Source organism: Psychrilyobacter piezotolerans (assembly GCF_003391055.1).
GTDB classification, from domain to species: Bacteria; Fusobacteriota; Fusobacteriia; order Fusobacteriales; family Fusobacteriaceae; genus Psychrilyobacter; species Psychrilyobacter piezotolerans.
Genome location: NZ_QUAJ01000018.1, coordinates 1 through 57671 on the forward strand (window position 1 = coordinate 1; position 57671 = coordinate 57671).

42 protein-coding genes (1 of these 42 running past the window's edge) are annotated in these 57671 nt (G+C 33.3%); 11 read left to right on the forward strand and 31 right to left on the reverse strand.

What is annotated here, in order from left to right:
• Positions 1 to 411 precede the first annotated feature (411 nt).
• From DYH56_RS10320 to DYH56_RS10335, 4 genes are all read right to left on the reverse strand, one after another.
• A complete protein-coding gene (locus DYH56_RS10320) occupies positions 412 to 795 on the reverse strand; it encodes a hypothetical protein (RefSeq protein ID WP_114642790.1) in 384 nt (127 codons plus the stop codon).
• Positions 796 to 964: 169 nt separating this feature from the next.
• The gene (locus DYH56_RS10325; protein WP_114642791.1) at positions 965 to 1810 is read right to left on the reverse strand and encodes a nuclear transport factor 2 family protein; all 846 of its coding nucleotides are present in this window, start codon (positions 1808 to 1810) and stop codon (positions 965 to 967) included.
• A gap of 96 nt (positions 1811 to 1906) precedes the next feature.
• Positions 1907 to 2779 carry an AraC family transcriptional regulator gene (locus DYH56_RS10330; protein ID WP_114642792.1) on the reverse strand — a complete coding sequence of 291 codons (873 nt, stop codon included), beginning with the start codon at positions 2777 to 2779 and terminating at the stop codon, positions 1907 to 1909.
• Between the two features lie 241 nt (positions 2780 to 3020).
• Positions 3021 to 3788, reverse strand: coding sequence for a dienelactone hydrolase family protein (locus DYH56_RS10335; RefSeq protein WP_114642793.1), 768 nt, complete (start codon positions 3786 to 3788; stop codon positions 3021 to 3023).
• A gap of 334 nt (positions 3789 to 4122) precedes the next feature.
• On the opposite strand from DYH56_RS10335, the gene DYH56_RS10340 reads away from it, so the two are divergent.
• The 5 genes from DYH56_RS10340 (at position 4123) to DYH56_RS10360 (ending at position 14460) form a co-directional block, all read left to right on the forward strand.
• Complete coding sequence (locus DYH56_RS10340) at positions 4123 to 8388, forward strand: NACHT domain-containing protein (RefSeq protein WP_114642794.1); 4266 nt, start codon at positions 4123 to 4125, stop codon at positions 8386 to 8388.
• 212 nt (positions 8389 to 8600) lie between these two features.
• Positions 8601 to 10136 carry an Eco57I restriction-modification methylase domain-containing protein gene (locus DYH56_RS10345; protein ID WP_233500028.1) on the forward strand — a complete coding sequence of 512 codons (1536 nt, stop codon included), beginning with the start codon at positions 8601 to 8603 and terminating at the stop codon, positions 10134 to 10136.
• 638 nt (positions 10137 to 10774) lie between these two features.
• Positions 10775 to 12304, forward strand: coding sequence for an alanine/glycine:cation symporter family protein (locus DYH56_RS10350; RefSeq protein ID WP_114642795.1), 1530 nt, complete (start codon positions 10775 to 10777; stop codon positions 12302 to 12304).
• A gap of 155 nt (positions 12305 to 12459) precedes the next feature.
• Positions 12460 to 13344 carry an AEC family transporter gene (locus DYH56_RS10355; RefSeq protein WP_114642796.1) on the forward strand — a complete coding sequence of 295 codons (885 nt, stop codon included), beginning with the start codon at positions 12460 to 12462 and terminating at the stop codon, positions 13342 to 13344.
• 531 nt (positions 13345 to 13875) lie between these two features.
• Positions 13876 to 14460, forward strand: coding sequence for a TetR/AcrR family transcriptional regulator (locus DYH56_RS10360; protein WP_114642797.1), 585 nt, complete (start codon positions 13876 to 13878; stop codon positions 14458 to 14460).
• Positions 14461 to 14651: 191 nt separating this feature from the next.
• On the opposite strand, the gene DYH56_RS10365 is transcribed toward DYH56_RS10360, so the two are convergent.
• The 20 genes from DYH56_RS10365 to DYH56_RS10465 all read right to left on the reverse strand — a co-directional run bounded on the left by DYH56_RS10365 (position 14652) and on the right by DYH56_RS10465 (position 37714).
• Positions 14652 to 15524, reverse strand: a complete 873-nt coding sequence (locus tag DYH56_RS10365) for an NAD(P)-dependent oxidoreductase (RefSeq protein ID WP_114642798.1) — start codon at positions 15522 to 15524, stop codon at positions 14652 to 14654.
• Between the two features lie 254 nt (positions 15525 to 15778).
• Complete coding sequence (locus tag DYH56_RS10370) at positions 15779 to 16897, reverse strand: 4-hydroxybutyrate dehydrogenase (RefSeq protein WP_114642799.1); 1119 nt, start codon at positions 16895 to 16897, stop codon at positions 15779 to 15781.
• A gap of 12 nt (positions 16898 to 16909) precedes the next feature.
• Entirely contained in the window at positions 16910 to 18280 is a 1371-nt protein-coding gene (locus DYH56_RS10375; protein ID WP_114642800.1) for an aldehyde dehydrogenase family protein, read from the reverse strand.
• Between the two features lie 66 nt (positions 18281 to 18346).
• Positions 18347 to 19846 (reverse strand): succinyl-CoA:acetate CoA-transferase ScpC, encoded by a 1500-nt coding sequence (gene scpC, locus DYH56_RS10380; RefSeq protein WP_114642801.1) that lies wholly within the window; start codon positions 19844 to 19846, stop codon positions 18347 to 18349.
• A 104-nt stretch (positions 19847 to 19950) separates the two neighbouring features.
• Positions 19951 to 21315 carry an aspartate-alanine antiporter-like transporter gene (locus tag DYH56_RS10385; protein ID WP_114642802.1) on the reverse strand — a complete coding sequence of 455 codons (1365 nt, stop codon included), beginning with the start codon at positions 21313 to 21315 and terminating at the stop codon, positions 19951 to 19953.
• 42 nt (positions 21316 to 21357) lie between these two features.
• Complete coding sequence (locus DYH56_RS10390) at positions 21358 to 22659, reverse strand: acetyl-CoA hydrolase/transferase family protein (protein ID WP_114642803.1); 1302 nt, start codon at positions 22657 to 22659, stop codon at positions 21358 to 21360.
• An 81-nt stretch (positions 22660 to 22740) separates the two neighbouring features.
• Positions 22741 to 23022 carry a NifU family protein gene (locus DYH56_RS10395; protein ID WP_162056584.1) on the reverse strand — a complete coding sequence of 94 codons (282 nt, stop codon included), beginning with the start codon at positions 23020 to 23022 and terminating at the stop codon, positions 22741 to 22743.
• A 115-nt stretch (positions 23023 to 23137) separates the two neighbouring features.
• Entirely contained in the window at positions 23138 to 24589 is a 1452-nt protein-coding gene (locus DYH56_RS10400) for a 4-hydroxyphenylacetate 3-hydroxylase family protein (protein WP_114642805.1), read from the reverse strand.
• A 176-nt stretch (positions 24590 to 24765) separates the two neighbouring features.
• The gene (locus tag DYH56_RS10405; RefSeq protein WP_114642806.1) at positions 24766 to 26370 is read right to left on the reverse strand and encodes an FAD-dependent oxidoreductase; all 1605 of its coding nucleotides are present in this window, start codon (positions 26368 to 26370) and stop codon (positions 24766 to 24768) included.
• Between the two features lie 194 nt (positions 26371 to 26564).
• Positions 26565 to 27245 carry a 4Fe-4S dicluster domain-containing protein gene (locus DYH56_RS10410; protein WP_114642807.1) on the reverse strand — a complete coding sequence of 227 codons (681 nt, stop codon included), beginning with the start codon at positions 27243 to 27245 and terminating at the stop codon, positions 26565 to 26567.
• 17 nt (positions 27246 to 27262) lie between these two features.
• Positions 27263 to 28102, reverse strand: a complete 840-nt coding sequence (locus DYH56_RS10415; protein WP_114642808.1) for an FAD/NAD(P)-binding protein — start codon at positions 28100 to 28102, stop codon at positions 27263 to 27265.
• On the reverse strand, positions 28092 to 29138 hold the full coding sequence (locus DYH56_RS10420; RefSeq protein ID WP_114642809.1) for a 4Fe-4S dicluster domain-containing protein: 1047 nt from the start codon (positions 29136 to 29138) through the stop codon (positions 28092 to 28094). Before DYH56_RS10420 ends, DYH56_RS10415 begins: the two co-directional genes overlap by 11 nt.
• Positions 29138 to 30115 (reverse strand): 4Fe-4S dicluster domain-containing protein, encoded by a 978-nt coding sequence (locus tag DYH56_RS10425; protein ID WP_114642810.1) that lies wholly within the window; start codon positions 30113 to 30115, stop codon positions 29138 to 29140. The genes DYH56_RS10420 and DYH56_RS10425 overlap by 1 nt, the downstream gene beginning before the upstream one ends.
• A complete protein-coding gene (locus DYH56_RS10430; RefSeq protein WP_114642811.1) occupies positions 30103 to 30567 on the reverse strand; it encodes a hydrogenase iron-sulfur subunit in 465 nt (154 codons plus the stop codon). The genes DYH56_RS10425 and DYH56_RS10430 overlap by 13 nt, the downstream gene beginning before the upstream one ends.
• Complete coding sequence (locus tag DYH56_RS10435) at positions 30558 to 32540, reverse strand: CoB--CoM heterodisulfide reductase iron-sulfur subunit A family protein (protein ID WP_114642812.1); 1983 nt, start codon at positions 32538 to 32540, stop codon at positions 30558 to 30560. The genes DYH56_RS10430 and DYH56_RS10435 overlap by 10 nt, the downstream gene beginning before the upstream one ends.
• A gap of 33 nt (positions 32541 to 32573) precedes the next feature.
• The gene (locus tag DYH56_RS10440) at positions 32574 to 32987 is read right to left on the reverse strand and encodes a 4Fe-4S dicluster domain-containing protein (protein WP_114642813.1); all 414 of its coding nucleotides are present in this window, start codon (positions 32985 to 32987) and stop codon (positions 32574 to 32576) included.
• Positions 32988 to 33011: 24 nt separating this feature from the next.
• Positions 33012 to 33800, reverse strand: coding sequence for a CoB--CoM heterodisulfide reductase iron-sulfur subunit B family protein (locus DYH56_RS10445; RefSeq protein WP_114642814.1), 789 nt, complete (start codon positions 33798 to 33800; stop codon positions 33012 to 33014).
• 459 nt (positions 33801 to 34259) lie between these two features.
• Complete coding sequence (locus DYH56_RS10450) at positions 34260 to 35450, reverse strand: NAD(P)-dependent malic enzyme (protein ID WP_199533017.1); 1191 nt, start codon at positions 35448 to 35450, stop codon at positions 34260 to 34262.
• 55 nt (positions 35451 to 35505) lie between these two features.
• The gene (locus DYH56_RS10455) at positions 35506 to 36057 is read right to left on the reverse strand and encodes a Fe-S-containing hydro-lyase (protein WP_114642816.1); all 552 of its coding nucleotides are present in this window, start codon (positions 36055 to 36057) and stop codon (positions 35506 to 35508) included.
• A gap of 814 nt (positions 36058 to 36871) precedes the next feature.
• A complete protein-coding gene (locus DYH56_RS10465) occupies positions 36872 to 37714 on the reverse strand; it encodes a fumarate hydratase (RefSeq protein ID WP_114642818.1) in 843 nt (280 codons plus the stop codon).
• A 355-nt stretch (positions 37715 to 38069) separates the two neighbouring features.
• Here DYH56_RS10465 and DYH56_RS10470 point away from each other — a divergent pair, with 355 nt between their 5' ends.
• Positions 38070 to 38867 (forward strand): hypothetical protein, encoded by a 798-nt coding sequence (locus DYH56_RS10470; RefSeq protein ID WP_114642819.1) that lies wholly within the window; start codon positions 38070 to 38072, stop codon positions 38865 to 38867.
• Between the two features lie 224 nt (positions 38868 to 39091).
• Here DYH56_RS10470 and DYH56_RS10475 read toward each other — a convergent pair whose 3' ends face one another.
• Both DYH56_RS10475 and DYH56_RS10480 read right to left on the reverse strand, forming a co-directional pair.
• Positions 39092 to 39358, reverse strand: coding sequence for a metal-sensing transcriptional repressor (locus DYH56_RS10475; protein WP_114642820.1), 267 nt, complete (start codon positions 39356 to 39358; stop codon positions 39092 to 39094).
• Between the two features lie 102 nt (positions 39359 to 39460).
• A complete protein-coding gene (locus tag DYH56_RS10480; protein WP_114642821.1) occupies positions 39461 to 40837 on the reverse strand; it encodes an MATE family efflux transporter in 1377 nt (458 codons plus the stop codon).
• 328 nt (positions 40838 to 41165) lie between these two features.
• Between DYH56_RS10480 and DYH56_RS10485 the strand changes: the two genes are divergently transcribed.
• The 3 genes from DYH56_RS10485 (at position 41166) to DYH56_RS10495 (ending at position 44678) form a co-directional block, all read left to right on the forward strand.
• A complete protein-coding gene (locus tag DYH56_RS10485; protein ID WP_114642822.1) occupies positions 41166 to 41837 on the forward strand; it encodes a response regulator transcription factor in 672 nt (223 codons plus the stop codon).
• On the forward strand, positions 41815 to 43158 hold the full coding sequence (locus DYH56_RS10490) for a sensor histidine kinase (protein ID WP_114642823.1): 1344 nt from the start codon (positions 41815 to 41817) through the stop codon (positions 43156 to 43158). Before DYH56_RS10485 ends, DYH56_RS10490 begins: the two co-directional genes overlap by 23 nt.
• Before the next feature lie 83 nt (positions 43159 to 43241).
• Positions 43242 to 44678, forward strand: coding sequence for a UDP-N-acetylmuramoyl-L-alanyl-D-glutamate--2,6-diaminopimelate ligase (locus DYH56_RS10495; RefSeq protein ID WP_158539121.1), 1437 nt, complete (start codon positions 43242 to 43244; stop codon positions 44676 to 44678).
• Between the two features lie 180 nt (positions 44679 to 44858).
• Here the strand turns inward: DYH56_RS10495 and ptsP are convergent, their stop codons facing one another.
• The 3 genes from ptsP to fabV all read right to left on the reverse strand — a co-directional run bounded on the left by ptsP (position 44859) and on the right by fabV (position 48232).
• On the reverse strand, positions 44859 to 46580 hold the full coding sequence (ptsP, locus tag DYH56_RS10500) for a phosphoenolpyruvate--protein phosphotransferase (RefSeq protein ID WP_114642825.1): 1722 nt from the start codon (positions 46578 to 46580) through the stop codon (positions 44859 to 44861).
• 65 nt (positions 46581 to 46645) lie between these two features.
• Positions 46646 to 46909: an HPr family phosphocarrier protein gene (locus DYH56_RS10505; RefSeq protein WP_114642826.1), complete on the reverse strand. Its 264-nt coding sequence runs from the start codon at positions 46907 to 46909 to the stop codon at positions 46646 to 46648.
• A gap of 126 nt (positions 46910 to 47035) precedes the next feature.
• Positions 47036 to 48232 (reverse strand): enoyl-ACP reductase FabV, encoded by a 1197-nt coding sequence (gene fabV / locus DYH56_RS10510; protein ID WP_114642827.1) that lies wholly within the window; start codon positions 48230 to 48232, stop codon positions 47036 to 47038.
• 575 nt (positions 48233 to 48807) lie between these two features.
• On the opposite strand from fabV, the gene DYH56_RS10515 reads away from it, so the two are divergent.
• Entirely contained in the window at positions 48808 to 50067 is a 1260-nt protein-coding gene (locus DYH56_RS10515; protein ID WP_158539122.1) for a YihY/virulence factor BrkB family protein, read from the forward strand.
• A 243-nt stretch (positions 50068 to 50310) separates the two neighbouring features.
• Here DYH56_RS10515 and DYH56_RS10520 read toward each other — a convergent pair whose 3' ends face one another.
• The gene (locus DYH56_RS10520; RefSeq protein WP_114642829.1) at positions 50311 to 51888 is read right to left on the reverse strand and encodes an NAD(P)/FAD-dependent oxidoreductase; all 1578 of its coding nucleotides are present in this window, start codon (positions 51886 to 51888) and stop codon (positions 50311 to 50313) included.
• A 352-nt stretch (positions 51889 to 52240) separates the two neighbouring features.
• Between DYH56_RS10520 and DYH56_RS10525 the strand changes: the two genes are divergently transcribed.
• Positions 52241 to 57319, forward strand: a complete 5079-nt coding sequence (locus DYH56_RS10525) for a diguanylate cyclase (RefSeq protein WP_255414704.1) — start codon at positions 52241 to 52243, stop codon at positions 57317 to 57319.
• 252 nt (positions 57320 to 57571) lie between these two features.
• Here the strand turns inward: DYH56_RS10525 and DYH56_RS10530 are convergent, their stop codons facing one another.
• Positions 57572 to 57671, reverse strand: partial view of an SDR family NAD(P)-dependent oxidoreductase gene (locus tag DYH56_RS10530; RefSeq protein WP_114642831.1) — the end only. Its footprint extends 602 nt past the window's final position; the window shows 100 of its 702 coding nt (coding positions 603–702); the start codon falls outside the window, past its right edge; its stop codon occupies positions 57572 to 57574.

Consider the following 57671-nt stretch of genomic DNA (forward strand, 5'->3'; position numbering starts at 1 on the left):
AAAAATTCATCTGCAGTTAACTTTTAAAAAATTTAAAATCTTAGCACCTTTTTTTGTAATGCCATTTTTTTTAAACTTGACTTTAAAAAAAATCAATTATTTTTACTTGACTTCATATAGTTAGTCTAATTGTGTTTTATATATGTTTAATCAGGTAGATGTTACAGCATAAAAAAATAAAAGTCAACATTAATTTAATTTAATTTTAGTTAGAACCTTTAAATTTCTTTCTTCTTTTTCTCATAAAAAAACCTCCAAATTAATGTAATTGCAGCATTAATCTGAAGGTTTATACAAAATTTGAAGCAGACTCAGGGATCTCCCTAAAAATTTTTATTTTAAAATGAAGAAGACAATTCTATTGCATCTACTGGACATACTGTGATGCCGTCACCACAATAGTCACATCTTTCAGAGATTACACGGTATGGAGTTCCCTTTTTTCATAGCCGGATACTTATTCATATCATATACAGCCAACTGAAGGTCTTTATTTGTTTTGGCTTTTTCAAGAATTTCTTCTTCTGGCACAAATCTGACTTCACCGATAAGTCTGATAGAATAACCTGGGGGAAATTCTGCTCCTGAATTTCCATCATGAGAAAGTATTCTTGTATCACTTACACCGCAGATTGTTATTTTTCCTGTCTCCATCAATTGTCTTGCAAAGGGTTTATTCCACATAGTTCTAAAATACATGCCTTCTTCGTCACATCCATTAAAATGAGCAACCCTACTGTGAACTTCGTTATTGTGAATTGTTGAAAAAGTTAAAACACCTATTTTATCGAACAATTCATAAATCTCACTAATTTTTATCTTACCACTCCTTTAGTTATTTAATAAAAACTTCTATTCAATAGTTTTAATTTTTTTAAAATTACAATTTATTAAGGTCTCTTATTTTAATAGATAAAAAGCGTAGATACTTCTAAACTAAGTATCTACGCTGGTATAAATTTATCTAGAATTTCCCGTTATCGTTTGCCCATTTATCTTCTGATAGAATCTCTTGAATAACATCCCAGTGCTCAACGATTTTTCCATTTTCTACTCTAAATAAATCATAGAAAGCTACATGAACTCCTGCAAATTTTCCCTCACTCATCGATAAAACAAAGTTACCTTCTCCAAGAATTTTATGGTTTTCAGTATAAACCATTGTGATTCCTGCTTCAGCCATAGCTTGTAAAGCTGCACCCAGTCCGTCAAGACCATCTGCTATATCTGTGTTATGCTGAATATACTTTTCTGTACTGATATAATCAGTTATCTTAGCAGGATTTTTACCCATTAAAACATCCTCTATAAATCCTTTTACCAGTGTTTTATTTTCCTCAGTTTTATCTAAATCGGTTACTTCTGTTGCACCATCAAGCTGAGTGTGTCCACTTGGATTTGGACCTTTTTTCTCTCCTAAGTTATCCCAGTGCTCTACAATTTTTCCATTTTCAAATCTGAATACATCAAATCCTACTTTTGGTCCAAAGAACTCATAATCTGTTTGAGCAAATACATAATCTCCGTCTTCAAAAACTCTTACAGTATTAGCTTTTATACTATTTGCCGGTAAGCTTGAAACAAATTCCCCAAATCCTGCTAAACCATCAGGAATTGCTAAATTATGCTGGATATATTTCTCAGAGTTTATAATTCCTATGGGTTCAGATTCCCCTGTTTCTAAGGCTTTTAATAACGCCACCACCTGCTCTTTTTTTGATGTTTCTTTTCCCTTTTTGCTTTGAATGCTGTTACACCCAGTTAGTGTTAGTAAAACAACTACCATTGTTAATAAAATTTTTTTAGTCATAATTTTCCTCCCTTATTATTTATATATTAATTATAAGAAATTTATTTATAATCCGGTAGGTAAAAAAAAGTCAAAAAATGGTAGAAATCGTACCTTTTATCCATGAAAGTTTTGGTATTGGTCTTTAAATTTTTTTGGAGAGGTGCCGACATTTCTTTTAAAATACTTTACTAAATTAGTTTCTTCATCAAAATTAAAGAAAATGCACATTTCCTTCAAACTCATATCATTTGCCACAATTTGCCTTTTCATTTCTAAAATAACCATATTATCTATATAACTTTTCAAAGTATATCCTGTTACTGATTTACATATAATATTTAACTGTTTATAGCTGTATCCTGTTCCCTTTGTATATTCAATAGAATCACGACATTGATAATTAAATTTTTCAATTAATCCGTCGAGAGTTAACATTATTTTCGTATTTTTATTTTCATCTTTAATTAATTTATTTTCATCAACCAGTATATCAAGTTTTGTTAAAATAGACCCAAGGAGATATCTGTATAATATTATTGAATTTACCTTATCCCCCTTATATTCGCACTTTAGTATCTTGAAAAGTTCTTTAATAGTTCGATCTTTTCCTGATTCATTGATGAGATGCATATTGAATAGTTTTTTTAAAGAATTCATACCTATTTCGTTAATCTCAATAAAATTACTTGTAAAGATGATTGCTGTTCCTTTTAATTTTTGATTCCTGGAAAAAGCATGAACGTAATTTTCTCCGACTAATAAGATGTCACCTTTTTTTACATCATATGTTTTAAAATCTACAAAATGTTTTGCACTATCATTTTCCACCAATAAAATCATGTTAAACTGTGGTCTATGAAATTTACCGATATCAAACTCTAGATTTCCATCCTGAAATCTTTTAAAAACGTTTGAAATTTCCATAACTTCAAATTCTATTTTTAATGTATTTTTAAATTTAATTTTACGGATATTTTCTTTATTCATTTTACCCTCCCTTAATTTTTTATATTATAACTCATAGGCTGTTAAAAATAAAACTTATATCGACTACTTGGTATATATAATTTATAGTGACTTTTTTTTGATGAAATTTAGTGGGTTGTAGATCTTTGCATAAGTAAAAAAAGGGAGATAATAATTCTTCGATTCTTATCTCCCTGAAAATTCCGTTTTTTATATTGATTTTTAGTGTTTATATAAAATTTGAAGCAGACTGGGGTATGTCCTAGAAATTATTCTTTAAAAATTCTTTACTTCTTTCAAAGGATAAATTGTCGGCTTCAGGATTATAGCTTTTCCCTGGAGTAGTAAATCCATGACCTGCTCCCTTATAAAGATATGGTTCTACAGACGGCTGAACTTTTACAAATTTTTGGAAATCCTGTATTTTAGAAGCTGTATCGTTCTCACCGTGATGAATCTGCAATTTGCCATTTAATTTGTTGTTTATAAGGGGTGTTGTATAAAAACCATGAAATGATATCCCCAATAGTGGATCTTCCTTATAGAGCTGGTAATCGATCACAGAATCTCCTCCAAAACAATAACCAATCATAGCAATCCTGTTACTATCTACCATTTCATTTGATTTTAACAGATCTAAAGCGTTATCTATTCTTTCCCTCATTATCTCTCTATTATTTCTATAATAGCCCGATATTTTTCCTGCTTCCTGATGAGTTGTTATTTTTACATCACTTCCATACATATCCATGGCTAAAACAACATAACCTAATTCCGCATATCTTTTGGCATTGTTCTTTGTTACTTCATCCAATCCTAAATAATGATGGATAAGCAGAATTCCTGGAGCTTTTTCCCCTTTTAAATCTTCATAAACCAGATAATTATTATATGTTTTCCCGTCTACTGTCAGGGGTAAAATTTTACTCTTCAAACTATCTTCACCCACGACATCCTTGGTTTTTCTTGTACTTTCATGGAAGCATCCCATAACTGTTAGCAATAAAAACATTAGTACAATTTTTTTCATCGATCTCCTCCCTTTAATAAAATTAAGTTATATTTTCCTTCTTTCACTGTGATTTGTTATATACATTATAAGTTATACTCCATATCCAGTTTTTCCCTTCATAGAGAAAATGAATCATGCAAAGTTTGATATACGAATATTAAATTTATGATTCATGAATATCAAATAAAAAAATTCAAATGTATAAAACTTTTATAGCTGTTATACGGAAATCTTCTAGTAATTTTTAGTGCTGAATAATCTAAAATAATCTGCGACTAAAAATTCTTTTTTGATGAAATTTAGTGGTATAATTTATATATAGAAAAGGATGTTCACTAAGAGGAGTTGTACTATGAATTACATAGATTTATCATTAAAAAGTCTAACTAGAGAAGAAGATAATATATATTTACTGAAAGATAAAATTAAAAAAAATAGAATTAGTATTATGTTAGGAGCACCTGGAAGCGGTAAAAGTTTTATATTACAAAAATATAAAGATGAGAACAATAATGTAGAATTAACATCTGTTAAGAAATTTATAAAATTAAAAAGACAGATAGATGAATCAGTAAAAATACTCTTATTAGATGGCTTGGATGAATATAGGAGAGTTGCTGATGATAAAACTTTTGTGCTTACTGAAATTGGAAATAAAGTGAATGATTTATTAAAAAGAAATAGTGATTTAAAAATTGTTATGAGCTGTAGGGAAATGGACTGGTGTGGTGAATCAGATAAAAATGCCTTAAAGCAAAAGGTAAATGAGGAAGTTTCACTTTTCAATATTCAACCATTAAGTTTAGAAGGAGATAATAAATTTTTACTAAAAGATATAATTCAAAAAAACAAAATTGTTATTATATTAGGAGCACCTGGAAGCGGTAAAAGTTCTATATTACAAAAATATAAAGGTGAAAATAATAATACAGAATTAATACCTGTTAAGAAATTTATAAAATTAAAAAGTCAGATAGACGAATCAGTAAAAATACTCTTATTAGATGGCTTGGATGAATATAGAAGAGTTGCTGATGATAAAACTTTTGTGCTTACTGAAATTGGAAATAAAGTGAATGATTTATTGAAAATGAATAAGAATTTAAAAATTATTATCACTTGCAGAGAGATGGACTGGCGTGGTGAATCAGATAAAAATGACTTGAGGGAAGAGGTAAATGAGGAAGCCATATTTTTTAGTATTCAACCATTGAGCATTGAAGAACAGAATAAACTTGCAGATCTTTTAAACATAGACAATAAAGATATTTTTATTAGAAAATTCACAAATAAAGGTTTTTTAAGCAATCCTCAAATGTTTTATATGTTATCTGAAATATGGAAAAATAATAGAGATGAGATTAGTTCAAAAACTAATTTATATAAGCAGTTCATAGTTAGTGCTAGAGAACAGAACCAAAATCATCTGCAAAGTAGTTTTTATATAGAACAAGGCGAAATGTTTAAAATTGTTGGATACCTTGCTTTTTACTATGTATTTAGTGGTATCGATAATTTTGATAATAATTTTATTGATGAAATATCAAATTCTGAAAAAGGATATAAAAAAGAGTTATTAGAGGAGGTATTAAAAACAAAAATATTTAGTGAAGGCAAGTTTATTCATCGAACAATTGCAGAGTATACCTTAGCCAATTATATTTTTAAATATAAATTAGATGATTCTATTGAAATAAGTAAGGAAAGGATTAAAAACTTATTTGTGAAAAATGTTAAAATTCCTACTGAACTTAGAGGAACTTACGCCTGGTTGTGTTCATTAAGTGCAGATCAAGATTTTATTCAAGTTGATCCTTACTATCAAGCAATCCATGGGGATAATTCTCTTTTCAACATAGAAGATAAAAAGAAAATCATATTAGCGGTTAAAGAATATTCAAAAACTAATCCATATTTTTTTGAATTCGGGCAAAGGATGGAATTAGAAGGATTTTATACAATAGAATTAGATAATTTTTTAATAAATGAATACGATAAGGCATTAAAATTTGAAAATCATTACATTGATTTTATTATCAATATCATCACTCAAAGTGAAGAGATAAGTGATAATCTCAAAGCTTTTCTAAAAGAGAAAATAGAAGAAAATTTAATTCCAACATATTATAAAGAAGATTTTATAAAATTATTCATATTAGAACCAGATTATTTACAAGATGTAGTTGAAAAAATAAAAAGTGGAGATATTTTAGATAAAGATGATAGATTAAAAGAAAGAATTCTAAATATATTATATCCTAAATATATAGATCATACTAAAATTTCTGAATATCTTATTTTATATACTCATAAAAGGATAATAGGGTATTGTAATTACCTTTATAAGACTGAGTATGATAATAAATATGAACTTTTAAAGAGAATTTACGAACTTAGTTGTGATGATTCAAGAGAAGTTAAATTAAAACTTCCAAAATTAGTTAAAAGCTTTGTTAGTGATTATTTTTTAGAAACATTACTGAAATATGACGAATCTTTAGAGGCAAAAGAAATATACGCTATTATCGAGTATTTTAATACATACTATTCTGATTTTGAAAAAATAAAATTTGAGTCGTATCGCTATGAGATAACTGATAAGGTTAAAGTATCTGAGGAAAAACTTCAAAGGTTAGCAAATGAATTATTTGAAATATATATAGATAAAATGCTATCTAAAGAAAATGAAACACTCAACATACATAGTTTAACATGTGATTTTAATTATTTTTTTAGTTATAAATCTCCAAATAACCAAAGTGAAGTTTTACTGAAAAAAATGAATAAAAATTTTGAAAAAAAAGTTAATAAAGACTTATTTTTTAGAGGATTAAATTGTTTATTGAAAGATGAAAATAACAAACCTATAATTCCTAAAAATATAGAGGAATTAATAATTAAATATGGCCTTGAGGAAGAATTTAATAACTGGTTGAATCCTAAAAGACAAGATTGGGAAATAGAATCTCAACAACAGGAAAAAAAATGGAAGGAAGAGGAAATAGAAGCAAAAAGAAGAAATGAAAAATACTTTGAGAATAAAAGTGATGAAGAGATTCAAAAATGTTTTGGAGATTTAGGTTGGATTGCACATTTATTTTATTTTGATAATAGCAAAAAAGAAAAAATATACCTAGAAAATGCAACATTAGAAAGGTTAAAAGCGGTACTGAAAGACACAATATATAATGAATTAATTGAACCTAAATTATTAACTCTAAATTCATTGGCGAAAGATTCTCCTAGTGCAAATAGAAATATTGATATAGTTTATTATGTCTCTTTAGTTTTAAACGAAGATGAAGAAATTATAATAGATGATGTAGAACTTAAAAAGTATTTATATACAAATACTTTAAAACAGAGTAAAGCAATAAATATTCAAAAAAGTAATTTTATAAAACGACTAGAAAAGAATGATTTAAATTTTGTTAAAGGTTGTTTGAAAGAGTATATAGAGTTATTGTTGGAAGAACAATTTTATGAGATTAAGCATATTGTCAACAAATATACAAATTTAGATAGTAATATAGATAATTTAAAAAGAATTGCAATGTCTCATGGTTCTAATTTATCGGATATAAAAAATTCGATTTCAGAAAATTTTTTAAATATTTATGCTTTTAATTTAGAGATGAGTGATTTGATTGAGTTAGAGAAATTAGAGATGAATACAGATAATAAAAATGCAGTAGAAGCCCTAATTGTATTTAATAATAATAAAAAAGAAAATTTTACTATTGACATGGCAACTTCATTTCACTCATTGATAAGAGATAATGCACAAGAGTTATATGATGGCTTTAAAAACTTTGATAGTAAATTAAGAATTAAAATTATTAGTTATATGATGTCAGCATTCAAAATTAATAAATCTATAGAAGAAGTGAATGGCATTCAATCACCTAAAAATGAATGTGCCAGTTTTCTTAAAAGAACCTCTTTAATGTTTTTTGATATTGAAGAATTAGAAACACTAAGTGAACTTCATTCAAGTGATGATGATACATGGAAAAATAAAATTTTAAATAAATTAAATGAGCTACAACAGCAACAAAGTGACAGTTTACATGAGAGTTATAAGGTAAAAAATATAAAGAAATTTATATTTGATAGTGCAATCTTATCGAAGAAAGATTTTTTTACAGAGGTATCATACAAAATAGAAAAATTAAAACAAGAAATTGAAGATAATATCAATAATGATAAAAATTCTTTTTATAGTGAAGTAAAACTGGTTAAATCAAAAAAAACGGAAGAAGCATCTAGAGATATTATTTTACAAAGATTAAATGATAAATATGGTAGTGAGTTATTATCTACGAAAGAACAATATTTAGCAGATAATAGACTGGATATTAATGTTAAGTATAAATCTAATTTTTCTTATCAAGTACAAATAGAATGTAAAAGAGATGACAATGGCGAATTATATGAAGGGATTCAAAATCAACTCATAGATAAATATTTTTCTTCGAATGTTCAATATGGTATTTATTTAATTTTTTATTTTAGAAAACTAAAGAATAAGTCGCTAATGCTTAAAAAGGTTTATGACTCTATTCCCAATGGATATGAAGATAAAATAAAAGTTATTTGTATTGATTTAGTCATTTAAATAAAGATATGATTTGGAGAATGATAATGTCAATATATGGAGTTACTATAATTTATAGTAACTCTTTTTTTTTGATAAATTTTAGTGGTATACTTAAGTAAAGGAGAATTATAATTTTTTTTTATTAGCCATATTCGGATTGTATTTAGAAATAAATAATTATGAATTGGTATTTTAAGGAGAGCTAAAAGTAAAAAAAAGGGGGGCGGTCAGTGAAGATAAACAGTGATACAAATTTTAAGGTATATACACCGGATTATATAGCAAAAGAGATGATAAATAAAAGTTTAGACATATATTTTAATGGAGATTACAGCAGATCCAAATTTGACAACCTCAGGTGTGCTGATCTTTCATGCGGTACCGGGAATCTCCTCCTTCCCCTCCTAAATACCATAATACAGCTGTATAAGGCAAAATTAGGAGAGTATACCTATAATATTTCATGGATTACAGGCTATGATATAGATGGGGAAGCCCTGCTGATCTGCAAAAATAATATTTTAAAGATCCTGGAAAAATACGAGATTGAAGATAAAAATATAAATTTAATAAAGACCAATTCCCTCATGGAGGAAATAGACGAAACTTATGACCTTGTTTTAGGGAATCCACCGTATTTTGGGGAAAAGAACAATAAAGAAATATTTGAAGATATGAAAAAATATAAATTCGGAAAAGAAAATTATGAGGGGAAGATGGATTACGCCTATTTTTTTATAGCCAAGGGAATAGATGCACTAAAAGATGGAGGAGTGCTGACCTACATAACCACAAATTACTGGTTTAAAGCCGATCATGCTAAAAAATTGAGGGAGAAGATAAAAAAATACACCACCTTTAAATATATAAATAATTACAACAGGTCTGTTTTTGAGGAGGCTGCGGGGCAGCACAATGTTGTTTTTACCCTGAGAAAGGAAAAAAAAAGTGGGAAATTAGAAGTGATAGATGACAGGGAAAAATATTTCATAGACAGTGATAAAATTTATAACTATAGGGATAAGGTTATTTTAGCCAAAGAGGAAGACTTGGAACGGTTAAATAGGGTATACAATGGCAGAACTCATTTCCTGGGGGAACTTCTAAACATCAACCAGGGTATAGTCAGCGGGTATGACAGGGCCTTTGTTTTTGATTCCTATGAGGAGAACTACAGGGAATATCTAAAGCCATTTTATAAGAATAAAGATATAGACCAGTATACCTATACCTCCAATAAATATTGGATCCTCTATTTAGATAATAAGGTGGCTTTAAATAAAAAACTGGCTAAACATCTGAACCCCCATAAGGAACGACTGAGCAGGAGGAGGGAAGTTTTAAGATCCATTATCAATTGGTGGGAGCTCCAGTGGGCCAGGGATGAAAAAATATTTAATGTACCTAAGATAATCGGCAGGCAGAGATCCAAGATAAATAAATTTTCATATTCGGAAGGGGAATTTTATGGAAGTGCCGATATATATTATCTCACTCCCAGGGAAAAAAATATAAATTTATTCTATATCCTGGGTTATTTAAATTCCAAGGTTTTCTATGACTGGTTTAAATACAACGGGAAGATGAAGGGGGACAATTTAGAACTCTATGCCACCCCTCTAAAGGAAACACCTATATATTACACTAAAGATAAAGCAGAGATAGCTTATATTGAGAAGCTGGTAAAAAAGCAGATCGAACATTATGAGGAAAAGACCCAGAAGTTAATAGACAGATATTTTTCTGATTTAAAATATGGAATATAAGAGATGGATCTTTGGCTGGAAATTTTAAATAAAAGTTAAAAAAAATTATATATGATTAATAAAATGGGCTTTCAGAAGCCCTTTTTTTATTATTTAAGAAATTATGCCTATCTGGATGCAACGTCACGTTGCTTTTTTGTGAAAAAAAATAAAAAGAGGAGTTACGAAACTAAAGTAGAAATTTGTTTGAAATTAATTGAGGGTGAATCATATAGTTCTATTCACTAAAAAATATAACTTTAAAAGCACTGGAATGCCTGCCAACTGGAAAAAGCAGTACCCCAGCGAAACTTTGTCTAAAGATGATAATAGAGGAAGAAAAAGGCAGGGGTGGGATGATTTTTTAAAATCTTAAAAAAGTGCTTTGCCCAACCGATGAAAATCTGTTCAAAATAATTAATATTGAAAAATCATCCACAGATCTTAGTGAAATAATATACAGCCATGGTAAATTATTTTTGTCAGCATTAAAAAAATTAAAGAATTTTCTACTTAAAAAACGAACAAATTATACTAAAATTATGAACATCTGTATCGATTTGGTTGACATTGTTCTAAAGCAGTGTTATCATTTTAATAGATCGATAAGAAAAATCAGAAAATATTAAGTTTATTGTTTTAATTCTTTGGAGGTTTATATGGAAAATTTAGTAAATATAGTGAATGGTATTATTTGGTCACCGGTACTTATATATCTTTGTTTAGGTGCAGGATTGTTTTTTACTTTAAAAACAAGTTGTGCTCAATTTACAATGATCAAGGAAATGATAAGATTATTACTGGGAAAAGATGTTAAAGAAGGGGAGAAATCTGCAGATTCAATAAGTGGATTTGAAGCAATGTGTATGTCGGTTTCCGGAAGGGTAGGAACCGGAAATATTGCAGGAGTAGCTACAGCCATAGCATTAGGGGGACCTGGATCGATATTCTGGTTATGGGTAATCTCCCTCCTGGGAGCTGCATCATCATATGTTGAATCTACATTGGGACAATTATATAAAGAAAAATTTGAAGGTGGATACAGGGGAGGGCCTGCTTATTACTTCAAAAAAGGATTATTAGGCGGGAAAACCTGGTATGGAAATTTATTTGCAGTAGCTACAGTGTTAGCCATGTCAATATTTATGCCCTCTACCCAATCAAATGTAATTGCAGGAAGTTTAAAAACAGCAGCAGGGGTTCCTGAATGGGTATCAGGATTAATTATAGTGGGATTACTGTCTACGATTGTTTTTGGAGGAGCTAAAAGGTTAGCAAAGTTTGCCGGAATAGTAGTTCCATTCATGGCAGTAGCTTATATAATCGTTGCAGTAATCGTTTTATCACTTAATGCGGGGGAAATTATTCCGTCATTAACTTTAATTATTAAATCTGCATTTGGAAAAGAAGAAGCATTTGCAGGGATAGTAGGAGCAGCGATATCCTGGGGTGTAAAAAGAGGTGTTTATTCAAATGAAGCAGGGCAGGGAACAGGTCCGGCCTCAGCAGCAGCAGCAGACACGTCACATCCTGCCAAGCAGGGATTAATACAGGCATTTTCCATCTATATTGATTCGATATTTGTATGTACAGCAACAGCATTAATGATTATTATTACAGGAGCATATAAAGTATTTGATGGAACTGGCGGGGTAATACATACAGCAAGTGGTGCAACTTCTGATATGAGTATCGGGACAATAGGAGCAGCTAACACATCTACAGCCTTGGATATCGGGATTGGGTATGGTGCATATATAGTAGCAGTAGCTATAGTATTCTTTGCCTTTACTACTTTATTGGCATTTTATTGGAATGGAGATACAGCATTAGTTTATTTAACTAAAGGCAGTGAAAAAGGTAAAAAAATAAGATTTATTTTAAAATTACTATACCTTGGATTTACATTTTTAGGATCTGTAGTTGCAGGTGGTATGGCTTGGACTTTAGGAGATATTGGTATAGGAACAATGGCTTGGATAAATATAGTGGGAATTTTAATTATGCATAAACCTGCCATTGCCTGTTTAAAAGACTATAGAATGAGGATGAAAGAAGGAAGAGCAGACAATTGGGATTTCAATCCAAATGAGATTGGAATTAAAGGTGAGTTTGCTGTTTGGGATGAAATAAGAGAAGAAGGAAGAGGAACGGTTGAACAGGGTGCAGCAGAATTAAAAACATCATAAGGTTTAATTTTGTGCTTTCCAATCCCTCCCTTGATTACTGGTATTAATCAGTAGTCAAGGGAGGGATTTTTTTTTTACTATTTTACCAGGTTTATCTCATTGGCAGGCGTATATTTAATAGATATAGTAAACTTAAATTTTCGAAGGAGAAGCAGATGTTTGAATTAATTTTAAATAAGGCAGTGCCTATAAATTTAATATTTTTTTTAGGGTACTTCCTAAAGAAAACAGGGGCCTTAAATGAGGAAGATGGAAGGGTATTTTTAAAGGGGATGTTCTATGCTTTTATTCCGGCAATTCTATTTCAATCGGTAAGGAAAACCCAGTTTGAAGCAGATTTTTTAGTCTATCCTCTGGTTATAATCATGTTTCAAATTTTAATGTTTATTTTGGGAAAATTATTGACCAGCAGGATGAAAATATCCAGGGATAAAAAAATAGTTATCAGAGGTTCTTTAATCATTATGAATTCAGGTTTTGTAGTGCCATTTTATATTGCTTTTTATGGGGTAGAAAATATGTGGCGGATGGGACTCTATGATTTTGGAAACTCACTGATGGTTTTTGTTTTAGTTTATTCTATGTTTTTAAGGTCAGAATTAAAAGAAGTTGTTAAATCACTGCGATCTCCCCCTATAGCAGCCATAGTCCTTGGGATAATAGCTGGGAAATTTGGTATCCCTATTCCTGAATTTATCGATACCACCTTAAATCAGATAGGAAATCTTGTGGGGCCATCCATTATGCTGGGACTTGGGCTGTATTTCACCCCATCCTTAAAAAATATAAAGATCAGTCTCCTGGTGGTGGGATTAAAAATTGTTTTGGGAGTGGGGATAGGATTACTCCTTATTCAGGTCCTGCCCTTCGATAGTTTATCCAATAAGACGGTATTATATATGACTGCTTCTCCGGTAGGAGCCAATATCCTTACCTTTGCTGTTTTATCCAAGATGGATACCAAATTTCCTTCGGAGATAGTGTCATTATCAATAGTTATAAATTTATTTTTAATTCCATTATTATTCATTTTAATCTAATGCGACTCTTCTCTCGACCTCTACGCCACCTCTCTAAAGGAAACACCTATATACTAGTGAGATAGCCTATATTGAGAAGCTGGTAAAAAGGCAGATCGAACATTATGAGAAGAAAACCCCAAAATTAACAGATAATTATTTTAGTACCATTTTTTCTAAGGTTTTATGATGATTATCGAAAAAAAGCGATTTAAAAGTTGGATTGATTATGGTATCATTAAGTTATCGTTAATTATTATCAAGAGGCGCAATAGTAACATTAAAAGAGAATCTATAAAATTAATTGATTCTATCTCCATTATTAATTCAAAAAAATGTGAGTTAATCGTAAGGTATCCATATGGTTTACTAAGAGCGTTTTAACCTGATATTTCTTGAAGATGGCTAAGAGAGGAGATCAATTCTATTGAAGCTAGACCAGAGGATCCGTATATGTTAAAAAAAGTAGATAAAAAATATTAAAAGATAAAATTTTCCATTTTTGGGATGTTATCTTTTTCAGTGAACTATGTTTTATTAAAGGAGTAAATTATGACACAAGTAATTGCTAAACACGAAAAGAAAATTCAGATAATTAAAGCACTTCATAACTGTCTTTTAAAGAAGCCATTTAATCAAACATCAATTAAAGATATCGCTAATGAGGCTGGGTTAAACCATGGACTTATTCATTATTACTTTAATAAAAAGGATGATATTCTTTTAGAATATGTTGATTATATGTCTGAATTTTATTTATCATTGCTTCATGATTGGATTGAAAGTATAATGTTAAATCAAAGTACTGATGTTGATATTAAGAAAGAAACTTTAATGTTTATGAATGATATCATCACTACATCTAATAATGAGTTTTCTAAAATCCTTTTGGAAATTTGGGGGATTGCATCTTATAACAATAATGTTCGACAAAAATTAGAGAAGACTTATTCCGATTGGGAGCAAGGCATCAATAAAGTTATCAAAAAATTTCAAACTGATGATGAAACTGCTAACTTTATCAGTAAAATATGGCTGACGTTTGCTGAAGGATTAATACTTTTTTCAACTATCAGAGAGCAAAATGAAAAGGAACGACTTGAATTATTGGAAAAATTATTTTATTTTATAAGTTGATCAGGGGTCTAGCCAACATTTCCGATAATGTTAACGGGACCCTATTAGTGAAATATTTACTATTTAAAGAACATTGATATATTGCACAGTCTAAATATACAAAAAAATGTGAGAAATATCTATGATATTTCTCACATTTTTATATTTTCACTATTTAATTGATTTAATAGTGTTTTCATGAGGGCCAAATATTATTTTCTGATTATTTCTACGATTGATTCTAAATTATTGTTCTTGTATCCAGTTTCTATGGCATTTTGAATTAAAGAATGTATACTCTCTGTTACAGATGTATCAATTTTAGATCTGTTCATCATTTCTATTAACCTTTGAATAGCACTAGAATGGATAATATTACTAGCCATATTATCTTTATAGTTACCGCTCTCAACATCTTGTGGCACATGTTTTAGAATCTCTGTAACAGTAGGAAAAAGATACGAATCTCCTGCTATATCAGCAAATGTCTGTACAGAGAAGTTTTGGCTTTTACATAATGATGCTGCCTGCAAAATACCCCAGTATGTTCCATAGTACAAAGTTAAAAGTGCGCAATCAAGTGTAGATGCACCACTAATGTCATTGCTTACCGTCATCAGATTTTTTGTAAGGCTTTTTAAAGCAGATTCGCTATTTTTTAATGTGGATTCATTTCCTGATATCAGGATACATGACTCTTCTGTCCCAATTTGATGTGGATAGCACATGATTGCACCGTCGATATAATCGATGTCATATTCTTTTATTATTCCTTCCAGTTCTTGAGCTTCTTGAGGAATTCCTGTTGAAAGTTGAACAAGTGTTTTTCCAGCAAGCTGAAGTAATACGTCGTCGTTTTTAAGAAATCGTATGGTATTTGTGTAATTATTGATGCTGAATACCATTACATCACAGTTATTTGCTGCTTCTATAGGGGTTTCTGCCAAACTTGCACCAAGTTCTACCAAAGGAATACAACTTTCTCTGGAAACATCATATACAAAAACATGATGACCTGACTTTAAAAATGCTTTAACAAGCGAACTACCCATTTTTCCACAACCAATTACAGATATTTTAGACATTATTTACATCTCCTTTTTAATAATATTAACATTTATTTAGTTGGTCGACTAACTAACTGTTTGATTATACTTCCTAAATTGATAATTGTCAATAGTAAAGATGTATAGTTTTTCCAATTTAAATTATTTTTTTCATTGTTTTTATCAGATATTAATTTTAATAAGAAAAAATCAGGTTTAAAATTAAACCTGATTTTTTGTTTATTCAGTTAAAAACGGCCAAAGGCAGTAATTTTAGTTCCAAGAAGAACAGTTTAATAAAGATTTTTGTAAATATTTATTATATCGGTTCTTTCCAAAGGAACATAGTTATTGGCCAAAAGTCTCTGCTGTCCTGAAATTACTGCATCTGCAAATCCTTCTATTTCCTCTACCTTCATTCCGTATTCCTTCAGTGGCTTTCTGGAAAGGAGTTTATCCAAAACATTTGACAAGCCTGCATAAACATCTTCTCCTGCCGGGATATTCATAATATCAGCTAATACTTTATTAACTCCGGCTATCTTACCATTTGGATCTTTAGCTAAGTATGTTTTAAATACTTCTGTAAAAAATTGATAGTTGGCTTCCCCATGGGGAACATGATATACTCCCCCTAAAGGATAAGACAGTGCATGAACTGCTCCTACTCCTGCATTTCCAAATGCTATCCCTGCATAGTTACTTCCTATCATAAAGTCTTCTATGATCTCTTTCCTGTACTCTTCACCTTTTTCTAAAATTTCCATATATCCCTTCAAGATCATCTCAATTGCTTTTACACTAAAGGTATCAGTGTACATATTTGCTTTTGGAGACACATAGGCTTCTATAGCATGGATTAAAGCATCTATTGAGCTTGTTACGAAGAATTTATACGGCAGGTTCATCAACAACTCCGGAATCAATACTGCACTTTCAGGATAAAGTTCATCTACAGCTAATCCCATCTTAGTTTTTTTCGATTTTATTTCAGAGATAGAGATATTTGTTACCTCGCTGCCTGTTCCGCAGGTTGTAGGAACAATCACCAATTCTCTGACTTTTTTTATTTCTACTGTTTTTTCAAAATAATTCAGGCAGTCATCGGTATCTTCTAAGATCAATAATTTTGAGATGTCTATGACAGACCCCCCGCCTACTGCAATGACCCTTTGAATATCTTTTCCTCTGATAGCATCCATGATATAATTTATAGTTTCATCTGATGGTTCTCCCATACCAAAGCATTCAAAGAACAAATTTTCAGATTCTAAATTTAAATCTTTCATATAGTTATCAAAAAGGAAATCATGGGTAAAAAGAAGGTCACCCTTTCCTATTTTAAAGTCTGCAGCAAATTCTTTAAATGTATCAAACTTATGTATTTCTGGTTGTATTTTTAAAAGTCTCATTTATTTCTCCTCCTATTCCCAGATTTGTTCATCTGATGGAATTATAACATCTCCTCTAACTAAACCTATTCTAGAAACATTGATCAGGTGTTTATAGTCTAAGTTCTCTGAAATAATATTATTTCCCCAAGTACCGCATCCTAATGTTGTTGTTGGAGCGAATCCGTTTAACATAGATCCTCCGGCAGTTGTTGAAGATGGAGCATTTACAACTAATCTGCTTACTGTCAATAAATTCCCGGCTAATTCGATATTTTCTAAATTATCTGAATGAATTGCCGCTGTATGTCCCTTTCCTTCAAGATCTAAGTTTGTTTGAGCAATATTAATTGCATCTTCAATGGTATCATATTCAAAAGCTGAAAGTACAGGGCACATTTTTTCCTTGCAAAGAAGGTCCTCTGCTCCTATTCCGCTGGCTTTTAGAAGGATAACCTTAGCATCTTTTGGAACTTCCACTCCTGCCATCTCTGCAACTCTGGCAACCGACTGACCTACAACGTCTTTATTCATATGTCCGTCTTCAAAAATTGCATCTCTGAATTTTTGAATATCGGCAGGGTTGTCTATATAATGAGCTCCATTTTTCACCATAGCTTTTATAACTTCATTATATTCTGATTTTGGTGCAATTACTGTCTGCTCCCCGGAACAAATTATACCGTTATCAAATTTTCTACCAGCTATAATTTTGGCTGCTGCGTCATCGTAGTTAACACCTTTATCTACAATAACCTGAACATTTCCTGCTCCTACACCGAATGAAGGTTTTCCGCTTGAATAAGCAGCTTTAACCATTCCCATTCCACCTGTTGCAAGGACTACATCTACTTTTTCCATCAATTCATTTGTATAAGCCAGAGATGGTTCAGCGATTACCTGGATAGCATCCTTTGGACATCTGATCCCGTTTTCTACCAATGCAGCATTAATTCTAGCAACTGTTTCAGCAGTACAAGCTTTTGATCTGGGATGCGGGGCTACGATAATTGCATTTCCCCCTTTGATAGCGAACATAGCGTTACACATAGGTGTTACTATCGGGTTTGTTGTAGGAGTAACTGCTCCAACTATTCCAACAGGTTTAGCTACCATAATAAGATTTTTTTCCAAATCTCTTTCGATTATTCCTACACTCTTTTTATCTTTTAAATTGTGCCATATATTTTTAGATTTACCCTTATTTTTTCCTACTTTGTCTTCATATACACCCATTCTAGTTTCATCTACAGCCATTCTTGCAAGTTCTTCAGCGTTATCATATACAGTTTTTCCAATTGTTTTAACTATGGCATCTAACTCTTCCTGAGTATATGTTGCCAATTCTTTTTGAGCTTCCTTTGCCTTTTGAATCATGTTGTTGATGTAGTTTTTTGAATCCATTTTTGTTTCCTCCTCTAAAAATAAGTTACTTTTATATTTTGGTACAATTATAAAATAATTTAATAACTACTTCTTCATAGTTCCTGTTTCTACGAAATTTGCATGCCATGAAAGAGCTTCCTCTAAAATATGCGGTGTATGACAGCTTTGGCATACTTCACACGCTCTGTTAAAATAATCTCTCATTTGTTCTTTAAAATCAGGATGAACACAATTTTCAATAATTAATCTAGCTTTTTCTTTCGGGCTCAGTCCACGAAGATCCGCTACACCCTGCTCTGTAACGATTATCATTGTGTCATGTTCTGTATGGTCCACATGGGAAACCATAGGTACAATAGATGAAATTTTTCCGCCTTTTGCAATAGAACTTGTACTAAAAATTGTCAGGTATGCATTTCTGGCGAAGTCTCCGGATCCCCCGATACCATTCATTATTTTTGACCCCATTATGTGGGTAGAGTTTACATTTCCGTAGATATCTACTTCGATAGCTGTATTCATTGCAATTACCCCTAATTTTCTGGCCATTTCAGGACTGTTTGAGATCTCTAATGGTCGTAAAATGATTTTGTCTTTAAAGAAATCGATATTTTCTCTGAATGATTTGAGACCCCTGGGAGAAGGACTTATGGAGCAGGCAGATGCTTTTTTTATCTTCCCGCACTGCATCAATTCAAGCATTGCATCCTGGATAACCTCGGTATAGCAGACCAAATTTTCAAAGGTCGAATCACAGAGACCAGCAAGAACAGCATTTGCAACATTTCCTACACCAGACTGGAGGGGAAGTAAATTTTTAGTCAGCCTTCCCAAAGAAACCTCTTTTTCTAAAAAATTAATAATATTTTTAGAGATAGCTCTGTCTACATCAGAAATTGGTGCCAGGTCTCTTACATGATCTTCCATATCTGAAAATACTACAGCTGCAATTTTATCCTTATCACACACTATAAATGGTGTCCCAACCCTGTCTCCAGGAGTTTTTATGGGGATATGAGTTCTCATAGGAGGATTTTCAAGCATATATATATCCGACATCCCTTCTAATTCCACCGGCTGTTTTGAACTTATTTCAACGATGATCTTATCTGCACTCTTTATAAATGACGGAGAGTTCCCCACGGCACTTGTAGGAATTATATTTCCATCCTCTGTTATGGCAATTGCTTCTACGATAGCTACATCTACTCTCGGCAGGATCCCATAGTTTAGATATTGGGATGAATGGCTCAGATGCATATCCAGATATTCTACCTTCCCGCAATTTATATCCTGTCTCAGCTGTTTATTGGTCTGGTACGGGAGTCTTTTGGCAAGGATTCCTGCTTCAGCCCATGCACCATCTACTTCCGGCCCCAGGGAGGCACCGGAGTAAAGTGTTAATTTCATTTTTTCATTATCTCTCTTAACTCTTTCTGCAAGGGCAAGAGGGACGACCTTTGGATAACCAGAAGGAGTAAATCCACTGGTACCTATAACCATTCCATCTTTTATTAATTTAGAAGCTTCCATGGGACTCATAATCTTTTCTTTAAGTTGTTCATTTCTAATTCTAGATTGCATTTATTACACCCCTTTATTAAAAAATATTTTATCTGACTAATCTTTCGCAACACTGCACTCCTTTAAAAGTTAATGCCGAAAAATATCTGTTACTTAACCGATTATTACATGGGTAATTTGTGTAAAATTATTGTAAATAACACCATTCCAAATAGAGCAAATGGATATGTGGCGGCGTATCCTGCTGCCGGGTCATCGGTACCAATAACATCTACAGCTACTCCAAGACCGGGAGTAGAAGTCATCCCGCCGCAGATTGCACCTGAAAGCATGATCCAGTTAATTTTAAATACGTATTTTCCCACAAGAAACCCTGAAAACATAGATAAGATTCCTACCAGGATGGCAACTACACACAGATAAAAACCTGCACCAGTTATAGAGTCAATGGCAGCAAAACCATATCTTAAACCGACGATAGAAAGGAAAAATGTAAGAGCTATATCTCTGATTACACCAAGAATTTTTTTATCCATTCTAAAAGTCATAAATCCTAATTTTCCTAAATGTCCAAAGAAGATAGAGGCAGCTAAGATCCCTCCTGTGGAGCCCAGACCAAAGTATCCCAGATAACCAAGATTTATCTTGATCATCCCAAGTGTATAACCAATAACACAGACAAAGGCAAAAGCAACGAGGTCAAATGTTACAGGTTCAATGTGTTTAATATTTATCTGTTTTTTAGCTTCTTCCATCTCATCTTGAAATTGTTTATGTTCCTCTTCCAAATTTAATCTGAATAGTTTAGGGAAGAGTTTCATCGCCAGGATAACAATAAGAACTCCAAATGGATAACCGATTGCATGACCTATACCCACTCCAGATTCAGCATCAATAACAAATTCATCTGCCTGCTCCGGAGATAAAGTCGGCGTATTTTCCGGTGTAAGAGTACCCTTAGAATTTAATATATTTAGGAGTACTTCTTTATTGTGATGACTAAGAGATGGATACCCTACAGCCCACTCCTTAGCATGTTCCCTGGATGTTTCGATTGCAGCAGCTAATCCAGGGGAACTGGTAAGAGCACCTGTATAAACTCCTGAAACTTCATAGGGGTTTGCTTTTTTGCTCAAAATAGTAAGAGTATAAGTTGTCCCGGCTCCTATAAATACAATGAGAAATCCCAGTACAACAAACTTTGTACCGTATGTTTTAAGGATGATGGCTATTTTATCAGCCGCCAGAAGCCCCACTGCACCTACAAAAAGAATTAAAAATAAACTAAAGAATTTTTTATCTATAACGCTGACCCTGAGCATTGAATTGAATGTAGAGGTGTAAGGTCCTTGTGCATTTATTGAATCATTGGCCAGCTTCACTACTAACCACCCTATTGCCAATCCAGAGAATAGGGCTCCAGAGGTTCCAATTTTTAATAATTTTCCTAATAATAATCCTGAAAAGATTGTTATAAACATAAGAATGAAAGGATTTGTTAACCAATGAATACTTTTAAATACAAACATACACATCCCCCTTGAAAGTTATTTTATTGTCAAAATTATAAATTAAAACTTACAGTGGTATCTTTTTTCCCAGTTCTTAATGAGATCTTCCCTGAAATCAGGATGAGCGATATTAATCAATGCCCGGCCTCTTTCTTTGAGAGTTTTTCCTTTAAGTCTGGCAACACCGTATTCGGTTACTATATAATCTACATCATTTCTGGATGTAGTTACTACAGCACCCTCATCTAAGACAGCTACTATACGGGACACCTTTCCTTTGGCAGCAGTAGAAGGTATGGCAATAATTGATTTCCCCCCTCTGCTCATGGTAGCTCCTCTGACAAAGTCCACCTGTCCGCCTACCCCGCTGATCTGGTTGTATCCTATAGATTCTGAACATACCTGTCCGGTCAGATCCAGCTGTACACAGGAGTTAATAGAGATCATCTTATCATTTCTAGCTATTATTACCGGGTCGTTTACATAGTCTACCGGGTAAAATTCAACCAGAGGATTATTATCTACATAATCATAGAGTGCTTTGGTTCCCATTACAAAGGTAACAACCATCTTTCCTTTGTTAAAATTTTTAGCTTTGTTGTTTATAACACCGGATTTCACTAATTCCAGAACACCGTCGGAGATCATCTCAGAATGAATCCCCAGATCTTTTTTGTCTTTTAAAAACAATAGAGCTGCATCTGGAATGGCACCTATTCCAAGCTGAAGTGTGGAACCGTCCTCTATAAGAGATGCACAATTTTTTCCGATGGCTTTTTCAATTTCTCCTATTTTAGGAGGATTGAGCTCAATAAGGGGCTCTGCGTGTTCAACTATATGATCTATATCTGAGATATGGATAAAGGAATCTCCCATAGTTCTCGGCATATGTTTATTTACCTGGGCAATTACAACTTTTGCATTTTCTGCAGCTGATTTGATATAATCAATAGATATTCCCATACTGCAGTTTCCATGTTCATCGGGTAAACTTGTTTGTATTAAAGCTGCATCTACCGGAAGATGACCATCCCGAAATAACTTGGGAACTTCATGAAAATAACATGTAGTAAAATCAGCTCTTCCATCTTGAACTGCTTTTCTGGTGCTGGCTCCTGCAAATAATGCATTATGGACAAAATGTTTTTTCATATTATCGTTAACATACTGGGCTTTTCCCATGGCAACCATATGAACTATCTCTAAATTCTCAAAATTTTCTTTATTTTTAATCAGGGCATCTATCAAAATTTTCGGTTCAGCACATGCATGAGCTACTACTACTCTATTTTTGGAATTTATATTTAAAATTGCTTCGTCTGGAGATACTAGTTTTTCTTTATAGAGCTCTTTCCAGTTCATCTTTCTCACTCCTTTATTGTATATATAAATTTTTAATAGTTTTATCATTATCTAAAAAAATTGTGCTATTTGGATGCAACGTCACGTTGCTTTTTTAGCCAAAAGTTTTTTAGCCATCTCTATAAGATCCTCTGAAACTCCGGTTTCTAAGACTACATCTTTAATTCCGATATCCTCTAAAAGAATTATTTTTTTCACAAGTTCTTCTGTGGTAAACCTGGCATGATGACATCCTATACAGTTTCCCAGTAATTTTATCTTTAAGATTTCATCCTGGACTGAAACAACTGAAATATCGCCCCCGTGTTCTTTTATAGAGGGTCTTATTTTTTCCGATATAATTTTTTCTACTTTTTGCAGCATTTTCATCACCTTATTTTAAAGAGAGGCCGAAGCCTCTCTTCTATTATTTTTTAATAAACAAAAGTTTATAATAACCTAAATTGTGCTTATCTGGATGCAACGTCACGTTGCTTTATTATTTTTTTATACCTGTAAGTTCTTTAACCAGTTGTTTTTTACCTTCAATGTTTCCTTGTCTGGAGATCATAATTCTTTGAGCCTGAGGAGATCCTGCCCCATGCATGGATTCAGTTCTATATCCTACAGCAGAAGCTCCTAAAGTAAGATTTTCAATGAATCTAAGTACTTTTTGACGATTTTCTACAGGTACTTTACTGTCTCCTGCAAAGTATTTATTACAGTATTCACCGATAACAGGATGTTTAAAATCTATATCTGTAGGCATAGTTACCATTAATCCACCTGCGATATCTTCAGCTAATCTGGCTATCTCATATGGGAATCTTGTTACATTTTGTTTACATACATTGGCCAAAAGAAGATCTATCTGGTAATTTCCTGCCTTTGTAGGAACTCCCTCGGTAGAGCAGGCAAGACCGCAGGCATACAGTGTTTCGTTAAGATGAGTCATCTCAATAAGTTTATCTTTTATATGGGAAGCTCTGGTAACACCATTGTATTCTGCTGCAAGTGCCGCAGCACCAATAAGTGCATCTCCTACTCCTACCTTACATCCCCCGTAACTCTGTCTATGGTAACCGGCAAATCTTTCTACAAGAACTCCGGCAAATTCATGTTCTCCATTCAGATATATTCTTTCATTTGGAATGAAGACATCATTGAATACAACCAATGCTTCCTGCCCGCCAAATTTAGGATTTCCTACATCGATATGTCCGTCTTCTAATTTTCTGCTGTCACATGACTGTCTACCGTAGATCATTAATATTCCCGGAGCATCCGATGGGATAGAGAATGAAACTGCATAATCTTTGTCATTTTCTCCCATGGCAATAGTCGGCATGATCAGATGTTCATGGGAATTTACAGCACCAGTCTGATGTGCTTTAGCCCCTCTGACTACGATTCCGTCTTCCCTTTGTTCTACTACACGAAGGTAAAGATCAAGATCTGCCTGCTGATGAGGTGCTAATCCTCTGTCTCCTTTAGGATCTGTCATGGCTCCATCTACTGTAAGGTCGTTGTCCTGGACAAATTGCATATATTTTTTAAATCTTTCATGGTAAGTAGTTCCATGTTTTTCATCTATTTCAAAAGTTGTACTAAAGATAGAGTTGAAAGCATCCATTCCCACACATCTTTGAAAACATGAAGCTGTTTTTTGTCCCAGTAATCTTTGCATTTTAACTTTATTTTTAAGATCTTCAGTACTCTGGTGAAGATGGCAGAAACGATTAACCCTTTCCCCTGTAATATTTGAGACAGCAGTCATAACATTTTGATGCTCCTCCTGGTGGGCCAGATCATAAGTAGCTGCAACTGAGTTGATAGAAGGTCTGATCATTGGATGATCCGTGAAATTCTCAACCAATTCTCCCATCAAATAAACTTTTGTTTTCATCTTCTTTAAACTTTGAATATACTGTTCCCCTGTCATTAATGCCATTTTTTAACCCCTCCTAATAAAATTAGTACTATTATAAAAAAATTAACGTGTTATTTTTTAAGTTATTTATAAGTTTTTATTTACTCATTTCTTGTGAAGTTTTTATTGTTTCTTAATAGTTTTTACTACATAAAAATAAAAAAATCAATTTTTTTTATCAAATAATTAAATTTTTTTTATTTTTCCCTGCCATGGGTATAAATAGGGAGGATCATTGGCGAAAATTGGCTGCTTTCTACCTCATTATTTTCTAGATCTTCATGATATTTTCTTACATGATCAAAGGTTAAATCTTTTATTTTTATATCTTTAAAATTTTCCCCAGCATGAATCCCGGCTCTCCGACCGAAAACAATTATATCCAGTAATGAATTTCCCATAAGTCTATTGGTTCCGTGGATACCTCCGGCACATTCCCCGGCTACATATAGATTTTCTATTTTTGTCTGACCGTTTTTATCGATCAATAATCCGCCATTTTGATAGTGGAGGGTTGGATATACTAAAATTGGTTTTTTTCTCATGTCTAGATCAAACTTAAGGTACATCCTCAACATTGCTGGAAGTTTTTTTTCAATGGTTCCCTCACCATGAATCATCTCAATAAGGGGAGTATCCAGCCATACACCATACCCGCCTGTAGGAGTAGGTATACCATTTCCTTTTACATTGCACTCTCTAATAATGGCAGAAGCCTCCACATCTCTTGTTTCCAGATGGTATACAAACTGCTCCCCATGGATATTCAGCGGGGTAGCTCCTAAACTACGAACTTTTTCTGTAACTAATGCTCCAAAAATTTGAGAAGGGTAAGCTACACCTGTGGGATGATATTGGATGGTGTCAGCAAAAGCAAGCTCAGCTCCTACTCTGTATCCCATCACAAGGCCGTCAGCAGTGGCACCATAATGGTTGGATGTCGGGAAACCTTGATAGTGAAGTCTTCCGGCTCCACCAGTTGCCATTATCACAGTTTTTGCTCTTACCACAAAATTTCGTTTAGTTTCAAGATCACAGATAACTGCTCCGGCAGCCTTACCGTCGGTATCAAGGAGGAGTTCAATTACTGGAGAAAATTCTAATACCTCGATCTCTTTATTTCTAACTTCATCTCTCATGACACGCATTATTTCGGCACCACTATAGTCTGCTGCAGAGTGCATTCTTTTCCTGGAGGTACCTCCCCCATGATTAGTTATCATAGTTCCGTCTTTTTCCTTATCAAACATCACACCTAAATCATTCAACCATTTGATTGCAGATGGAGCATCTTTTACCAGGGTACTGGCAAGTTCGGGAACATTGGTATAGTGTCCCCCTCCCATTACATCTAGATAATGTTTTGCCGGGGAATCATCCGGCTTGTCTGCAGCCTGTATTCCTCCCTCAGCCATCATGGTATTGGCATCACCAAAACGAAGCTTGGTTGTGATTAATACTTTAGCCCCTTTTTCATTGGCTTCCAGAGCGGCAGCAGCTCCTGCTCCCCCTCCCCCTATAACCAGTACATCCACATCATAATCTATTTTATCCAGGTTTATTTCAAGGTTTACCAGCTTACTTTTAGCCTCTAAAAGCTCTCCTAATTCATTGGGAACCCTAGCTCCCTTATTTACTCCATGCTTTAAATACATAAATCCTTTATCACTATAATCTGGATGGTTTTCATTTAAAACACCTATTTTATCTTCTGGAGACATCCTCGGAAAATTTATTCCAATTCTTTGGGAACGTGTCTCTTCTACCTTTTTAGATAATTCCCTCATCTCTGCTGTATACATTAAATACCTCCCCCATATTCAAACTTATAATTATTTTACCGATATTTTACGGCAATTAAATGCCTATAAATACTAAGTTTTCTTTTTAAATTCCTTTTAAATTTTATTTGAAATTAAAGGGAATTAAGAGCTGTTTCCCGCCCTAGGCAGGAAACTCCTTAGTTTTAAAGGCATGCAATACCACGAAAGATAAGTTATTTAGTGATATCTCTGGTGTTATACAATTCTTTCAATTCTTCGATGTTTTTCCCCATGATTTCTTCTATTGATTGATCGTGTTCACCAGCTGCTATCTCTTGGACTTTGTTTTTTAAATGCTCTGTCTCAGGAACAATATATTTACCTGTAAGACGCCGTGCTAAAAGAGCTGCATTATAATGAGTTATTCCGGCAGGACATCTGGATGCACATATCCCGCATGATACACAATCAAAAGATTCATGTGCACATTTTTCAAATTCACCTCTCTGTGCGTGGGCAATATACTGCATAACATTTAAATCTTGAGGACAGCCATTTGTACAGGAATTACAGCCTATACACTTATAAATTTCAGGATAAAATTTTGCCATTGTATCCATAGCCGGTTCAAACTCATTTATGTTGTACAGAGGTTTTTCCCCCGGGAAAAATGGAAGCTGTGTAAAATACATTCCATCTTCAACCTTTGTCTGGCATGCAAGGGCTATCTTTAATTCTTTATCCCCCTTGACTCTGTAGATAGTAGAACATGCACCACAAAATCCAGATCTGCAGCCACAGCCTTTAGTCAGCTGATATCCCGCATACTCCATGGAATCCATGATTGTTAAGCTAGAAGGTACTGTGTATTTTTTACCAAATATATATACATCGATCATTTTTTTTTCAGACATCTATGCCCCCCTGTTTTTTAATATTCGTTTGGAAGTTCCGTAATCTCATCGCATCTAAATACAGGACCATCTTTACATACGTATTTATCGCCTATATTACAACGTCCGCATTTTCCAATTCCACACTTCATCTTTAATTCCAAAGTAGTATAAACCTGATCCTTCTTAAAACCCATCTCCTCCAATGCCTGAAGGGTATACTTTATCATGATAGGCGGTCCGCAGACTAAGGCAATTTTATTACTGTCAAATCCCAATGTTTTCACATAATTAGGGACAAATCCTACATTCCCGTCCCAATTTTCAGACAAGCTGTCTACTGTGAGGTGTACAGTTGTGTCCTTTTCTTTGGGCCAGACATCAAAGATATCTTTTGAATGTACTAAATCTCCAGGTGTACGGGCACCATAAACAATGTCTACCTTACCGAAATCATCCCTGTTATCCATTACATAATTAATTACAGAACGCAGAGGAGCCAAACCTATTCCGCCCCCTATAAATACTAAATCTTTGTTTTTTAATTCCTCTACAGGAAAATTATTTCCATAGGGACCTCTCACGCCGATTTCAGATCCTGCTTCAAGCTGGTGCAGATAATCTGTGACAGTTCCGCACTTTTTGATACTGCATTCTATGAACTCCTCCTGGGAAGGAGAAGATGTTATTGAAAAGATAGCTTCCCCTATGGGAGGAATAGAGATCATAGCACACTGACCCGGCAAAAATTCAAAGGGTTTTTTTCCAAAATTATCTACTATTTTAAAAGTAGTAACATCGTGGGTATCTACTCTAACCTCTTTTATAACAGCTATTTGAGGGATCAATGGATCCTGATCATGACAACTACAACTCATTTTTTTCACCACCTAATTTTTTTATTATCTTTACAATGTCTATATGTACCGGACACCTGTCTGCACATCTTCCGCAGCCTACACAAGAATAGACACCCTCATGATTTTTAGGATAATAAACGAGTTTATGCATAAATCTCTGTCTTAATCTCTGCATCTGGCTGGTTCTGGGGTTTCCGTGAGCCATAAGTGTAAAATCAGATGACATACATGAGTCCCAGCAACGGAATTTTTCACCCTTATTACTCCCCTTATAATCACAAAGGTCATAACAATGACAGGTAGGACAGAGATAGGAACAAGTCCCGCAGGCAAGACATTTTTCGCTAAATTCATTCCATATTTCTTCCTGATCAAATATCTCCTGCTGAGTTCCTTTTATTTTTGAAAGATCTATATTGCTGAATGGAAGTTCTTTTAATTTTTCCCGGATATTATCTTTTTCATGCTCTAAGGTTTTGAGATCTTTTTCGTGGGCATCTGTAAAGAATTCTTCTACACTCTCCATTAATTTCTGGCCTTTCTCACTCTGAGTCTTCCATAAAAATGAATCTCCCATATCCCATGCAGCTATATCTGCACCTTCAGGAGCTGATGCAGCCTCTACCCCAAAAGAAGTGCAGAAACAAGTGTCTTCAGGATTAGAACACCCAAGAGATATTATAATTCCCCTATCTCTGTGTACCTTATAATAAGTATCCACAGGATCTCTTAAAAATATATTATCTAAAAGTTTAAAACTCTTCACGTCACAGGGTCTCACACCAAAGAGAACATATTCATCTCCTTCTGCTTCTACAACTTCAAGACTTAATTTTTTATTTTCATTCTTAAATTTTAGATAAGTTTCTGTCTGCGGAAAAACAAGGTGTTTGGGTGAAGCATTTGTTCTTACTCTATCTAAATTAACTTTTTCTCCCTCTTTCCAAAGTGAAAAATTAAGTGTTTTATTTTTTTCAATAGGAAGAAATAAATCAAAGTCAGCATCGATCTTTTGCCATAATTCAGGCAGTTTAGTCTTTAAAATCTTTTTCATTATTTCCCTCCTTGTTTTGAAAATGTGTCTGCATCTTCAAGTTTAAATGTAACCAGTGGTGCTGGAGTTGTTGAATCCAGACCAGCATTAAATTCACCATAAACCTCATTTATATCTTTTATTATTTTCCTATTCAGCTTATCAAGGGGGATCCCGGCAGGACAGATCCTTGCACATTCACCACAATCTACACAACGACCTGCCACATGATATGCCCTGACGATATGGAAAAATGTGTCTTCTCCCTCTGTCTTTGCTTTCCCTGAGATCTCTGCATCGGAATTATCAAATACACATTTTACACAACTGCATGCAGGGCAGATATCACGACATGCATTACACCTTAGACACCTTTGAAATTCACCTTTCCAAAAATTGTACCGTTCATCAGGGGTCATAGATTCTATCTCTTCTACCCCTTTAAATCTATCTTCTCTATTTACATTATTATTTACCACGTCACCTAAAAGCTGGTCATAAACCACTGGATTCGGGGAGGTACACGTCAGGCATTTATCATATTTTATTTCCTCTCCCAAAACATCCTTACTCGTGTTTTTATTGGTTAAAGTGAAACCATTTTCAGATTTTTTTACTCTCGTAACTCTGTCATTTAACATTATTTTTTTTACTTTCTCAGGATCAACCATCCCTTCACAGGGGATCCCGTAAAGGACTACATTTTCCCTGTTTATCCTGTTATCTTTTAGAAGCTGGTTAAAAGAAGTTGAATCACAGCCTTTAATAAAAATTCCGATTTTATCATATTTTGGAAGTTCCTTAATCAGATATTTACTGAGATTATTTATACAAAATGAATCCCAGATTAAAGAATCAGCGTCTTCTGGTTTAGTGATAAATACCGGATATGATTCAGACCACAGGTCCCCTTTTTTCCATCCTAAAATTTTGTCTATCTCTTTATTTATAAGAGCCTGTTTTGCAACGGCTCTTATTTTTTTAGTTATATTTTCCATCTGGCATCCCTCAACTTTTTATTTGGTCCGAGCTTATAAACATCTTCTAATATATCGTTCATTACAGTTGCAAATTTATTTCCTTCTGCTGCTGAGATCCAATCGACTTTAAAACGTTCTTTTTCGACCCCTACATATTCTGCTAAATTTGTTATAAGGGAAAAACGACGTCTTGTATGATAGTTCCCAGTAGAATAATGGCAGTCTCCCGGGTGACAGCCGGCTATTACTACACCGTCAGCACCATTCTGGAATGCTCTCAGTACAAAATTTATATTTACCCTGCAAGAACATGGAACACGTATAATTTTTATGTTAGCAGGATAGTTTAACCTGCTTGTCCCAGCCAGGTCAGCACCTGCATAACTGCACCAATTGCAGCAAAATGCAACTATTAACGGTTTGAACTCCTCATTTTTATCGATTATATTAGTATTAGTATCTAATGACATATTGCATCCACCTCCGCTAAGATCTGCTTATTTGTAAATCCTTTGAGGTCTATTGCACCAGGCCGGCAGGTAACGGTACATCCTCCACAACCATGACACAGAGCTTCATTTACTTTTGCAACTGTTTTTTTAATTCTTTGTCCATGGTCAACGATCTCTATATTCTCAGAAGAAATAGCATCGTAGGGGCACATCTCGGTACATGCAAGGCATCCGCTGCATATAGATTCATCTACTTTAGATACACAGGGATTATTCACAAGTTTTGATTTATTTAAAAGACCAATAACTTTTGCAGCTGCAGCACTTGACTGAGCTACAGTTTCCGGGATATCTTTAGGTCCCTGACAGGCTCCTGCCAGATATATCCCTGCTGAAGCTGTTTCTACAGGACGAAGTTTTGGATGAGCTTCTGTAAAGAAATTATTTATGTCGGTACTGATATTAAGCTTTCTTTTTAGATCTAAAGCCCCTTCTTTAGCTTTTGTAGCAGCTGCCAGGACAACCATATCAGCATCTATTACAAGGGTTTCACCGCTCATGGTATCTACACCATGAACCATAAGTTTTTTTCCCTCTGGGAAGATCTTTCCAACCATTCCCTTAATATACTGAACCCCGTATTTTTCTACTGCTCTCCTCTGGAATTCATCAAAATTCTTTCCGGGAGTACGTACATCTATATAAAACACATAAGCTTCTATATCAGGATATTTTTCTTTTATCAGCATGGCATGTTTGGCAGTATACATACAGCAAATTTTTGAACAATATGATTTACCCCGTTCAGTTTTGTCTCTGGAACCGACACATTGTACAAATACTACTTTTTTTGGTTTTTTTCCATCGGAGGGACGCACAAATTTTCCATTTGTCGGCCCCGCTGCATTGGTTATCCTTTCAAATTCAAGAGATGTAATGACATCTGGATGATCATACTGATATTCTCCAAATTTATCTAAATCAATGATGTCATAACCGCTGGCTACCACTATGGCACCATATTCTTCTGTGATCATCTCATCCTTTTGATTAAAATCAATGGCTCCTGACGGACATAATTTTTCACATAAACCGCATTTTCCGGTCTTTAGTTTAATACATTCATCTGTATCAATTACCGGTACATTAGGAACAGCCTGGGCAAATGGGATATAAACTGCACCTCTATTTTTAAGACCTTCTTCAAACTCACTTTCAGCTTTTTTAGAAGGACATTTTTCAGTACATATCCTGCACCCGGTACATTTATCCATATCAACATAACGTGCTTTTTTCTTTATACTTACATTGAAATTACCCACATAACCACTAATTTTTTCTACTTCACTATAGGTGTGAAGGGTTATATTGGGGTGTTTTGCCGCATCTACCATTTTTGGTGTCAGAATACATGCCGAACAATCCAGGGTAGGAAATGTCTTATCTAACTGTGCCATCCTTCCTCCGATACTGGGAGTTTTCTCTACAATATCTACTTTGTACCCGGCGTCTGCAATATCCAATGCAGCCTGAATACCGGCTATTCCCCCGCCAATTATCAGAGCTTTTTTTACCACGTCTATCTCTCCGGGGATAAGCTCATTGTTCAAGGTAACCTTAGCCACTGCTGCTCTTGTGAGAGCTATAGCTTTTTTGGTTCCAGCTTCCTTATCTTTATGCACCCATGAGCACTGCTCCCTTATGTTGGCAATTTCTACTAAATACGGGTTTATTCCAGCTTCTTCTGCAGCTCTACGAAATGTACTTTCATGCATCCGGGGAGAACAAGCTGCAATTACAACTCTATCCAAGTTATGTTTATCTATGGCATCCTTCATCATATTCTGGCCGATCTCAGAACACATATACTGATAGTCTATAGCATATGCAACTCCTGACATTTTTTTTGCTTCTTCTACAACCTGTTTCACATCGACGGTAGCGGCTATATTTGAACCGCACCAGCATACAAAAACTCCAATTTTTCGCAACTTTATACCTCCTTACAAGACAATAACCAATATCTATTTAGTGTATTTTCGAAATGAACTTACAATAGCCTGTTGCGGCATTTTTTCATCGGTCATCAACTGACCTGCATCTTTAACTTTTAGTCTGTTATTTCCTTTTTGTCTCAATTTAATAAGGCGTATAGCTTCCATGAGGCTGGCTAAGTCAACTCCTCTCGGGCAGCGAGCTGCACAGGCAAAACATGATGCACAATTCCAGATTGTTTCACTTTCAACAACCTTATCAAATTGTCCCAATTGTAAGTGTCTCATTATTTGATGGGGAAATACATCCATTCCTGAACTAGCAGGACAGCCTGCTGTGCATTTTCCACATTGCATACAATCATTGATCATCTCTCTGCTGATTTTTTTGATTTGGAAGATCTCCTTTTCATATTTATCGGGAATAATTTTTGTTCTTGCCATTTTTCCACCTCCTAATAAAGATAATTATTTCATATTTAAAGTCTCGGCTAAAAGCTCTGTAAAATAAACAACTGATATATTGTTTATTTTAGCTTCGTGACTGTTCTCCAAATTATACTTACATAGAGGGCAGGCAGTTACGATCTCTTGAATTCCATTTATAGCAGCAGACCTTATAATGTTATTTGTCATCTCATCTGTTATAGATTTATTTTCAGTCACAAGATATCCCCCGCAGCACTCTGTCCTATAGGGATACTTTACAGCTATACCGCCTAGAGCATCTATAAAATTTTCAATGATAACAGGATTTTCTGAATCATCAAATTTCATATCTTTCTCCGGCCTGAGAAGGAGACAGCCATAATAAGCTCCTATTTTACGGCCATCTAGAGAAGTTTTTATTTTTTCAGATAATTTCTTAAACCCAAAATCATCCCTGAGCATCTCTAAAAAATGAATTACTTCTCCATCTCCGTTGTAGTCGTTTTCAAGCTGGAGATAATTGTTAACCTTGTCCCTTACTTCCGTTTTGTTTTTCATATCTTCATTGACCCTTTTAATAACATGATGACAGGCAGAACAGAGGGTCACAAGTTTTTCATTTCTGTCCCGGGCAGCTGCAAGACTCCTCACAGAAGATAATTTTGTAACAATTTCATCCTCTCCCATGGGATAGACTGCACCACAACACTGCCAGTCTTTTTGTTCTTTCAATTCAATCCCCAGTTCATTGGCTGAATCTAGAGCAAATTTTTCAAGTTCCTGTGCTTTTGTTTTTAAGGTACATCCTGGATAATAACTATACTTCATTTGTTTAATCTGTACCTTAAGATATAAAAAGTACAGACCTTCACCCCCCTTTCAAATTTTAAATATAACTTTGTTATTTTTTTAACAAAATTAGTTGTAAAAAAAATTGATAATAATATCAATTTTTGATTTTAGAATAGTCTTATATCATCATATAACCATTCTGAAATATAAGAATAAATTGTGAAAAAATACTATAAAAACACATCTGATAATATATATAGCTCAAAATTAACTAAAAATCAACTAAAAAAATAAAAAAAATAAAAAAATTATAGCAGCTAAAGTTTGGTATTTTGATAGATACATTCTGATTTTTTAGAATTGATAAAGAAATAAATCACACCCCATAAAATATTCTGGGGCGTGATTTAGATATTTCCTTAATTTTTATTAATAGACCGTTAGATTTAATTTTTATAATTTCCTAGATAATAAAAAAACTATGAGTTATAATTCTTATTTTCTGATTAAGTTATTTTCTATAGCGATCTTCTTAACAGTTTCAGCTACAACTGATGCTACTCTGTCGTCAAATGGACTAGGGATGATATAGTCTGCTCTTAATTCCTCTTCCTTCAATACATTGGCAATACCATATGCTGCTGCTATCTTCATCTCATCGTTGATTACTGTAGCTCCAGCTTCCAGTGCACCTTTGAACAATCCCGGGAACGCCAGTACATTGTTTACCTGGTTAGGATAATCCGATCTACCTGTACCTACCACTGCTGCTCCAGCTTCCAATGCATCTTCAGGCATGATCTCAGGTGTTGGATTTGCCATAGCTAAGATAATAGGATCTGCGTTCATAGATCTGACCATATCTTTAGTAACCATACTAGGTCCTGATACTCCTATAAATACATCTGTTCCCTTTACTAATCCGGCAACTGAATCTTCCTCTAAGTTTTCTGGAGTATCTATGATATTTTGATCCAATAATTCCTTTACCAAGAATCTGTATTTGTCATATTTATCCTGCATTATAACTCCCTTTGAGTTATAAGCATATAATGATTTAACTCCTAATCCCTTAAGCATTCTTGCGATAGATGATCCGGCCGAACCGGTACCGATCATAGATACTCTTAAGTCAGATATATTTTTTCCCAATAACTTGCATGAATTTATTACTGCAGCTGTAGTAACTATCGCTGTACCATGCTGGTCATCATGGAATACAGGAATGTCTAACTCTTCAATTAATCTTCTTTCTATTTCAACACATTTAGGAGCTGCTATATCCTCTAAGTTTATTCCGCCAAAACTAGGTGCTAATAATTTGCAGGTTCTGATGATTTCTTCAGTATCTGTAGTATCTAAACAGATAGGGAATGCATCTACTCCTCCGAATTCTTTGAATAAAATTGCTTTTCCTTCCATTACAGGGAGAGCTGCTTCAGGACCGATATCTCCTAATCCTAATACTGCTGTACCGTCTGTGATTACAGCAACCATATTTCCCTTAGCTGTATATTTGTAAACATCACTTTTATTAGCAGCAATCTTCTTACAAGGTTCTGCCACGCCTGGTGAATAAGCTAAACTTAGGTCTTCCTTAGTCTTTACGCTTACCTTTGAAATAACCTCAATCTTACCTTTGTGTTGATCGTGTAATTTTAATGATTCTTCGTATACTCTCATAATGATACTCCTCCTGTTTATTTTATTTGATCCTCATATTGAGGTTTTTGCTGATTTTTTATTGATTTTCACAATTATATTCTTTTTGACCCATTTCATAGAGGTCATTTCCATATATATCATTTATAACGATGGCAGGAAAATCATCTACTTCCATCTTTCTGATAGCCTCGGATCCCAGATCATCATACGCAATGACTTCAGATTTTTTTATAGATTTTGCTATAAGAGCTGCTGCTCCGCCTACTGCTGCAAAATATACAGCTTTATTTTTATTTATACATTCCTTTACTTCGTCACTTCTGGCACCCTTTCCAATCATTCCCTTTAATCCAACTTCGATTAATTGTGGTGCATAGGGATCCATTCTATAAGAAGTTGTAGGTCCTGCACTTCCGATTGCATTTCCCGGCTTAGCAGGACTTGGTCCTACATAATAAATTATTTGTCTGTCTGGGTCAAAGGGAAGGTCCTTACCCTCTTCCAATAATTTAATTAATCTGGCATGGGCTGCATCTCTTGCTGTGTATATAGTCCCGGATATCTTTACAGTATCTCCTGCTTTTAATTTTTCTATATCACTGTCTTTCAATGGTGTTGTTAAGTTCATTTTATAACCTCCATAATATTAAATTTTAATTTTTTATTGGATATAATGTCATATTATTTTTTATACGTTATCTGTGACTAAAATTTTTATAGCTAAAACACAGAAGTTTTTAAAATATTTAACCGCTAATGCCGCTAATTAACGCTGAATTAACCTGTAAAAAAGACCTAAGGATTCCATCCTTAACAGGCTCTGTTTCTTTTTATCTGAAAAAGAAACAGAGAAAAGAAAAGCAGACTTTTTCTAAATGATGTCATAGGGGTAAGTCCATGGATCCCCGTTTCTTATTGGGGTGCCTGACGGGCATGGTAGGCACGACGAAACTAGCAATATATTTACTGAGAAGTAGAGTAACATCTAGAAAAAGGAATTTCAAAGAAAAGCTAGACGACTATAAACTTCGCTTTAAACCCCCAAAAATATCACTGAGAATCTCTGTGTTGATAGATTTTTTTAACTTTGAAAGTGATATTACTTTGTACTTTCATAGATACTAGAGCGTTCAACAAATTAAGTTCCGCAGTTAAGCGAGGACTGTAGCTTTCAAAGCTCGTATATTAATATTTTACTTAGAAACAATTTTCAAAGTTTGAGCTTTTCTTTGGTTCGTTTCTTTTGCTCACCAAAAGTAAATGAACCCAGTTAAGGGTGGAACCCTTAGAATTTATTAGTGTAGTTCTTTATCTAATTTTCTCAAAGTCCTATGTTTATAAAATAAACTAATATCGCAAAATTCTTAACTTACTTGATAAGTTCTAGTTATTTTGGTGATGCCCTTTACGGGTAGTTCTTTGGTTATGAAGAATTAAATATCTTATAGTATTACTTCCTTATGTCTGGCAGCATGACAATTTATGTTGATGGCAACCGGTAACGATGCAATATGACAAGGGTAAGCTTCTACCTTTACCGAGAGTGCAGTGTTTCTTCCACCTAATCCCATAGGGCCTACTCCGGTTTTATTTACTAACTCCAATAATTCATCTTCTAATTTAGCATTTATAGGATTTGAACTGCTGTCATTTATATCTCTCATAAGAGATTCTTTAGCTAAGAGTGCAGCTTTTTCAAAAGACCCGCCTATTCCTACTCCTACAATAATTGGAGGACATGGATTTCCACCGGCATTTTTAATTGTTTCCACAACAAAGTCCTTAATCCCTTCTATACCATCAGCTGGTTTTAACATCCTGATAGCACTCATATTTTCACTTCCACCACCCTTAGGAGCCACTATAATTTTCACCTTATCGCTGCCAGGTATTAATTTAGTGTGGATAATTCCAGGAGTGTTATCCTTTGTATTTACCCTGTCCAATGGATTTTTTACAACGGATTTTCTCAAGAATCCTTTTTCATAACCCCTTCTGATTCCTTCATTTACAGCTTCATATATGTCTCCGTCTATATAAACCTCGGTCCCGATTTCTAAAAATACCACTACTATACCGGTATCCTGGCACATAGGTACCTGGTTCTCCTGGGCAATTTCATGATTTTCAACTATTTGATCTAATATATTTTTCCCTACAGGTGAAACCTCTGTTTTGGCCATTTTTTTTAAATTATCCAAAACATCGGAACCTAAATAGAAATTGGCGTCTATACACATTTTTTCTACAGCATTTGTTACCTTAATTAAATCCAAGTTTTTCATCTGATCACTCCTTTAGTTATTGCATGTTATTTTTTTAACAAACAAGTTTTAAAAAAAATATTGATATTCATTATCAATATTTTATTTTTTTATTCTAAACAAATAAAATGTATTTTTTAGAGTTCTGCATGCTGAAATATACTCATTCTAAAATGTTAATAGTATATATAACTCAAGTTTAATTAAAAAGCAACTAAAATTTTATAAAATTTTATAAATGCTGAAAAAATAAGACAGAGATAGTTCTGTGATGTTATTATTTATTTTATGATTATGTAGAGGATGCTGTTGATCCGGTTAAAAAATAACACTAGTTATAGAGGGAAAATAGTATATAATACTATGGAGGTGGGAAATGTATTCAGATGAAAAGAAAATATTAACACAAATCTATAGATGGTTTTCATTTTATGAAAAAAATTCAACTTTGGAATCTCAATTGAAGATACTCAGTAAGAATATATCTATTGATTCAGGGTTAGAAAAAGTTTTTGGTATAGATGATTATCTAAAAAAGATAGATTTAATTCCTAAAAATTGGAAGAGTATCTACAATATTTTAGATTACCAGATTGAAAGCAGAAAAAACGGGAGTTATATAGTAGACACTTTAGTAGAATATGATAACTTAGGAGTAAAGGATGATTTAAAAACAACTTTTAAATACATTTTTAGTTTAAATTATGAAAAGAATGGAAAGGATAAAATGTTCATGCCTTTAATTCAAAGTGTAAGGGTGTCTGCATTGGGAATTCATGATCATATTTTAGAAAAAAATAAAAATAAGATCCTGGCATCACTGAATTATTTTTATCTTTTAATTGATAAAAATGATAAGGAAGTAGAATGTTTTAAAGAAATATTAAGTAGAAATTTTAATCTGGATTTTCAAGGAAAAAATATTGATTCGTTTAAAAATCTAAAAAAATACTATATATCCAATAATAAGGAATATAAAAACTTGGACCATAGGGTAGAAGATATTGAGATTTTAGAAATAAAAAAATCTGAGTATAAAGTCCAATTAATAATAAGTTTGGAAAAAATAGACAGAAGAGATCATCTCTCGGAAAAAGAATTTTATGTAGACATAGAATTAGAAGATTGTGGTTCAGATTTATTGAAGATTAAATCACTTAAAAATAAAGATTAAGAAAAAATTTCCTAGACGATAAAAACCAATAAAACAAGAGCTTTAAAGCTCTTGTTTTATTGGTTTTTATAAATGAAAGTTATAAAATAGATGAAACGCAATATTCATTCAAGAGGTTAGTAAAATATCGTATTCAAATAAATCACTGCAGTAGTTCAACTTTATAATTTTCTTTTAATTTATTCATTTTCGTAACAATAACTTTTTCTGTGTATGAAGTTTATTTACTTCATAAATTTATCAATTGCTTTATTTAATTTATCCAATGCTTCAGAATCATTGTTTCTTACAGCATCTGTTGTACAATGACTGATATGTTCCTTTAATATAATTTTTCCTGCATTGTTAAGTGCAGAACGTACAGCTGCAATTTGTATCAGTATATCTTCACATTCTTTTTCTTCGATAATCATTCTTTTAATAGCTTCAGTATGGCCAATGATTCTAGAAAACCTATTAATCATTTGTTTTTGGTTAGGGTGATTTCCCATCTTAATCTCTCCTTTTTTCAGTGAATAAATTAATAGTATATTTAACTAAATAATCTATAGAACTTTTGTTTTTAATATACAATAATTATTATATATTTACAATTATTTAATGTAATTAATATTAGTTTCAGTTAAAGACTTACCCGTTATAAATCTAAGGATGAGAAGGGTCCCGCGGATGACTATATCAGCAGCAATAGCCAGCCATACTCCTGTGATACCCATATTTAATTTTATACCTAGAATATATATTCCGGTTACTCTTATAAACCATATACCAATAAATGTTATATACATTGGATATTTAGTATCTCCGGCTCCTTGAAGTGCTGAAGTGATAACAAAGGTTGCCGCTAAAGTAGGCTGAACAAATGCGATTATTCTCAGAGCTTTTGAACCATCTCTAATAATAGCGGGGTCTTCGGAGAATATACTGGTTAAATAGGGTGCAAAAATAAAGATAACAGCACCTACAATACTCATAAAAACTACAGCCATTATATAACATAAGATTCCTGATTCTTTAGCGGATTTTACATCTCCTTCTCCAAGCTGCTGCCCGACTAAAGTAGCAGCCACAACTCCAAACCCCATAGCAGGTAGGTAAGTGAAGGACTCGATAACTCCGGCAATATTATGGGCGGCATAGGTGGCTTCACTTATGGAGATAATCATGGATATATAGATTAGCTGTCCGGTACGCATAATTAATTTTTCCATTGCAGCAGGAACACTTATAATACTGATATTTTTTATAATATCCCAATTTAACTTAAAGAGTTTATTTTTTGTAATGATGATATCTGACGATGATTTATCGGTATTGCTGTTTTTAGAAACAGTTAAGGATTTCCATAGCAGTATAACCCCCAGTGTTCTAGCGATACTTGTAGCTATTCCAGCTCCTAACAGGCCTAATCCGTTCCAGTTCCCTAAACCAAAAATTAAAAAATAGTTGAGAATAGTATTTATAATATTTACAATAAATCCAACCTTCATAGGAGTTTTAGTGTCTTTATTACTCCTCAGGGCACTGGACAAAATCATAGAAATGGAAATTAAAACACTGGGAGTTCCCACAGCCCAAAAATAAGGCAGGGTAATTTTAATGACATTAGAGCTTAATCCTAGTAAGGATAAGAGAGGCTTTGCAAAAATCACATTAATTAATCCGCTTAAAAATCCTATTCCTATAGCTAAATTTATAGACTGGTGAAGGATATTGTTAGTATTTTTATAATCCTTCATCCCTATATTTCTAGTCATTAGAGCACTGCACCCCACACTGACGGCTAAGAAAAAAGCTATATATATATTCATAATACTGTTGGAAGCACTAACCCCTGCCAGTGCTTCTGTACCGAGTTTACCAATAAAAAATGTATCTATAAATCCTACAGATATCTGCATGGTATTTTCAAGAATAGCTGGAATAGCTAAAGCGGTGATTATTTTAACAGACTGTAATTTTTCTTTCATAAAACCCTCCATTACTCTTTTATATCCCCTATGGGGGGATATAAAAGATATTACAACTAAAAAAAATAAAAATCAAATTAATATTTTTGATGTTAAACTAAGATCTATAGTTTAAGAGTAAAATTTACCGTGTATAGTAACATGATGTTACAATTAGCCATAATGTATTAACAAATTAGGTTTAAATAAAATTTTTCTATAAAAGTCCTATAATTAAATTATATAAAATTTAAATAAAAAATAATAAAACCGTCACATTTTTGTGACATTAATATGATAAACTTAATTATAGAAATTTAAAGTCACAGATTTATTACAAGGAGATTAAATGAAGCTATTAATTGTTGAAGATAACATAGATTTAAATGATATGTTAAAACTATTTTTTTCTGAGAAGGGATTTACAGTAATTCAGGCATTCAATAAAGATCAGGGGTTAAATTTGTTTTATGACAGATCGCCAGATGTCATAATACTTGATTTAAACCTTCCTGATGGAAATGGTCTGGAAATATGTCATGAGATAAAAAAAAACAGCCAAATTCCTGTTCTTATTTTAACCGCCAACTCCTCATCTGAAGATGAAATATACGGGCTAAAAAGTGGAGCAGATGATTATGTTTCCAAGCCTTTTAATCTTGAGATACTCTATTTAAGATTAAAGACTCTTATAAGGAAACTGGATAAAAAAGAAGTGAAAATTTCAAAATCTATTAGGGTTTTAACAAAGGAATTTAAAGTTTTTATTAATGGTCAATTAATTAATTTCTCTCCAAAAGAATATGATTTACTTTTATACCTCTGGGAAAATAAAGGGGTTTTTCTATCACGGGAAAAAATTATAAACCATGTATGGGGGTTTGATTATTACGGAGATCCCAGAACGGTGGATACTCATATAAATCGTTTAAGAAATAAAATTATTAATAGTGATGTGTTAATTGAGAATAAGAGAGGGAGAGGTTATAGGTTTACAGATGAAAATAAAAATCAAATTTAAAATATATTTAATTGTTTTAGCTGGATTTTTAATGGGAATTATAGGATTTTTTTATATAACTAAATCCTTGGGGGATCATTATTATATTTATAGGAAGAAACAATTTTTAAGAAAACAAGAGCAATTTATAAAGGATGGTAGTTTTCGCCAAGTTGAAACAGTTTATTTTTATGAAATAACTTTGAAAGAAAACCTAAGTGCATTTAATACCGAGATCAGAAAAAAAACATTTAATAAGAATCCTCAGAAATACAACATATGGTTTTCATATGAAGATTTAGACCATGTAAAAAGAGGATATTCAGTCACAAGAATATTCTATCAAGAGGATCTGAATTTAGCTTTTTTAATGAGAATTTTGAAAAACAAAGAGAAGTTTTATGTTCTTAAAACTAATATCCCCTCTGTTAAGGAAAACTTTAATTTTGCCAGAGAATTAAATAACATAACCTTTATCACCATTATTATATTTTTATCGATTATATTTTTATTCTATTCCAAAATTCTTGCAAAGAGAATTAACACTATAGAATTAAACCTAAATCATATAAAGTATAAAAATTTTCATGAAATAAAAAACATTGACAGCAACGATGAAATAGGAAAAATTTCAAAGCTTATTTCCGAGGTAGCAAAGGAAACTGAAAAAAACTTGTTCTACTTTGAAAATAAAGCTGAAGAGCAAAAACAATTTTTAAGGAATTTTGGTCATGAAATAAAAACACCTTTAGCCATTGCCAATGGGTATACAGATATTTTAAAAAGCAGATATCCTGAGGATTCTCATCTTGAAATTATTTCAAAGCAATTAATAAGAATATCCAAGATCACAAGAAAATTCCAAGATTTTTCTTCGGGGAAAATAGATTTATTTTTTGAAGATATATCTGTCAAAGATCTTATAGATATTGGAGAAATATTTTCTGAAAAATACCTGAATATCAGCTACAATGAATATTTTAATAGATATGAGGAGATAATGATTAAGTGTGATATAGAACTTGCAGAGAGTTTATTTTATAATTTATATTCCAATGCTTTTAATTATTGTAATAGCAGGGTATGGACTACTTTAAGGGTAAAAGATAATTTTCTCATCGTTGAAATTGGAAATGATGGGGAACCTATACCAGCAGAAAAGCTAGATGAGTTGTGGAAGCCTTTCTTTAAATTGGATAATAATTCCAAGGGGACAGGGCTGGGGCTTAGTATTGTAAAAAATATCATCAATAAACATCTGTGGAATATCAAATTAGAGTGTGTGGATAATATTATTAAATTTATTATAGAAATACCCCTGATTGATGTAGAAGAGGAATGACAACCTTTAGTTTTCACAAAAAACATTCAATAAATAATTTTAATATCAAAATATACATAAGCACACTTTTAAAAGGGAGAATAATGAAAATAATAAACAAAATTTTTGAAGGAATAAAGATTGAAATTGATCAAAATAGCTATGGTGGAGAGTATGTCAAGATGGAATATGATTCTAGACAAATTGAAAATGGAGATATTTTTGTTGCACTGAAAGGTGAAAATGATGACGGCCATAAATATATAAATTCTGCGATCCAAAGGGGAGCTAGACTAATAGTTGTTTCCCAAAAAATAGAGGTGAAAGATTCAGGGATAAATATAGTCAGAGTTGAAAATACGAGAAAAATACTAGGAAGATTAGCCGGTAATTTCTATGGAAATCCAGAAAAAAAACTGAAGATATTAGGGGTCACCGGAACTAATGGTAAAACTACCACGGCTTACCTCCTTCATAAATTTCTTAAAAATTCGGCATTTATAGGGTCTATCGGGATAAAGATAGGAAAGAAAAATTACCCTCCAGTTAATACCACCCCTGAAAGTTTGGATATTATAAAATATGCAAAGGAAACTTTAGAAGGGGGTGGAAAGTATTTAATCTTAGAGGTTTCCTCCCAAGGGATAGACAACTTTAGAATAGAAGGTCTTAGATTCACAGGAGCTATTTTTACAAACTTATCAAAAGAGCATCTAGAGTACCATAAAAACATGGAAGAATATTACTTGGTAAAGGAGAGGCTGTTTAATCAGGTAAAAGAGGATGGAATAATAGTTACTTCCATAGAGAACAGCTATGGAAGAAGGTTGAAGGAAAGATACAAGGATGCAGTCACCTATGGATATGATAGAGGTGACTATAGGGGGGAAATAATCGATCTGAAACTTGATTGGATGAAGGCAAGAATAGAGGGTGTAAAGGGTCTTTCAACCATTGAAACATCCCTGATAGGAGACTACAACCTCTTAAATATTCTAGCTGCAACAGCCATGGTAGAAAAACTATGTGAGGATAATAAAGGATTACCTGAAAAATTAAAAAAACTCAATTTTATAGAGGGGCGTATGCAAATAATAGAAGAGAGAGGAATAAAAGCTATAGTTGATTATGCACATACTGAAGATGCATTAGAAAGCGTTCTTAAAACTTTAACAAAATGCAACTATAAAAAGTTATACACCCTTATTTCTGGAACCGGTGAAAGGTATTCAGAAAAGAGACCTAGACTGGCAGAAATTTCAGAAAAATATTCAGATTATACCATGGTAAGTTCAAATTCCCCTAGAAATGAAGACCCCATGGAGATAGCTTTAGAGGTGGCAGCTGGTTTTAAAAATGCGAGATACAGCACCTATGATATAGAAGTAGATAGAATTAAAGCCATAAGGAAGTTGGTTGCTCAAGCTCAAAGTGGTGATATAATTTTACTAACTGGAAAGGGTCACGAAAATTATCAGGAAATAAAGGGAGAAAAAAAAGAATATAGGGAGATAGAGGTAGTAAAAAAAGCCTTACAATAGTTCTCCCTAGGCATCAGGGATAGTTCTGAAAAAATTATAAACAAAATAAAAAAAAGTGTAATCATTTATAATGAATAGCATAATTTTTCGCTAAAAATAAATTTTAGTTTGAATTTTTAGTATCATAAAAAAATCAAAAGAGGGCAATAATTTTTTATTATTGCCCTCGTATATAAATTTTTATAAAGTTTCGTTAAACTTTCTTATTTCAGCCTTAATTTCTTCAGCAGTGGACATAGCCATTACCCTTTCAACTAATGCTTCACATTCTTTTTTATCTAAGTGGATAATATTTCTTTTGATACCTAATACAGAGATAGCGGACATTGAAAATGCATCCAGTCCCATACCAAATAGTATTGGAGTAGCTAATTCATCTCCTGCAAATTCCCCACACATAGAGATAGATATCCCGCCTGCATGAGCGCCTTCAATAGATAATTTGATAGCTGCTAATACACCAGGGTTGAATGAATCGTATAGGTCGGCGATCTTTTCATTTCCCCTGTCTACAGCCAGTGTATATTGAGTCAGGTCATTTGTACCAATTGAGAAGAAATCTACCTCTTCAGCAAAATATTTTGCTCTAAATGCTACAGATGGAGTCTCAACCATTATACCTAATTGAATATTTTCATCAAAATTAATACCTTCATTTTTTAATTCTGCCTTACACTCTTCTAATAGTGCTTTTGATCTTCTAACTTCATCCAATGAAATTATCATAGGAAGCATGATCTTAACATACCCAAATCCAGAGGCTCTAAGTAAGGCCCTAAATTGTGTTTTTAAGATTTCAGGTCTGTCTAAACAGACTCTAAGTGCTCTCCATCCTAAGAATGGATTCTCCTCTTCAGGCAGATCCATATAAGACAGGGCTTTATCTCCACCGATATCCATTGTTCTAATAGTTACAGGCAGTCCGTTCATTCTTTCTGCAACCTCTTTATATGCTTGGAATTGCTGATCCTCAGTAGGGAACTTGTCGGAGTTCATAAATAAGAACTCAGTTCTATAAAGACCGATTCCGTCAGCTCCATTTCTAAGAACACCTTCAACATCAGAAGGCCCGCCAATATTAGCCCAAGCTCCTACAGTGACACCGTCTTTAGACGTAGCTGTCTTATCTTTTAACTCTCTTAATTCTTCTTTTTCAACGTTGAATTTTTCCTTTGCTTTAACAGCTTCTACAATCTCATCATTGGTAGGATTGATAATAACTTTACCAGTCAGTGCATCTACAATGATTGTTTCCCCGTCTTTTGCATCGTTTAAGATAGTCTTTGTACCTACAACAGCAGGCAGCTCCAAAGATCTGGCCATGATAGATGAATGAGCTGTTTTTCCGCCTATTTGTGTAACAAATGCTACAACATTTTTAAGATCTATTTGAGCTGTATCTGATGGAGTTAAATCGTTAGCTACAATAACAGTGTCAGCAGGAAGGTGTCCTAAGTCTATAATTGGAGTTCCCGTGATGTTGTATAACCATCTTTTAGCGATATCTTTAAGATCTGCTACCCTTTCCCTCAGGTATGGATCATCTAAATTAGATAACATATCACAATATACTTCTATTCCCTGAGTCAGTGCGTATTCTGCAGAGATTTGCTCATCCTCGATTAGTTCAACTACTTCTTCAAATAAATCTTCATCCTCTAAAAGAGTGATATGACCGTCAAAAATAGTAGCTTTATCCTCTCCTAATTTTTTAGCAGTCATCTTTCTGATCTCAAACAATTGTTCTCTAGACGCATCTCTGCCATCTAATAATCTTTTTTCTTCATTATCTGTATCCGTTACCTTGTTTTTGTTGATAACCAATTCTGTTTCTTTATATAAAAATACTTTTCCAACAACAATTCCTGGAGAAGCATCTATACCTTCTATTAATTTTCTCATTTGAGAACCTCCATAATTAAAAAAATTTAAAAAAGATAGAAGGTCAAACCTTCTATCTTAAGTGATTAGTCTCTTAAGTTTGCTAAAAGATCTGTTAATTTTTCAACAGCAACGTCAGCATCTGTTCCTTCTGCATGTACAGTTACGTTAGTTCCCTTTTTTATCCCTAGAGATAATAATTTTAATAATGATGTTCCCTTAACTTTTTTACCTGCTTCATTTTCAACTTCAATTTTTGATTCGAAAGTTTTAGCTACAGTTACGAACTCGTTTCCTGGTCTTGTATGTAGTCCTGTATCATTTGTTATTTCTACTGTTTTGAATGCCATGCTTTTTAATCCTCCTAATAATTTGAATAAATGTTTCTACAAATTTAGAATATCATAATTAAAAAAAAAGTGCAAATAATTTCGTTAAAACATGTCCATAAAACCCACATTATCCGCAAATAGAACTTAAGGTCTCAAAGTTGACAACCACTCTAAATCTACATCGCTATCATAATCGACTCCATCTGCTTCAAAACCATTTAAATTCATAAAATATTTTTTATATAATTTAAAATCACATAATTCTTTAAAATTCTCCTCTGTGATATCATTATATATATTTACACTTTTTTCCTGGATCTCGTCAGTTAATTCCCAAGAATCCGGTCTCATTCTACCCTGTGCATCAAAATTAGGTGAATCCCCGTAGATCATATCAGCAAGCAGCCTATGAGTGTGCTCCATACACGGCTCTTCCTTTCCCTGTTCTGCCATAACTTTGAATAGTACAGAAGCATAGATAGAAAAACATGGGATAAATGCACTGGCCTTTGTGGTGATGGCTCTGTTGACAGAAGTATATACTTCTCCACCCAGTTTCTCACTTACCAGAGTATTTAATTCTACAGCAGTTTGTTCTAAATGTTCTTTTGCCTGACCAATAGTCCCATCTCTATATACAGCACGAGTTATATCCCCGCCAATATATGAATAAGCCACACTTTTAAACCCTTCATTACAGACATCTTCGTCTACCAATGTTTTTACCCAGTGACTCCAGTCTTCTCCACCCATAACTTTCACAGTGTTTGCAATTTCTTCCTCTGTTGCAGACTCAACGCTCATATACTCAATCTCTTCTTTTTGAATATTTAATGTATATCCGCCAAATTCCTCATTTATAGGTTTGATGCAAGATCTGTGTACAATCCCGGTATCAGGATCCTGTCTTACTCCAGAAGCAACACTGTATACTAGAAGGTCTATCTTTCCTCCAAATTCATCCTTTATATATTCAAGAACTTCTTTTCTCATCTCATGGGAAAAAGCATCTCCGATAAAGTTTTTGGCGATTAAGCCTTCTTTTTCTGCTGCTTCTTTAAACCATATGTTGTTATACCAACCAGCACTTCCAACTTTTTTTTCCGTTCCTTCTTTTTCAAATGAAACTCCAATGGTGTCGGATTTACTTCCACCAAATGCCAATGAAATTCTAGTAGCTAATCCATATCCTGAGGACGCTCCTAAAATCAGTACTTTTTTTGGACCTTTATACTGTTTACTATCTTTTGCAATCTTAATTTGATCTTCAACTATTTTTTTACATCCCATAGGATGACAGTTTAGAGCTAAACTTCCTCTTACTCTTGGTTTAATTATCATGTTTTTTCAACACCTCCGTCTGATTAGTTTATCATAATATTTACTATATTTACAAGATAATTTATAATATCGACCTCATTAAATTACTGTTGTAATTTAATAATTATTATTAATTTTGTAACTAAAGTCCTATATTATCTAAAATTGTTATTTTTTGTTGAGTTTAGAGAAGGTTAATAACTACCTCCCCGCCGCGGACAGACACATTAGCTTGAAGAACTTATCATAGTACGACATAAGTTTAAAAAGATTTATAAGATTGAAAAAATATACTTTTATAGGAACATATAGTTTTAATTAGTAAAGCATAATATAGATATACACATAGATGACTATAAATCTTACAGTACTGATTGCTGCTTCGCGCTTATAAAGCCCGAAATAATATTAAGATATAATTCTTATTTTCTTTAAAATTCTATTTAAAATAAAGTGTTTTGATGATTTTAAAGAGAATTTACGGCTGTTTGCCCGCCAGAAGCTGGCAAACTCTATGGTTTTTAATGCGTGCACCATGGCGAAAGTTCAGTAAAATAGATGAAATGAAATTTAATTGAAATTAGGAGTTGGTCAAAGTGAAGTTAACCATAAAAAAATTTATAGAGGTCACAAGAAAACAGATAAGCCAGAGTAATAAATTAATTTTTAAAATATTAAAGTTAATCTTATTTACATTTGAAAATTATAAAAAGAGCAGATCGGACCTGTGGTCATCTGCACTGACATTTTATTCTCTTCTAACCATCGTTCCTGTAATAGCCATAGCCTTTGTTATTACCAGGGGATTCGGGATAGAAAAAATGATAAAAGAGGAGCTGTATAAAACCTTTTTTATACAGGATAAAATTTTGGATCAGATCTTGGTTTTTTCCCAGAAAACTTTGGAAAATACCAAGAGCGAGTTGATAGCAGGGACGGGGATTTTATTTTTAATCTGGTCGGTAGTGAAGATATTTTCTGCAGTGGAGAGGTCATTCAATGAAATCTGGAAGGTGGAGGAGTCCCGGAGTTTTGTAAGGAAACTTACCGATTATATGTCGTTGATATTTTTATTTCCATTGATTGTAGTGCTGTCCAATGGACTTTCAGCAATCTTGAAAATTTTTATATTGAAGATATACCCGGGATTGATAGGGGTCTTAAATTTTATCCCGCAGATACTTGTCATAATATTTTTTACCCTTATATATTTAATTATTCCAAATACAAAGGTTAAATTGTCCACAGCATTTATAGCAGGATTATTTTCAGGAATTGTATTTCAGATAACACAATCTGCCTTCATCCACCTGCAGGTCAGCTTGTTAAACTATAATGCTATCTATGGAAGTTTTTCCCTTATACCTATATTTATAATGTGGCAGAAGATAGTATGGTTTATTATTTTATTGGGGGCTCATCTGTCCTTTATAATACAGAATTCCTATAAGTATTCCTACACTATAAATGAGATAAATTTAAATTTTTCATCTAAAAGAGATATTTCCATTATATGTATATATTACCTCATAAGAAACTATGAGGAAAACAGGCCCCCCATGAGTACCAATGAATTGTCCCATAAACTGGGGATAGCCATAGGGGTGACCCAGGATATCCTTAATATGCTGGCCAAATTAAAATTCATAGTGGAGATAGTAACATCCAGTGATGAAAGAAAATATAAAATCTCTAAAAATATAGATATTCTCTCCATAGGATATGTTATATCCCAGATTACCCAGGTGGGATATAGCCAGGAGGTAGGGGAGGAATCCAGGGAGATCTTAGAAAAAATAGATAAAGCCATAGAAAATTTTCAATACGACCTGTTGTTAAAAGATATAGAAATATAAGATTAAAAGATATAGTCATAAATTGTACGGGAATAAAATATAAATAACAAAAACGTAGGGGGAATTCATGAATTACCCCTATGGTTTGTTATTTTATAGAAATACATCAAAAAACCACACCCTTGGTAACATTGACCTGGATGTGGTTTTTATCCTATGTAATATAAAGTTTGTTTTAGGGTGGACAATGTTATTTTATTTTTTCTTCATGATCATAGATTTTAGAATGCTTTTGGATTCTGCTTATCTTATCTCTTCTGCAAATATACTGTCCACTATCTTCAGCCCGTCTATGGCGGCGCTGGTGATTCCTCCCGCATATCCTGCTCCTTCACCTATGGGATATAATCCCTTTGTACTGACGGATTCCCCTGCATCATTCCTGGTAATCTTAACCGGTGCAGAAGTCCTCGTCTCAGGCCCTATTAGGAGGGCTTCATTGGATATAAAGTCAGGCATCTTCTTCCACTGATGGAAGGCTGACTTCATGTTTTTCTTTATCATATCCGGGAAAAATTCATTTAAATTTTCAGATTTCATCCTCATGGGATAGCTACTTTTAGGCAGGGAGGTAGATTTTTTATCCTTCATAAAGTCCACAACCCTCTGTGATACTCCTCCATAATTCCCCACAGAATTATATGCATCTTTTTCTAATTTTTCCTGATATTCCATTCCGCTGAACAGGTGGTCACCAAACTCATTGGCTTTAATCCCCACAGCAATGGCAGAGTTACTGAACTCCCCATCTCTTTTGGAATAACTCATCCCGTTGACCAGACTTGTATTTTTTTCAGAGGCTGCATTGACTATAACTCCTCCCGGGCACATACAGAATGAGAATACCCCTCTGCTCTCTGCCTTGTTGTTATATGTCATACTGTATGTAGCAGCTTCCAGATTTTTATGACCGGCAAACTTTCCATACTGCATCTTATCTATAGCTGCCCTTGGATGTTCTATCCTTGTTCCCATGGCAAAGGGTTTATTTTCCATAAATACACCATTTTTATGGAGCATCCTATAGGTATCCCTGGCACTGTGACCAATGGCTAAAACCAGATGTTCTATCTCTACCCTGTCCTTTTTACCGTGAGATACAGTATCTACAGCCATAACTTTATTGTCTTTTATAAGGACATTTTCAACCAGGGTATCAAAATAAAATGTCCCTCCCATCTGTATTATCTTGGATCTCAGATTTTTTGTTACAAGTTTTAGGATATCGGTACCTATATGGGGTTTATAATCCCACATAATTTCTTTCTGGGCCCCTAATTTCACCAAAGTTTCAAATACATGGGTAATATATTCACTCTTTACCCGGGTATTCAGCTTACCATCGGAATAAGTCCCGGCTCCTCCCTCTCCAAACTGGATATTAGAGTTTATATCCAGATCATCATTTGCGTAGAAGTTGTCGATGGATTGGTCCCTTTCCTCCACTTTTTTTCCACGTTCAAAGATAATGGGCTTATATCCGTATTCACATAACCGGAGCGCCGCAAAGAGCCCCGCAGGCCCGCTTCCTATCACTCCTACAGGCCCGGCTAAGTTCTTAGGCCTTCTGGATTTGATTTGCAGGGCCTTGGGCTTAGTGAGCCATTTATGACCCTCTAAATCGATCTCTTTCTTCAGGGTTAATTCCAAATTATATAAAAATTTGATCTGAGTTTTTTTTCTGGAATCAATGGAACGCTTTATATACTCTATATGGACAACATCGGACAGATCTATCCCTTTATTCATCAGTTCATTTTTTATAGCCTGGTCCTGATCCTTCTCTATGGGGATCATTATATTATTTATTACTGCTTTCATCTTTCACCTCTTAATTTTATAATTCCTAATCATTATACCATAGGATAAATACTTTTCTCGACCCACGATTATTTAATTTATTTCTATTTTGTTTTAAACAATTCTCGAGCATATAGAATTGGTATTTTTTTATCTTTCAAAAATTAAAACTTAAATCAAAAAAATATTTGAAAAAATAATAATTTAAAGCTAAAATATCTATTAAACAGGCAACTCCTTTGGTGTTTTATATCATTACCGTAATACACATCAGGATTTGACTGTTTTTTAATTTTTTGCACAAATCAAGTTCTTAAATAACATTAAGGAGGGGAATATTATTCACTTAGATGGATTTGAAATAATAGAAAAAATACATAGCGGTAAATCATTATTGTACAGAGGCAGACGATTAAAAGATAATTTATCTGTGGTGATAAAAACCTTAGGTAAAGCTTATCCATCAAAAGAGATTTTTTCTAGATTAGAACTGGAGTATAGTATCCTATCTAGATTGGATCATGAAGGCATAATAAAGGCATATGCTACAAAGAATTTCAAAAGCTCTTTTGTAATTATAATGGAAGACTTCGGAGATGTTTCGCTAAAAGAAATGGTTAGCACAGAGAAACTCGATGTAAAAGAGTTTTTAGAACTAGCATTACAAATAGTTGATATTGTTGGATATATTCACGAAAACAATATTATCCACAAGGATTTAAATCCTTCTAATATACTTGTAAATGTTTCTACACGCCAGCTAAAATTAATTGATTTTGGTAGTTCTTCTCTAGTGGCATATGAGCATGCTACTTATAAAAGTTCCAATGAACTAAAAGGGACAGTTTCATATATATCACCGGAACAAACCGAACGAATAAATAGTGATGTGGATTATAGGTCAGATTTTTATTCATTGGGAATTACATTCTATGAAATGCTTACCGGGGAGCTCCCATTTCGAGCAACGGACATCCTGGAGCTTGTCCACAATCATATTGCAAAGGATATTGAAAGGCCAGTTCATCGATTTCCAGAGATTCCAAACGTTTTGTGGGATATTATTCTTAAAATGACGGAAAAAGATAAGAGGGATAGATATCAAAGTATAGTTGGCATAAGGAAAGATTTAGAATTATGCCAAAAAAAGCTTAAAGAAGTAGGATCAATTGAAGACTTCGATATTGGTAAACATGACTTATCAAGCCGTTTAGAAATTCCCAAACTCCTTTACGGGCGTGAGGATGAGATAAAAACCCTGCTTGACGGATTTTATCATTCAACAGATGGTAATGAAGCAATTTGCTTAATCGGAGGAAAGCCAGGTGTAGGGAAAACCGCTCTAGTAAAGGAAATTCACAAGTCAGTAATTGAGAAAAAAGGTTATTTCATTTCTGGAAAATTTGAACAATTTCAGCAAGATTTAATTTACTTTGCAGTTGTTAACGCATTAAAAAAGCTTGTAAAACAACTGCTTAGTGAAAGTGAATCAAGATTGGAGAGGTGGAAACGTCTTATTTTGGAAGCAGTGGGTCCAAATGGTCAGCTTATTATTGAAGCTATTCCTGAAGTGAAAAAAATTATAGGAGATCAACCAGAACCCCAAGTCTTGAATTCAAAAGAAGCCAAAAACCGGTTCATGTTCACATTTCGAGATTTTATTAGAGTATTTGCTAAAAAAGAGCATCCTCTAGTTATCTTTTTAGATGACCTGCAATGGGCGGATATGTCTACCATTAATTTGATTGAAACACTTGCTTCTTATAGACCTATTACATATTTTTACTTTATAGGTACGTATAGAAATGATGAAGTAAAGTCAGGACATCCCCTTTTATTTGCAATTGATGAACTTAAAAAGAATAGGATTGTAAAACAAATCCATTTGCAGCCTTTAAATGAGAGTGATATAAATCGAATCGTAGCGGATACCCTTTCATCAGATGAGGACAAAGTGAAAATCATCTCATCTGTGCTTTTAAAAAAAACAGAAGGGAATCCTTATTATTTAAAAGAATTGTTTAAGTCCTTTTATACGGATAATTTAATCTGGTTTGATACCTCTAAAAGACTCTGGGATTTTGATCAAGAAGCTATTGCGAAAGTGGAAGTGAGCAGCAATGTTGTGGAGTACATGATCGAAAAACTGAATAAACTACCAATTGATTGTGTACATATTCTAAAGATCGCTGCCTGCATAGGAACACAATTTGATTTGCATTCAGTGGCAAACATCATGAATGAGCCAACCAGTAAAGTGATAAGTTTATTTGAAAAAGTGGTGAAAGAGGAAATAATACAGCCAATAGACTATCAATACAGAATTGAATTTATAAAAAGTTCTGATTTAGACATTAAATACATATCTAAGTTTTCTTTTGTTCATGACAGGGTGCAGCAGGCTGTGTATCATTTACTTGATAATAATATGAAAAGAAAAGTACATCTCGCTTATGGGAAATTTCTACTTCAGAAGTCTGAACAAGATGATGAAAGCGTCAGATTAATTGATACAGTATACCATTTAAACGAAGGAAGGTTTCAAATAACTGATATTTATGAAAAAGATAAACTGTGTAGGCTTAATTTAAAGGTTGGGCTCAAGGCTAGGAATGCCTCGGCTTTTCATGAGGCTTACAACTATTTAAAGGTGGGTCTTGAATTGTTGCCTACAAACCCCTGGGGAAAAGCTTATGAGTTAAGTTTTTCAATGGTTAAAGAATTTTCAGAGTGTGCATATCTCGCAGGCCACAACGATATAGCAGAGGAAAAGATTCAGGTGTTACTAAGTCACGCAAAGACAGAATTAGAAAGACTCAAGGTATTGAGTATTTTAACGCAACAGTACTCTACCTTAGGTAAAATGGAAAAATCGATTGATATAGGTCTGGAAGGATTAAAGTTAAGCGGATTAAAGTTATCAAAACATCCGAACTCTTTAGTAATTTTAAAAGAGCTTATGCTTATAAAATGGAATCAAGGAAACAGGAAAATTTATGAGCTAGAGGACTCTCCTAAAATGACAGATGAAAAGCTAATAGCAGTCTTTGGATTGATGATGGAAACATTGACATCAGTTTATTTGACCGGTAATAAAAATCTGTTTGTCTTATTAGTTCTTAAAATGGTGAATTTTTCTTTGAGGTATGGTAATTGTTCGGCATCTGCATTTGCATTTTCTGGTTATGGGATGCTGCTTTGCTCTGTCTTTAATAATCCAAAGGATGGTCATGAATTTGGGAAACTAAGTATGACTCTTAATGAACGCTATCCTGACCCTAAAATAGAATGTAGAATCTTTCATGGATATACGGATTTTATTTTTCATTGGGCAAATCATTGGTCGGAAATGACACCGCTTCAAAAAAAGGGCATTAAAATAGGTTATCAGTCTGGTGATTTTTTATATACTTCATACATTGCGCATCATAACCATATGTGGAATCCTCAACTTATGTTAGATGAGATGCTAGATAAGAAAAACATGGATCGAGACATTATCAAAGAAACAGGCTATCTTGATGCACTAAATGAGACAGACCTATTTATTAATACATGTCGTAATTATATGAATATAACCGAAGACAAATACTCACTTGATTATGAGAGTTTTACCGAAAAAAAATGCCTGGATGAGATGAAAAAAAATAATTTTACAACAGGTATTACTGCGTATCATATATGGAAAGCAGAAATCTATACTTTTTATGAAGTTTACGATAAAGCTATCGAACATATTGAAATAGCAAAACTAACAATAGGATCTGTAATGGGGCTGCCATATATCGCCCGATTTTCCTTAACTACCTTTTTGGCATATGCCGGTCAATATAAAAAAATGAACAATCAAGATAAAAAACTAGGAAAGAAGCGAATGAAAAAAGAATATAAGCAGATTAAAAAATGGGCCAAATTTTGCCCAAGTAATTTTCAACATATTCAACTGATTATGGGAGCTGAATTAGAAAGAGTTTCAGGTAAGCCAATGAAGGCATTAGAACTTTATAATCAAAGTATAGTGAAAGCCCATGAGAATAAATGGTTACGTGATGAGGCTCTGGCAAATGAGTTGGCTGCAAGGTTCTTTTTAGAGCTAGGCGAAGAAAAAGGAGGAGTAGGGTATTTGCATGATTCTTATTATCTTTATGATAGATGGGGGGCCACTCGAAAGGTAAAAGATATGGAGAAAAAATATCCCCATTTATTATTTGATAAGCAAATAGTCCGGCAACAAACTAACCAAACAGGTATAAGTACTATGCCAAACACTTCAACACCATCTGTGCTACTGAATAACAGCAGTAGCACAATCAGCAGTCTAGATTTTTCGACAATTTTAAAATCTTCCCAGGCTATTTCAAATGAGATTGTTCTTGAAAATTTTCTCAAAAAGATGATGAAAATTGTTATTGAAAATGCAGGGGCTCAAAGAGGTTATTTTATTACAAAGACTAATAAGAATTTAGTCATACATGCAAAAGCATCGTTGACTAAAGAAACGGTAGATGTAAAGCTAAATGTTTCGGCTGAGGATTACAATAAGCTTCCTAAAAATATAATCAATTACGTTGCCAGAAACCACGAAAAAATAGTAATCTATAATGCAACTCAAGAAGATACATATCAGGATGATGAATATATTAAAGTAAACCAGGTAAAATCCATCCTTTGCATCCCATTATTACGTCATAATCAATTAGGGGGTATTTTGTATCTTGAAAATAATTTAACAGCAGGAGCTTTTACAGTGGAGAGGATAAGAGTTTTGGAAGTTCTAACTTCTAATATACTAATATCATTAGAAAATGCAAGGCTTTATAGGTCACTAGAAGAACATAATAGTAAACTTGAACAACAAGTAGCCGAGAGAACAAAGGAATTATCTGTAAAAAATTCTGCCCTTAAAGAAAAAAATCAAAAATTAGAAGAAACTCAAAAGGAATTGAAACTTTTAGCTATGACAGATCCATTGACAAAACTTCTTAACAGAAGAAGCATGATGGAGAAGCTGCTGTATGAAGAACTACGATATAGAAGAAGTAAAAGAACTTTTACAATCATACTAATAGATATTGATAACTTCAAAGTTTTTAACGACCAGTACGGACATAACTGCGGGGATTTTATATTACAACTACTCGCACAAGAAATGCAATCTTTTTTAAGAGCACAAGATATAGTCTCCCGTTGGGGTGGTGAAGAATTTTTAATTTTGTTGCCAGAGACAGATAGAGACGGCGGTCTGCATCTTGCAGAAAAACTACGTCAAAAAATTTCAGATCAATTATTTATATACCAAAATATTAATCTTTCCATTTCGCTAACCCTTGGAGTAACTACTTATGATACTCTAGAAGACATTGAAGAATGTATTAAACTTGCTGATAAAGGACTTTATGAAGGGAAGAACAAAGGGAAGAATTGCGTAGTTTTTATGGATGATAAGATATAGATTATTTATAGGGATTTTTTCTTTATATCACACTTAAAATAGAATCAATATCTAAAAGATTCGGCTTTATTTTATAAGATTAACTTCACCATGGTAGCAGACCTATACTATAAATATAACTTGCTATATATCATTAAAAATGATACTATATTTTTGAGACGTTAGCCTGTCCGATTAAGTTGAAGTACCGAGTTACTTCAACGCTTGTGCGATACTTTATGTATCGCACTTTTTTAATTTAAATGAACTCACTTACTTTCTTCTGTTAATAACTAAATCTGAAATTAATATCTTATGATTAATAGCTGCATGAACAATTTCTTCTGCTACATCTTCAGCTTTCATAAATGTT

Coding starts and splice junctions, on each gene's coding strand:
- DYH56_RS10520 (WP_114642829.1), bottom strand. CDS start 51,888: ATGAAAGCAGTAATAAATAATATAATGATCCCCATAGAGAAGGATCAG.
- DYH56_RS10485 (WP_114642822.1), top strand. CDS start 41,166: ATGAAGCTATTAATTGTTGAAGATAACATAGATTTAAATGATATGTTA.
- DYH56_RS10425 (WP_114642810.1), bottom strand. CDS start 30,115: ATGGAAAATATAACTAAAAAAATAAGAGCCGTTGCAAAACAGGCTCTT.
- DYH56_RS10480 (WP_114642821.1), bottom strand. CDS start 40,837: ATGAAAGAAAAATTACAGTCTGTTAAAATAATCACCGCTTTAGCTATT.
- DYH56_RS10415 (WP_114642808.1), bottom strand. CDS start 28,102: ATGAGTTGTAGTTGTCATGATCAGGATCCATTGATCCCTCAAATAGCT.
- DYH56_RS10365 (WP_114642798.1), bottom strand. CDS start 15,524: ATGTCTAAAATATCTGTAATTGGTTGTGGAAAAATGGGTAGTTCGCTT.
- DYH56_RS10325 (WP_114642791.1), bottom strand. CDS start 1,810: ATGACTAAAAAAATTTTATTAACAATGGTAGTTGTTTTACTAACACTA.
- DYH56_RS10420 (WP_114642809.1), bottom strand. CDS start 29,138: ATGAAAAAGATTTTAAAGACTAAACTGCCTGAATTATGGCAAAAGATC.
- DYH56_RS10465 (WP_114642818.1), bottom strand. CDS start 37,714: ATGAAAAACTTGGATTTAATTAAGGTAACAAATGCTGTAGAAAAAATG.
- DYH56_RS10400 (WP_114642805.1), bottom strand. CDS start 24,589: ATGGCATTAATGACAGGGGAACAGTATATTCAAAGTTTAAAGAAGATG.
- DYH56_RS10405 (WP_114642806.1), bottom strand. CDS start 26,370: ATGTATACAGCAGAGATGAGGGAATTATCTAAAAAGGTAGAAGAGACA.
- DYH56_RS10385 (WP_114642802.1), bottom strand. CDS start 21,315: ATGTTTGTATTTAAAAGTATTCATTGGTTAACAAATCCTTTCATTCTT.
- DYH56_RS10455 (WP_114642816.1), bottom strand. CDS start 36,057: ATGAACTTAACAACACCATTGAAAGACAGTGATATAGAAAAATTAAAA.
- DYH56_RS10395 (WP_162056584.1), bottom strand. CDS start 23,022: ATGCTGCAAAAAGTAGAAAAAATTATATCGGAAAAAATAAGACCCTCT.
- DYH56_RS10495 (WP_158539121.1), top strand. CDS start 43,242: ATGAAAATAATAAACAAAATTTTTGAAGGAATAAAGATTGAAATTGAT.
- DYH56_RS10340 (WP_114642794.1), top strand. CDS start 4,123: ATGAATTACATAGATTTATCATTAAAAAGTCTAACTAGAGAAGAAGAT.
- DYH56_RS10475 (WP_114642820.1), bottom strand. CDS start 39,358: ATGGGAAATCACCCTAACCAAAAACAAATGATTAATAGGTTTTCTAGA.
- DYH56_RS10375 (WP_114642800.1), bottom strand. CDS start 18,280: ATGGATTCAAAAAACTACATCAACAACATGATTCAAAAGGCAAAGGAA.
- DYH56_RS10505 (WP_114642826.1), bottom strand. CDS start 46,909: ATGGCATTCAAAACAGTAGAAATAACAAATGATACAGGACTACATACA.
- DYH56_RS10330 (WP_114642792.1), bottom strand. CDS start 2,779: ATGAATAAAGAAAATATCCGTAAAATTAAATTTAAAAATACATTAAAA.
- DYH56_RS10430 (WP_114642811.1), bottom strand. CDS start 30,567: ATGTCATTAGATACTAATACTAATATAATCGATAAAAATGAGGAGTTC.
- ptsP (WP_114642825.1), bottom strand. CDS start 46,580: ATGAGAAAATTAATAGAAGGTATAGATGCTTCTCCAGGAATTGTTGTT.
- DYH56_RS10350 (WP_114642795.1), top strand. CDS start 10,775: ATGGAAAATTTAGTAAATATAGTGAATGGTATTATTTGGTCACCGGTA.
- DYH56_RS10335 (WP_114642793.1), bottom strand. CDS start 3,788: ATGAAAAAAATTGTACTAATGTTTTTATTGCTAACAGTTATGGGATGC.
- DYH56_RS10445 (WP_114642814.1), bottom strand. CDS start 33,800: ATGAAGTATAGTTATTATCCAGGATGTACCTTAAAAACAAAAGCACAG.
- DYH56_RS10440 (WP_114642813.1), bottom strand. CDS start 32,987: ATGGCAAGAACAAAAATTATTCCCGATAAATATGAAAAGGAGATCTTC.
- DYH56_RS10390 (WP_114642803.1), bottom strand. CDS start 22,659: ATGAACTGGAAAGAGCTCTATAAAGAAAAACTAGTATCTCCAGACGAA.
- fabV (WP_114642827.1), bottom strand. CDS start 48,232: ATGATAATTAAACCAAGAGTAAGAGGAAGTTTAGCTCTAAACTGTCAT.
- DYH56_RS10355 (WP_114642796.1), top strand. CDS start 12,460: ATGTTTGAATTAATTTTAAATAAGGCAGTGCCTATAAATTTAATATTT.
- scpC (WP_114642801.1), bottom strand. CDS start 19,846: ATGCAATCTAGAATTAGAAATGAACAACTTAAAGAAAAGATTATGAGT.
- DYH56_RS10470 (WP_114642819.1), top strand. CDS start 38,070: ATGTATTCAGATGAAAAGAAAATATTAACACAAATCTATAGATGGTTT.
- DYH56_RS10410 (WP_114642807.1), bottom strand. CDS start 27,245: ATGTCTGAAAAAAAAATGATCGATGTATATATATTTGGTAAAAAATAC.
- DYH56_RS10490 (WP_114642823.1), top strand. CDS start 41,815: ATGAAAATAAAAATCAAATTTAAAATATATTTAATTGTTTTAGCTGGA.
- DYH56_RS10360 (WP_114642797.1), top strand. CDS start 13,876: ATGACACAAGTAATTGCTAAACACGAAAAGAAAATTCAGATAATTAAA.
- DYH56_RS10370 (WP_114642799.1), bottom strand. CDS start 16,897: ATGAGACTTTTAAAAATACAACCAGAAATACATAAGTTTGATACATTT.